The sequence below is a fragment of the Mesorhizobium sp. B2-4-6 genome, from assembly GCF_006442775.1.
Classification (GTDB): Bacteria; Pseudomonadota; Alphaproteobacteria; order Rhizobiales; family Rhizobiaceae; genus Mesorhizobium.
Map to the genome: position 1 here is coordinate 843,622 of NZ_VFVI01000001.1, position 57,671 is coordinate 901,292.

The following is a 57,671-nucleotide window of genomic DNA, read 5'->3' on the forward strand; positions in this document are numbered from 1 at the left end:
CGCGCCGGTGGCCGGCGCGAGCGTGGCTCCCTCGCGCAAGTCGACGGCCTGCGCCGCGGCCATCAGCTCGAAGGCAATCAGCCGCCGCCACAGCACGGTCATCTCGGCGCATTTGGCGACGGCGAGCGGCGTCTGCGTCGCGTGATCCTCGACGCCCTCGGACACCGGCAGGAAATCGAGCATCACCGGATTGGCCTTGTGGCGGATCGCGGCCAGGATAGCCGTCACCGTTTTCTGCAGCGGGACGAAGCCCGCCGAGGCGCCGCCGATCGGCGAAAGATATTTCGGCAGGCCGTGGCGGGTTGAGCCGGTGAGCTGGATGAAGCGCGCGGCGGACGCTGCTGCGCATTGCGCGATCGCCAGGCCAAGCGTCTCGAAGGCGAGCGCCAGCGACGCGGTGTGGAAGTTGCCGGTCGACATGACCAGCTCATCCTCGGCAAGCACCAGCGGATTGTCGGCGGCGGCGTTGAGCTCGATCTCGACCGCCAGCCGCGCATGGTCGATCGCCTGGATCAGCGCGCCATGGATCGAGGGCATGCAGCGGATCGACAGCGGGTCTTGGATCGTGGTCGGCGCCGGCGCTTCATCGCGCGCCAGCAGGTCGCGCAGCGCCTTCGCCGCAAGCTGCTGGCAGGCGCCAGGGCGTGCCTGGTGCTGGCGCGGATCGAGGATGGTGCGGTTGGCGCCAATACCTTCCATCGTCAGCGCGCCGGCCTGCTGTTGCTGTTCGAGCGCCGACAGCGCATCGGTCAGCGCCAGCGCCCCGGTGCCGGCCGAAACCGCCGAGGCGTTGATCAGGGAGAGGCCGTCCTTCGGCGAGAGCGTGACGGGCGCAAGCCGCGCCATCATCAGCGCCTTGGCGGCAGGCATGCGGCGGCTCTGATATTCCGCTTCGCCTTCGCCGATCAGCACCCTGGCGATCGCCGTCATCAGCAGGAGGTCGCCGGCGCCGATCGAGCCAAGCGACGGCATCACCGGATGCACGCCGGCATTGAGCGCCTCGACCAGCGCCGTGAATACACGCGGCGACAGGCCAGAGCCGCCGGACGCCAGCATTGCAATGCGGGCAAACATCGCCGCACGTGCCACCGGCACGGGCAGGGCCTCGCCGACGGCGGCGCTGCGGCCTTCGATCAACTGGCGCTGGAAGGCGCTCGCGTCGCCTTCGACCGCGGCGACGAGATTGGCGCCGAGGCCTCTGTTCAACCCGTAGATCTGCTGGCCGCCGGCCGCGGCGGCATCGAGGACCTGGCGTGCCTTGGCGAGCCTTTCGAGGACGGCAGGCGTGACCTCGACCTTGCAGGCATTGCGCGCGGCTGCAACCACATCCTCGATGCTGACGCCTGCGCCGGTGAGAACGAGCGGGCTCATGCGAAGCGCAGCCGCTGGCCGATGCCGTTTTCGCCGGCCTTGGCGAGCATGGCCTTGCCGAGCGCAATATCGGAGAGCGAGAGGCCGCGATGCCAGAACAGGATCGTCTCGCCATCGCTTTGCCGGCCCGGCTTCAGGCCGGCCGCGATCTGGCCCAGTTCGGCGTGCAGCGTCGCCTCGCTCAGCCGTCCTGTCTCGACATGGGCGCGCAGCGAGCCGAACTTGCCGCCCTTGCACTGCCCCCAGTCGTCGACGACGATCTTTTGCATGATGTCGGTGAGCGACAGTTCGACGGCGCTCATCGTGCCGTAGGGCACGACCAGCGCGCCCCGCTTGATCCATTCGGTCTTGAGCAGCGGCTGCGGCTCCGGCAGCCGCGAGGCCTCGACCACGATATCCGCGCCTTCGACGCAGCTTTTCCAGTCAGCCACGGCCAGGACCGGCTTGCCGAGGTCGGCTGCCAGCTTCGCGGCGAAGGCGTCGCGGCTTTCCGGCCGGCGCGAATGGATGCGGATCTCGTCGAAATCGAAGAGATGATCGAGCAGGCGCACATTCCAATAGGCGGTGCCGCGCGCGCCGATATGGCCGAGCACCTTGGACGACGTCTTCGCCAGATGCCTGGCGCCGATGGCGGTGACGGCGCCGGTGCGCATGTCGGTGATGACGGTGGCGTCGAGGATGGCGCGCGGCGTGCCGGTGCGCGGATCGAAAAGGTTGAGGATGCCGAATTCCGACGGCAGGCCGTGCTTGTAGTTGTCGACATAGTCGCCGACGATCTTCACGCCGGCGGCGTCGAGCGGCGCCACATAGCCGCGCAGCACGTTGAAGTGGCCGTGAAAGGACGGGTCGGGCTCGAGATGGACGCGCGGCTCGATCACAGTCCGGCCGTTGCCCTGCGCGACGAGCCCCGCTTCCACGGCGCCGATGATCTCGGCGTCGGTCATGGCAAGCGCTTCGATGTCGAGAGCATTGAGGTAGTCGATATAGATCGGCTTCATGCGTTTTCCTCGGCCACCCCCAGGCTCATCCATAACAGGCGAAACGGCGACACGGAAGTTTGTTGGATAAGCTCTGGACTGCGCCATGCTTATGCTGTTCAACCAGCGCGTCATGACCAGCATTCCCGACAACGGAGACGTGTCCCGGCCGATAGTTTTCGCGCGGCAGTCCCGGCGCGTCGCGCTGATCGTGGCGGTCGCCTTCTTCATGCAACTGCTGGATTCGACGATCATCTCGACCTCGCTGCCGCAGATGGGACAGTCCTTCGGCGTGCCGGCGGTGGCGATGAGCATCGGCATCACCGCCTACATGCTGACCATGGCGGTGTTCGTGCCGCTGTCAGCCTGGCTTGCCGACCGCTTCGGCGCGCGCAACATCTTCCTCGCGGCGATCGCGCTGTTCACGCTGGCCTCGATCGCCTGCGGTTTTTCGCAGAGCCTGAGTGAGTTCGTCGCCGCCCGCATCGTGCAAGGCCTTGGCAGCGCGCTGATGACGCCGGTGGGCCGTATCCTGGTGCTGCGCAACGCCGAAAAGTCGGAGTTGCTCAACGCCACGGCGCTGATCACCTGGCCGGCCCTGTTCGCGCCGGTGGTCGGTCCGGTGCTCGGCGGCTTCATCACCACCTATCTCTCCTGGCATTGGAACTTCTTCATCAACGCGCCGCTGGGGCTGGCCGGACTTGTGCTGGTCGCCCGGTTCGTGCCGGGCGATCGTGTATCCGAGGCGAAGCCGTTCGATTGGCCGGGCTTTTTCCTCACCTCGCTCGGCCTTGCAGTGATGCTTTACGGGCTTGAGCGCCTGGCGCATCCCGAGGACGGCTTGCTGCCGACGGCAGGCTGCATCGCCATTGGCATCGTGGTCGGCTGGTTCGCCGTTCGCCACCTCTTGCAGGCCCGGCATCCGCTGCTCGACCTTTCGGCCTTCAAGATACTGACCTTCGCGATCTCGACGTTTGCCGCGGGCACCGTCTTCCGTGTCGCGATCAATGCCACGCCCTTCCTGCTGCCGCTGCTGTTCCAGGTCGGCTTCGGGCTGCGTCCAGTCGATGCCGGCCTGTTGGTGCTGGCCTATTTCCTCGGCAATCTCGGCATGAAGACCGTGACCACACCGACGCTGAGGCGCTTCGGCTTCCGCACCGTGATGGTGGTGAACGGGATGATCGCATCGCTGGCGATCATGGCCTGCGGGGCGATCTCGCCGCAGACGCCGCTGGCGCTGACCGTCGCGCTGATGCTGGTTGCCGGTCTCACGCGCTCGATGCAATTCACCGCCCTGAACACGCTTGCCTTCGCCGATATCGGCGCGCCGCAGCGAAGCTCGGCCGCGACGCTGTCCAGCATGCTGCAGCAGATAGCGATGCTGTTCGGCGTGGCGATCGCGGCGGCGATCCTCAATTTGTCGCAGATCGTCAGCGGCGAAGCCGTGCCCGACCTTGCCGACTTCAGAATCACCTTTGTCGCGATCGGCCTGCTCGGTCTCGCCGCGGCGATGCGCTTCCTGGTCCTGCCGGCCAATGCCGGGGCTGAGGTTTCTGGCCATTCGACGAACAATTGAGGTCGCGCCGGTCGCATTTTTCGGACTTAAATGGCGTCGTCTCCGCCGTCGTCGAACGGGCTCTTCCGCCTGCCGGGCGATCGGCGCAACGGATAGCCAAAAGCGCAGGAGTTTCCGGCTATTGCGCCAGTTTCGGCAATCGATGCGTCCATTTGGAAAATAGTTGGAGAGGCGCGGTTCTTGAACGCGGATTCATTTGACGAGCCACTGTTGAGCCGATTAGCTTTCGGGCGGGATGGGAGCCGACACGGCCTTGCCATCGGGGCGAAAGATATAAGCGATGAATGCGATCGGCTGGCCGGACTGGAGGCGCCTTAATCAGGAAGGCATCGTCTTTGCCATCGCCATCCTGCTGTTCGCCGCCGCTGCGCTGGGCCTGCCCGGATTCCTGACAGCCGACAATCTGGTGGCCATCGTCCGCTCGGTCTCGGTGCTTGGCATTCTGGCGCTCGGCATGGCGGTCGTCATCATCGGCCGCGGCATCGACCTGTCGGCGGTGGCGATCATGGCGATGTCGGTCGCCTGGTACCTGCAATTGCTCAACACCGGCACCTCGGATGGGCTCGCCTTCGTCTATGTGCTGGCGGGCGTGCTCGCCATCGGCCTGCTCAACGGCTTTCTCGTCGCCTATGCCGACGTGCCGGCGATCTTCGTCACTTTGGCCACCGGCTCCTTCGTGTTCGGCTATGTGCGCTCGCAACTGATCACCCAGGATGCCGTGCCGGTGCCCGGGGGGCACTGGGTCGAGCTGCTCGGCGGCGTCCGCTTCCTCGATATTCCGGTCGAGGTGTTCGTCTTCGCCGGGCTGGCCTTCCTGGTCTTCCTGTTCCTGCGCTACACCAAATGGGGCCGCTTCATCTATTTCGCCGGCGACAATCCGGTCGCCGCCCGCAACATCGGCGTCCCGGTGCGGCCCATGCTGGTGCTGCGCTATGTGCTGTCGGCTTTCGTGGCCCTGATCGCCGGGCTGCTGACGGCGGCCAGCCTGCATTCGATCAACACTCGCATCGTCAACTCGACGCTGCTCTACGACATCGTGCTGGTGGCGGTAATCGGCGGCATCGGCCTTTCGGGCGGCAGGGGCGGGGTGCGCAACGTGCTGGTTGGAGCGGCACTGATCGGCATCCTGCTCAACGCCATGACCATCATCGACATTCCACTGCTCTACCAGAACCTGATTAAGGCGGCGATCTTGTTAGGGGCCATCATCGTCGACGGCATCATCAATCCGCGCGACGAACAGACGGCGCAACAAGGCGACATTTAGACCAGACGCGGTCGGTTTGGGGCCGGCCGCCAACAACGACCAACCAGAGGTGTGACATGAAACTGATCAGAACTCTCATGGCCGCGGCGACGGCGCTTGCCATTACCGCCTTCGTGGCGCCGAGCTTCGCCGCCGACGATCCGGGTCCGGCCGCCTATGCCAAGTCGCTTAACGGCAAGCGTGTCATGCTGGTGCCGCTGGCGATGGGCTTCGACCTGGCGCAGGGCTGGGCGCATTATCTGAAGAAGGAAGTCGAGGCCTGGGGCGGCACGTTCGAGACCCGCGATCCGAATTGGGTCGTCGATGCCGGCGCGCAGGCGATCACCGACGCCATCGCTTCGGACACGCGGCCTGACGTGCTCATCATCCACGCGCCCGACCTCAACTCCTATTCGAAGCTTATGAAGAAGGCGCAGGCCGCCGGCACCTATGTGCTGCTGGTCGACAATCCGGCCAACTTCCCGGCCGACGCCTTCGTCGGCAGCGACTGGGACAAGCTCGGCCAGCTCGAAGCCGAAGCGGCGATCAAGGGCTGCGGCGACAATTCCTCCAAGAAGATCGGGCTGGTGCAGGGCGACCAGGCGAACTCCTCCAGCCTCTACCAGTATGCCGGCATCATGAAGGTGCTGGAGAAGCATCCCGACTTCCAGGTGGTGGCAAAGCCCGACTCGAACTGGGACGCGACCACCTCGCGCAACGTGACAACGACGATGCTGCAGCAGCACCCGGACATCTGCTCGATCATCGACTTCTGGGATGGCGACGCCACCGGCGCCTCGGCCGCGATCCGCGACGCCAAGCTCGACGGCAAGGTGTTCCTGGTCACCACCGGCGGCGGCGAGAAGGCAGCCGATTGCGACAAGCTCGTGGACGGCACCTACGGCGCCGTGGTGATGACCGATCTTGCCCGCCAGTCGGGCGACATGAACGCCATCATCAAGTTCCTGCTGCAGAGCGGCCAGCCGGCCGGCACCTCGCACACCTACATCTACACGCTGGAGAAGGCGACGACCAAGGCCGACCTCAAGCCCGACAGCTGCTGGGACCTGAAGGCGCTGCAGGCCGAAGTGGCGGCGAAATAAGCCGCGCCGCCAGAACGCATCCCCGGGGTGGCCGGATTGTTCCGGCCACCTCTTTCCCATTGATGACAGCAGCAGCCGATGACTCTTCGTGAACGCCTCCAGGCCTGGCGCTACAATCTCGTGCCCGACCATCTGGTCGGCGAGATACTGACCAAACGCTGGACCGACAACGCCATACCCTTCCTGGCGCTGGTGGCGACGCTCGGCGTGTTCGGCTCGATCATTCCGGGCTTCTTCAAGCTCACCTCGCTGCAGGAATCGACCCGCCAGCTGGGCGAGTTCTCGCTTGTGGTCATCGGCATGACCGTGGTGATGCTGGGCGGCGGGATCGATCTTGCGGTCGGCTCGATCTTCGCGCTGTCCTGTTTCTCCGCCGTCTACGTCTTCTTCATCCTCGAACAGTCGATCTGGCTGGCCTTGGCCGCGGCACTCTGCACGGGGCTCGTCTTCGGCGCCATCAATGGCTACCTGGTCGGCTATCTCAGGCTGCGCGCCTTCCTCACCACGCTGGTCACCTTCATTTTCGGGCGGGCGCTGTTCGACATCCTCGTCACCACCTATGCCGCCGACGTGCAGCTCTCCCAGGCGAGCTCCGGTGTGCTCGACTTCATCGGGGACGGCACGTTCTGGGGTCTGTCGGTCTCGGTCTGGCTGGCAATCGTCCTCGCCATCGTCACGCATATCGCGCTGACGCGATCGCGCCCCGGCTGGCATGTGCTGGCGGTGGGCGGCTCCCGGCGCTCGGCGCATAATGCCGGCATCCGCGTGCGCCGCACCGTGTTCATGACCTATGTTTTCTCCGGCTTCTGCGCCTCGATCGGCGGCTTCCTCATCGCCTGCCGGTTGAGTGGGGCGGGGCCGGGCACCGGCCTCAATCTCGAGATCATGGCGCTGACGGCAGCAGTGGTCGGCGGCGTCAGCCTGGGCGGCGGACGCGGCTCGGTGGTCAAGGGCCTGATGGGCGCCATCATCGTGCTTACCATGACCAACGGCCTGATCCGGCTGGGCTACGGCACCGGCACCAACCAGATGGTGCTCGGCATCCTTCTGGCCGTCGCCGTCACCATCGACATCCGCTGGCTCAAGAACCGCCACAAGGTGCTGAACGAGGTCTATGTCGCGCCGGTCTACCTCAGGATGGGTGAGACGCAATCGGCTGCGCCAGGTTCCGGCACATCCTACGAGCTCGACAATCGGCTTTCGGCGGCGGATCATATCGGGCTCGGCGAGCTGGAAGGGCCCGAGGACGTGATCCTTGACCGCGACGACCATCTCTATTGCGGCACGCGCCATGGCGAGATCGTCCGCTTCTTCGCGCCTGAGTATGTGAAGTCGGAAGTGTTTGCCCATATCGGCGGCTTCCCGCTGGGCCTGGCCTTCGACAAGGAAGGCAATCTGATCAGCTGTGTCGGCGCCATGGGGCTCTATTCGGTCTCGCCGAAGCGGGACGTCAAGCGCCTGTCGGCCGAGACGGCACGCTCCTGGACCTCGATCGTCGACGACGCAAGGCTGCGCGACCCGAACGATTGCGATATCGCGCCGGATGGCCGCATCTATTTCACCGATTCCACCAAGCGCTATGACGCCCACGATTGGGCCTTGGACTCGATCGAGAACCGCGCCACGGGCCGCCTTCTGGTCTACGACCCGAAGGACGGTTCGACCAAGACGCTGCTCGACGGCTATCGCTACACCAACGGCGTTTGCATGGCGCATGACGGCAAGTCGCTATTCTTCGCCGAAAGCTGGGCCTGCCGCGTGCATCGCTACTGGCTGGAAGGACCGAAGGCCGGTACCGCCGAATGCGTCATCCGCGACATGCCGGGCTACCCCGATAACATCAACCGGGCCTCCGACGGCAATTACTGGATGGCCTGGCTCGGCATGCGCACGCCGAGCTTCGACCTGTCGCTGCGCCACCCTGATATGCGCAAGCGCATGACGCGGCGCCTGCCGCAGGACGAGTGGCTGTTCCCCAACATCAACACCGGCGGGGTGGTGAAGTTCAACGAGAAGGGCGGCATCGTCGAGACGCTCGGCGATCTTTCCGGCAACGCGCATCCGATGGTGACCTCGATGCGCGAGCACAAGGGTTATCTGTTCGTCGGCGGCATCCTCAACAACCGCATCGGGCGCTACAAGATCGCCGGCGCGGATGCGAACTGGACGAGCCCCGCTTCCTATTGGGGAGGCCAGCCATGATCCTCGATCCGATCCTGGATGTTTTCCGCGGCAAGGCGGTCACCATACCGCCGCTCGACGGCGCCTTCCGCCCGAACACGCGGCTGGACGACGCGCCGGCCTTCGCCGGGCTGATCGAACCGGACAATCTGGTGATTGCCGACGAGCGGCTACTCGCATCCAGCGGCAACGCTGTCCATTCGCTTGTCGGCGGAGCCGAGGCCGAGATTGTCGAGACCTTTCCGTCCCCCGTCACCGCACTGGCGCAGTCGCCGTCAGGCGACCTGACGGTGGCGCTCGAAAGTGGCAAACTGCTGATTGGCGGCAAGGATGTTTCACTGCCGGCTGGCGTGCGCTGCATCACCGCGCTTGCCTATGCCAAGGATGGCACGCTCTGGCTGGCCAACGGCTCGGCCGAGCACGCGCCGTCGCAATGGGCCGCCGATTTGATGAAGAAGGGCGTGTCCGGCTCGCTCTGGAAGCGAGATCCGGCCGGCGGTGACTTCCGCAAAATGGCTGGTGATCTCGCTTTTCCCTATGGGCTCCATCCCGTCGGCGGGGATGTGCTGGTGAGCGAGAGCTGGCGTCATCAGCTCATCCGCTTCGATGGCGCGACCGGAAACCGTTCGACCGTATTGACGCATCTGCCCGGCTATCCCGCTCGCCTGTCGCCATCTGGCGACGGCGGGGCGTGGCTGACGCTGTTTGCGCCGCGCAACCGGTTGATCGAATTCGTGCTGCAGGAAACGCATTATCGCCAGGACATGATCGACCAGGTGCCGCCGGCCTACTGGATCGCGCCGGCGCTGGCCTCCAACCGCAGTTTTCTCGAGCCGCTGCAATGCGGCAGCATCCGCACCATGGGCATCCACAAGCCGTGGTCGCCCAGCCGCTCCTACGGGCTCGTCGTGAAGCTCGACCGGACCATGCAGCCGCAATTCAGCCTGCACAGCCGCGCCAATGGCACGCGCCACGGCATATGCAGCGTTGCGGAACAGGACGGCCGCCTGTTCATCGCCTCGAAAGGCGGCGATTGCGTGCTTGCCGTCGACCTCGCCTCGGGAGGTTTCTGATGGAACCGATCGTCCGTCTCGAAAACGTCACCAAGACTTATCGCGGCGTGCCGGCAGTGAAGAATGTCAGCTTCGATCTGAGGAAAGGCGAGATCCACGCGCTGCTCGGCGAGAACGGCGCCGGCAAGTCGACGCTGACCAAGATCATCGCCGGCGTCGTCGATGCGACGTCAGGCAAGATGTTCCATAAGGGCGTCGAGACGGCTTACGCCTCGCCGCATGCCGCGCTGGAAGCCGGCATTGCCATGGTGTTCCAGGAGACCAGCCTGGTGCCGTCGATGACGGTGGCGCAGAACCTTTATCTCGGCACCGAGAAATTCCTCAACCGGCTGCGCGGCACCTACATCTCGGCGCAGCAATTCCTGCAGTCGCTGAATTTTCCCGTGGACCCGAACGCGATGGTGGCGACGCTTGGAGCAGCCAAGCGGCAGATGGTCGAGATCGCGCGCGCCGTCCACCACAATGCCGAGATCATCATCTTCGACGAGCCGACGGCGACGCTGACGCCTGAGGAGAAGCGCCATTTCTTCGCGCTGATCCGTCGGCTGAAGGCGCGCGGCGTGTCGATCGTCTTCATCAGCCATGCGCTGGAAGAGGCGCTCATGATCGCCGACCGCATCACCATCCTGCGGGACGGCGAACTGGTGATCACCGACGAGACATCGGCCTTCGACCGCGACAGGATCGTCGCCGCCATGGTCGGGCGCTCGCTGTCGGGGCAAATCTACCGCCAGCGCGACGACACGAAATTGCGCAAGGCGGGCAAGAAAGTGCTCTCGGTGCAGGACATCTCGATGAGCAACATCGTGCGCAACAATTCCTTCTCGATCTTCGAGGGCCAGATCACCGGCGTGTTCGGGCTGATCGGCTCCGGCCGCACCGAGACCTTCAAGATCGTGTCGGGCATTTACAAGCGCGATTTTCGGCGCGGTGGCGCGATCGAGCTCGACGACAAGCCGGTGCGCTACCTCGTACCGAGCGAGGCGGTGGCCGACGGCATCGTCTACGTCACCGAGGACCGCAAGAGCGAAGGCATCTTCGAGACGATGGGCATCGCCGAGAACCTGTTCGGCGGGCTGCTCGCAGCGGGCCGCGAAAAGGCCTGGGTGATCAACCAGCAGGAGATGCGGCAGCTTTCCGCCGAATGGACCAAGACGCTGAATATCAAGGCGATCAACGACAATGCCCGCGTCGTCGAGCTCTCCGGCGGCAACCAGCAGAAGGTGGTGATCGGCAAGGGACTGGTGCAGCAGCCGCGCATCGTCATCTTCGACGAGCCGACGCGGGGCGTCGATGTCGGCGCCATCGCCGAGATCCACCAGATCATCAACCGGCTGGCCGACGAAGGGCTCGCCGTCGTCGTCATCTCGTCCTACCTGCCGGAGATCATGAACCTTTCCGACCGCATCCTTGTCTGCCGGCAGGGCCGTATCGTCGAGGAGTTCTCGCCGGCGGAGGCGACGGAGGAGAAGATTATGTATGCGGCGGTTCATTAATTGTCAGGGCAAGGAATAATCGCATCGTTAGATCGAGCCACCCACGGAGATTAGCCGAGGCGTCCGTCCTTTCGTCATCCACGGGCGGAGCAAGGAGCGAAGCGACGCGCGCAGACCCGAGGATCCATGCCGCGATTCTCGAGTGCTGCGACGGTCCAGAATTCTGCTCCGCTGCACCCCTCGCGCGAGATCACGGAATGGATTCCAGGGTCTGCGCGCGTCGCTACGCTCCTTGCTCCGCCCTAGAATGACGACACTCAGATGCTTCCGCCAACCGCTGCGGCAACATGTCGTTTCGAGCTAAAAGCTGAATCGGACAAACTGCTTAGCCGTCTATGCGCAACCCTTGATTTAACGACCCCGACGGCGATTCAAAGGAAAGGACCACACCATGGCCACTACAAAGCTGCTCAGCGATGCCGAGGTCGACAAAATCCCGGCGGTGAAGGCCGTGTTCGACGATATCCGCGCGACGCGGAAATCCGACTTCGTCAACAATTTCTGGCGTGGGCTGGCCAACGATCCGGCGGCGCTGAAGCGGGTGTGGGAACAGCTCAAGGCGGTGATGGTCGCCGATAGCGCCATCGATCCGCTGACCAAGGAAATGATCTATATCGCGGTCTCAGTCGCCAATGGCTGTTCCTACTGCATCCACTCGCACACGGCCGCGGCCCGCGCCAAGGGTATGACCGACGCGCAGCACGGCGAGCTTGTGTCGATCATCGGCCTGGCCGCCCAGACGAACCATCTGGTGACATCCCTGCAGATTCCAGTCGACCCGCAGTTCGAGGTGAAGTGAGTCGGGGGAGCGACACGGCGTTTCCGTGCCGCTGCCAGCAAAAAAATATCGCCCGGCGGCGGCCGTTCGCGCATTTCACAGGCTTGTGTGCTTGAATCAAAACTTTGCCCCGGCGCTGTTAAGGAAGTGACATGTAACGGCACTAAGGAAGCCGCACGCGCAGCCGTTCGCCCTTGGTTTCCGGTACGGCTTTCGCGGCGGAGCCGTCATGAAAATCGTTCAGATCACCGACACCCATTTCAGCCCGACCAAGCCGCATTTCAACGGCAATTGGGAGCCGCTGGCCGACTGGATCGAGCAAAGCGGCGCCGATCTCGTCATCCACACCGGCGATCTGACCGTCGACGGAGCCGACAAGGATGACGACATCAGCTTCTGCATGGGGCTGATGCGGGAGGTATCGAGACCCATGCTGCTGGTGCCCGGCAACCACGACGTCGGCCATCTGCCGGGTTCGCTGCAGCCGGTCGATGCGGCACGGCTGGAGCGCTGGCGCCGCTTGGCCGGTCCTGACTACTGGTCCGAAGATGCGGGAAACTGGCGGCTCATTGGGCTAAACAGCCAGGCGATGGGCTTCAACGATGCCGCGGAAGAAGCCCAGTTCGAATGGCTTCGGGAAACGCTGGAGAGTCGCGGCGGCCGCCACGTCGCGATGTTTACCCACAAGCCGCTCTTTGTCGACGGTCCGGACGAAGGCGACACCGGCTATTGGAGCATCCGACCGGCGCAACGCCGGCGCCTCTACGATCTGATCGCCGCCCACGACGTGGCCCTGCATGCGAGCGGCCACCTGCACTGGGCGTGGAAGGGCAAATACGCCGGCACCTCCCTGGTATGGGGGCCGTCCGCCGCCTTCATCGTCGACACGATGGAACGCAAGATGCCGGGCGAGCAGCTGATCGGCGCCGTCATGCATCATTTTGATGACGCGGTCGCGAGCGAGATCGTCGCCGTGCCCGGCATGACCGCCTATGTCCTCGACGACGTGGTCGAGGAGGTCTATCCGCACGAGGCGCATAAGGTCCGCAGGAAAGCTGGGTGATGGGCGCGCTATCGCTTCGCGGCCTGAGCAAGGCCTTCGGCGGCAACGCGGTCCTCAAGGACATCAGCCTCGATGCCGAGCCCGGCGAATTCATCGCTCTGGTTGGCCCGTCGGGCTGCGGCAAGAGCACGTTGCTGCGCATCCTCGCCGGGCTCGACCATGCCGACACCGGCGAGATCCTGGTGGGCGGCAAGGAGATGTCGAACGTTGCCGCGGCCGACCGCAACATAGCCATGGTGTTCCAGTCCTACGCCCTCTATCCGCATCTGACGGCCAGCCAGAATATCGCCGTGCCGCTGGCCATGAAGCGGCTGAGCCGCGCACAGCGCCTGCCGCTGATCGGCTCCCTGCTGCCGGGCCAGAGAGAGCTGCGCGCCGGCATCGCGCGCGATGTGCGCGAGATGGCCACCTTGCTGAAGATCGACCATCTGCTCGACCGCAAGCCTGGACAGATGTCTGGTGGGCAGAGGCAGCGCGTGGCGCTGGCGCGCGCGATGGTGCGCCATCCCAGCATCTTCCTCATGGACGAACCGCTTTCCAACCTGGATGCCAATCTGCGCGTCCATGCGCGCGGCGAGATCGTGGAATTGCACCGGCGCGCCGGTGTGCCAACGCTCTATGTGACGCATGACCAGGCCGAGGCGCTGTCGATGGCCGATCGCGTCGCCGTCATGATCGGCGGCCATCTGCTTCAGCTCGCCACGCCCGAGACGATCTACAACGACCCCACCCATATCGAAGTCGCGCGGTTCGTCGGCCAGCCGAGGATCAATATCCTGCAGGCGGTCGCCGAAAACGGTCGCGTCGACTTCGAAGGCATGCGGCTGGCTTTGCTGGAGAAGGTGGCGAACGGCCCGATCAGCCTCGGCATTCGCCCGGAATTCGTCAAACTGTCCCCCAGCGGGCGGAGCGGCGTTGCCGGGCGGATTGAACGGCTGGAATTTCTCGGCTCGGAAGTCATTGCCCATTGCCGGCTCGACGTCTCCGGCGACAGCGTCATCGCCAAGCTGGCGCCGCAAGAGGCGAAGGACCTGATTGGCGGAATGCCGGTGGGCATTCTTCTGGCTCCTGAGCAGGCGATGGTCTTCGGGCCCGAGGGACGCCGGCTTCGCATGGCGGAAGTGGCGGGCGCACGGCAGGAGCCGGCCTATGTCTAGCGTTGCGCTGGCGGGCAATGTCCTGAGCGCCGCGACAATGCGTGCGCGCAGCGAGGACCGGACCGCCTGGCTGCTGGCGCTGCCGGCGATCGTGCTGCTCTTCCTGTTCGTGCTGTTGCCGGTGGTTGCCGTCGTCTTTTTGGGCTTCACCGATTTCGAGCTCGGCTACGGCAAATTCCGTATCGTCGGCTTCGAGAACTACGCGCATCTGTTCAGCGACCGCACCTTTCGAAAATCGCTGTGGAACACCACTCTCTACACGGGGATGGTCGCCCCGGTCTCGATCGCGCTCGGCTTGGGTGTCGCGCTTCTGATCGAAGGCGAATTGCGCGCGCGGGCTTTCTTCCGCACCGTCTACTTCCTGCCCGTGGCCTCGCTGATCGTCGCGATGGCAACCGTCTGGCAGTATATCTTCCATCCGACCATCGGGCCGCTCAACGCGCTGCTTTCGCTTGTCGGCATTCCCGGCCCGAACTGGCTCGGCGCCTCGAACACCGTCCTCTACAGCCTGTCGATCATCGGCGTCTGGCAGTCGGTCGGCTTCAACATGGTGCTGTTCCTGGCCGGCCTGACGGCGATCCCGCGCGAGCTCTACGCAGCGGCTGAAGTCGACGGCGCGAAATCGGCGCTCGACCGGTTCTTCCTGGTCACCTGGCCGATGCTCGGGCCGACGACGCTGTTCGTCGTCACGATCAGCATCACCAATGCGGTGAAGGTTTTCGAGACCGTGAAGATGCTGACTGACGGAGGCCCGAACAAGGCGTCCGAAGTGCTCCTCTTCACCATCTACCAGGAGGGCTTCGTCTATATGCGCGTCGGCTATGCGTCGGCGATGACGGTGGTTTTCCTGGCGATCCTCGTCGTTTTGATGTTCCTGCAGTATCGCGTCCTCGACCGGCGGGTACACTACACATGACCAGCATCTCGGTCGGCCGCATCGTCCGCTTCACGCTGCTTTCGCTCGGTGCGCTGATGATTCTGGCGCCCTACATCTTCATGATCTCGACCGCCGGCAAGACGCAGAGCGACATCTTCACAGCGGCGCTTTCGCTGATTCCGCAGCATCCCTTCTTCGCTGAGAATTTCGCCAAGGCGCTGGAGAGGGTGCCAATGGCAACGCTGCTGTGGAACGGCATCGTCGTGTGCGGACTGATCTTCTTCTTCCAGGTCGCGGTCGCGATCCCTTGCGCCTACGCGATGGCCAAGCTGAAATTTCGCGCGGCGCGCATGATGATGGTGCTGGTCATGCTCGGCCTTCTGGTTCCCATCCATGCGACCGCTCTGCCGCTCTATGTCGCGTTCGACCGCATGTCGCTGCTCAACAGCTACACCGCGCTGGTCGCTCCGTTCACGATCTCGGTGTTCGCGATCTTCATGTTCCTGCAGTTCTTCCGCGCCATGCCCGACGACCTCATCCACGCGGCGCGGCTCGACGGCATGTCGGAGCTCGGCATCATCGCGCGCGTCATCGTGCCCAACGCCTGGCCGGCCGTCACCGCCTTCGCGATCTTTTCCGTCGTCGCGCACTGGAACGATCTCTACTGGCCGCTGATCGTCATCAGCAAGCAGGCCTACGCCACGCCGCCGCTCGGCCTGATGTATTTCCGCGCCGCGGAAGCGGGCGACGACTACGGCGCGCTGATGGCCGCGACGCTGATCATCACCCTTCCTCTCGTCGTCGCCTTCCTGCTCGCGCAGAAGCGCTTCGTCGAAGGCATCACCATGACCGGTCTCAAAGGCTGACCGTCCAACAAGGAGCACGAGCAATGAAGCATTTCTCCAGGATTATTGCCATGGCGGCGGTGTCGCTGGCATCGGCCCTTCCGGCCTATGCCGACACGACACTGACGGTCCACTATCCGATGCCCGGTTTCTTCAAGAACGTGATGGACACGATCTCGAAGAAGTTCATGGAAGAGAATCCCGACATCAAGATCCAGTTCGCCAGCCCGTCCGCGACCTATGAGGAAGGCATCCAGACCATTCTTCGTCAGGCCGGCACCGACGAGATGCCCGACATCACCTTCATCGGCCTCAATCGCCTGCGCATGCTCAACGAGCGCGACGTCGCCGTCGACCTCGGGCCGCTGGTGAAGAAGGACGGCAACATGGCCGAGCAAGGCTTCTCCGACACCATACTGAAGCTCGCGCAGGTGAACGGCAAGCAGATCGGGCTGGCCTTCGCCACCTCCAATCCGATCATGTATTACAACGCCGACCTGGTGAAGGCGGCCGGTGGCGATCCGGACAATCCGCCCAAGACCTGGGACGAGGTGATCGCGCTTGGCGGCAAGATCAAGGCGCTCGGCAACGGTGTCGACGGCATCGACTTCCGCTGGCAGGGCGATGATTGGATGTTCTCGGCGCTGCTGTTTGGCGCCGGGGGCAAGATGCTGAACGGCGACGAGAGCAAGGTCGCTTTCAACAGTCCAGAAGGCGAGAAGGCTGTCGAGCTTATCGAGCGGATGGTGAAGGAAGGCGGCATGCCGGTCTTCACCAAGCCGGCGGGCGAGCAGGCTTTCGCGGCCGGCAAGGTCGGCTTCGAATTCCAGACCACAGGCGCGCTGGTCAACACGATCAAGAATGTCGGCGACAAGTTCACGCTGCGCACGGCCAAGATTCCGCTGATCGATCCGGTCAACGGCCATTTGCCGACCGGCGGCAATGCGGTGGTCATCCTGACCAAGGACACCGCGAAGCAGGAAGCCGCCTGGAAGTTCGCCAAGTTCGCCGCCGGCCCGTACGGCGCGTCGGTGGTGGTGCCCGGCACCGGCTATGTCCCCAACAACGAACTCGCCGCGAAATCACCTGATTATCTCGGCGATTTCTACAAGAAGAACCCGCTGTTCCAGGCCGGCCTCAGCCAGATGCCGCTGATGGTTCCGTGGTACGCCTTCCCCGGCACCAACGGAGTCAAGGTGACGCAGACCATCGTCGACAATCTGTCGCGCATCGTCGACCAGTCGGCGACGCCGAAGGAAGCGCTTGCCGACGCTGCGAGCGACGTCGAAGGCATGTTGCCGACGCAATAACTGCTTGCTCCGCAAGCCGTCGCGCCTACCCGGCGCGGCGGCTTTCCGAAGCGCTATACCGGCCGGTAAACCTTCTCCGCCGTGTTCCAGAAGATGTCCGCCTCGGCCTTGGCGCCGTGTCCGGCAACCGCAGCGCGGTGCGCCTTGATCAGCTCGGCATGGTTGGTCCACAGCTTTTCGATCGGGAAGTTCGAGCCGAACATCAGCCGGTCGCTGCCGAGGATATCGATGGCGTTGTCGACAATGTAGGCAATGAGGTCCGGGTCGTTGCGGTGAACGAAAGTGCCGAGCCCCGACAGCTTGGCGTAGAAATTGGGCGCGGCCGATAGCGTGCGGAGACCCGCCTTCCATGCTTCGGTGGTTTCCGGCTCCATGCCGGTCAGCATGCCGGCATGGGTGAGGATGAAATTCGTCTGCGGGTTTTCGCCAACCAGCCTCAGTCCATCTTTCATCTGCGCCGGGAAAAGCTGCAGGTCGAAGGAGAGGCCGTAGTCCTTCAGCCGCGCCACGTTGGCGCGCACCTTGGGATCGATCACCTGGTCGGCGGAGGCGGCGAAGCGGAAGGCTGGTGTTTCGTGCCAGTGGAGCTGCATGCGCACGCCGCGCAGCAGCTTGTATTTCATCAGCCGGTCGATCTGCGGGCGGACGTCGTCGACCGTCATGTCGGCATAGCCGACGATGGCGTGCGGCCAGCCGGTTTCGTCGGCGGTCTTCTGCAGGAAGGCGACCTCTTTTTCGAAATTCTCCTTGGCCCAGTTGGTCTGGACATAGACGGCTTTCTCGACGCCCGAGCCTTTCTGGTCTTCGAGGAACTCCGTGATCGGATAGTCGCGGCGGATCGGCTCGTAGGGGCCGAAGATGCGCGGCACCATCGGCCCGACCAGCCAGGGCTGGTCCTTTTGGCGCCAGATGTGGAAATGCGCGTCGATGGCTTTCTGCATCACGATACCCTTTTCCAGATGGCTGAAGCCGCAGGCGCAGGACGGGCGAGCGACAGGATGAAATCGGTCAGGCTTCCCACCGACGAGCCGTCGACCAGATCGTCGAGCGCCGGCAGGATGGCGCGGAGTGCCGCCGTCGCCGGGCGAAAGCGCGGATCGCCGGCGAGCGGCGTCGCCAGCGACAGCCGGAAGGCGCGGGCGCTCAAGCGGCGCATGGCGGTTTCGAGGTCCGCGTGGTCGCCGCGCTCCAGCGCATCCGAGAGAATGACGACCGCGGCACCGCGCGCGAAGGCCGAAAAACGCGGCACCGAGAGGAAGGCCAGCAATGTCGGTCCCATGCGCGTTCCGCCGTCCCAGTCATCGACCTGGGCGGCCGCGCGCGCCAGCGCCTGGCCACGGTCGCGGATGCGCAGCGCGGACGTGATGCGGGTGAGCCGCGTGCCGAAGGTGAAGACCTCGGCACGGCCGGCGCCTTGCACCGCTGCGTGCGCCAGCTTCAGGTAATCGGCCGTGTGCAGCTTCATCGAGCCGGAGACGTCGATGAGCAGGAGCAGCTTGCGCGGCACGGTTTGGCGGCGCCGCAGGAGCGGCGAGGGAATGTCGCCATCGGCGCTGACGATTTCGCTCAGCGAGCGTCGAAGGTCGAGCGTGCCGTGCGAGCGGGTGCGCGCGGTGCGAAAGGAACGGCGCGCGGGCAGGGCGCATGCGAGCTTGCGGCGGAACGGGCCAAGGTCATCGGCGTCGCGCCGGAAATCGCGGCTGCTCAGTTGTTCAAGCGCCGAGGACAGCTCGCCACCTTTCTCATGGCGGATGGTTTGCTTCTCTTCCTCGTGGGTGCCGCGATCGTCCTTGATGCGGGTTTCGTCGTCTTCTTCGCCTTCGATTGACGGCCTGGTATCGCCGTAGAAATAGCCGCGGAAATGCGCCTCGAATTCGCCGCGGCGATCGGGCGAGGGAGCTAACGTGGCGAGTGCGGCCTCGCGGACGTCGTTCATCGAGCGCGGGCCGAGCAGGGTGACCGCTTGCATGAAGCTGGTCACCTGTTCCGGCGCAATGGCGAAGGCGTGACGGCGGAGCAGGCGGGCGAAGCCTAGGAAAGGCGCGGCGGCACGAGGCAAGCTTTCCGGCATCATTCCTTCGCGCCCCCCTCTGTCCTGCCGGACATCTCCCCCACGAGGGGGGAGATTAGCAGCGTTGGCGCGCCGCTCAATTCTGCCAGGCTGAAGATTGGCGAAAGCCGGCGCGACATCTGATCTCCCCCCTTGTGGGGGAGATGTCCGGCAGGACAGAGGGGGGCGCTGTCCCGCCAGCGCTGAGAGATAGGCGCGCGATGCCGATTGCTCATCACCCTAGCGCCTCTTCGACGATGCGGCCAAGTTCCGGCGCGATCGAAGAAAGATCCTCCTCGTCCTTGATCAGCACGCCGATGGCGCGGCGGAAGGCTTCCGGCCATGGGCTGCCGCCTTTTTCGAGGATGGTCGCGGCATTCGCCCATTCGACCGCCTCGGCGATGCCGGGCGGCTTGGCCAACGGCCGCGCGCGGATTTCCTGCACGGCATTCGCCACCGCGCGTGCGGTCGCCTCGGCGACATGGCCCGAGCGCAGCATTATGATCTCGGCCTCGCGCGCGGCATCGGGATAGCCGATCCAGTGATAGACGCAGCGCCGGCGCAGCGCCTCGGCAAGCTCGCGGGTGCGGTTCGAGGTCAGGATGACGATTGGCTGCTTTGCCGCGCGGATCGTGCCGCGCTCCGGAATGCTGATCTGGAAGTCGGAAAGGAATTCCAAGAGCAGCGCTTCGAATTCATGGTCGGACCGGTCGATCTCGTCGACCAGCAGCACGCGCTGTTCCGGCGACCGCAGCACCTGCAGCAGCGGCCGGGCGATCAGGAATCGGTCGTCATAGATGTCGACCTCATGCTCGCCGGCATGGCGGATGGCAAGCAGCTGGCGCTGGTAGTTCCATTCGTACAATGCATGCCCGGCGTCGATGCCTTCATAGCATTGCAGGCGCACCAGCTCGCGGCCGAGGAGTTCGGCGACCGCCTTCGCGGCTTCGGTCTTGCCGACGCCCGGCGCGCCCTCGAGCAGCAGCGGCTTGCCCAGGCGGATCGCCAGGAAGATCGCGGTGGCAAGGCTGTCGTCGGCCAGATAGCGCGAGGCGGCAAGGCGCGCTGCTATCGCCTCCGGCGAAGCCGCGACCTCAACGGCGTCGGCGCTGGTCATCTTCCCCTCAGCCCGCCGCCCGCGCCTTCAGCGCGCGCAGGATGCGCTCCGGCGTGATCGGCAGCGTGTCGATGCGCACGCCGACGGCATCGAAGACGGCATTGGCGACCGCCGGGATCTGCGGGTTGGCGCACATCTCGCCCGGACCCTTGGCGCCGAACGGCCCGTCGGCGGACGGACGCTCCAGCACGATGATCTCGGTCTCGGCCAGGTCGCCAGGGCCCGGCATCAGATATTGGTTGAAGTCGGTGCCGCCATGGTCGCGGTTCGGATAATAGGGTTCGGTCGCCTCGTAGAGCGCGTGGCTGATTCCCATCCAGGAGCCGCCGACCAACTGCTGCTCGACCATCTTCGGATTGAGCGCGCGGCCGATCTCGAAGACGTTCTTGACCCTCAGCACCGTCACTTCGCCGGTCTCGTCGTCGACCTCGACCTCGGCCACCGTGCAGGCATGGGCGTAGCAGGTGGAGGGCTTCATCGCGCCGGTCTCCTTCTCCGGGTAGGAGCGCGGGATCAGGAACATGCCGCGGCCCGAGATCGAGCGGCCGCGCTTGAAATGCGCCGACAGGGCGACATCGAAGATCGAGATCGATTTCTGCGGCGCGCCTTTGACCAGAATGTTGCCTTCGCCGTCGGTCTCGAGGTCGGAAGCGTTCACCTCCAGCTCTTCGGCGGCCACTTCCAGCATCACCTGGCGGGCTTCCTTGGCCGCCTGGATGACGGCATTGCCGGCGCGGTGCGTGCCGCGCGAGGCGAAAGTGCCCATGCAATGCGGGCCGGTGTCGGTGTCGGCGGTGTCGATGATGACGCGGTCGGTCGGCACGCCGATGGTCTCGGCGCAGATCTGGGCCATGATCTGCTTCATGCCCTGGCCGAGATCGACACTGGACAGCGTCACCATGAAATTGCCGGTCGGCGTCGAATGGACCAGCGCCTGGGTCGGGTCGCCGCCGAGGTTCATGCCGGTCGGATAGTTGATCGCGGCGACGCCGCGTCCACGCCGGATCGCCATCTCAGGCTTCCTTCCTGTAGGAGGACATCGCCATGTATTTTTCCGCCACCGGCCAGTTGGCGGCGCGCGAGGCTTCCTGCATGCATTCGATCAGCGCGGCACCCTCGGTCGGCTGGCGATGCGCCTTCATGTCGCCGTCGCGATAGGCGTTGATGAAGCGGAATTCGAGCGGGTCCATGCCGATCAGCCGCGCCAGCTTGTCCATCTGCACCTCCAGCGCGAAGTCGCCGATGGTGACGCCGAAGCCGCGCATGGCGGAGGAGGGGGTGCGATTGGTGTAGACGCAGTAGGTGTCGATCCAGACATTCGGGATCGTGTAGGGGCCGGGATAGTGCGCGGCGCCCTTCTGCGCGCCGTAGGGCGAGTGGCGCGAATAGGCGCCGGCATCGGTGTAGCCGGTCACCTTGCGCGCAACGATGCGGCCGTCCTTCATCAAGCCGTCCTTGATGACGACCTTCTCAGCCGCGCGCGGCGAGGAGATCTGCATCTCCTCCTCACGGCTGTAGATGAAACAGACTGGGCGTCCGGTTAGCTTGGCGGCCAGGATGGCGATCGGCTCGACGATGACGTCGACCTTGCCGCCGAAGCCGCCGCCGACGGTGCCGCCGACGAAGTGGAGCTTGCTGCCCGGCATCTGCAGGATGATCGAAGTGTTGTCGAGGGTGAAGAACATGGCCTGCGTGTTGGTGTAGCAGGTGAAGCGGTCGTTGCCTTCTGGCGTCACCACGCAGCCCGTCGTCTCGGTCGGCGCGTGCTCGATCGGCGAGGACTGGTAGGACTGTTCGAGGATGTGATCGGCCTGGGCAAAGCCAGCCTCGACATCGCCGAAGCGCACCTTGCGGCATTCGCCGCTATCGTAGAGGTAATAGTTCTGGCCGTGATACTCGTTGACCAATGGTGCGCCGGGCTTCAGCGCTTCCTCCATGTCGAAGACGGCCGGCAGCACTTCGTAATCCACCTTGACCTTGGCGGCGGCTTCCTGCGCGGCGCGCTCGGTCTCGGCCAGCACGGCCACCACCGCCTCGCCCTTCCAGCGCACCTTGCCGTCGGCCAGCACCGTCTCGTCCTCCGGGCCGATCTGGATGAGGATCAGAATGGTGTAGACATTGTGCGGCACGTCCTTGGCGGTCAGCACCTTGACCACGCCCGGATGCTTTTCCGCTTGCGACGTGTCGATCGAGCGGATGCGGGCATGGTGGTGCGGGCTGCGCACCATCTTCAGATGCAGCATGCCCGGGAAGTTCCGGTCGGCGAAATAGGCGGTCTTGCCGGTGACGTGTCCAGGGGAGTCGAGCCGCGGGCGGCCCTGGCCGATCTCATGCAGGCCGTCCTTGCGGACATCGGCGAAATAGTCCTTGCGCAGTTCCATGGCTCGTTCCCTCAGGCGGCGTTCTGCGAATTGGCGCGCGCGGCGGTCAGCACCGCCTGGATGATCGGCTCATAGCCGGTGCAGCGGCAGATGTTGCCGGACAGCGCCTCGACCACATCCTCGCGGCTCGGGTTCGGCGTGCGATCGAGCAGCACTTTTGCGGCCATGATCATGCCCGGCGTGCAGAAGCCGCATTGCGTGGCGAAGGCGTCGAGGAAGGCGCGCTGCAACGGATGTAGGACGCCGGCTTCGGCGAGGCCGGCCGTCGTGGTGACGGCCGCGCCGTTGCAGGTCTCAGCCAATGTCAGGCAGGAGAGCCGCAATTCACCGTCAATGATGACCGAGCAGGCGCCGCAGGTGCCCTGATGGCAGCCGCCCTTCGGCGAGGTGTCGCCGATCTTGTCGCGCAACGCATGGAGCAGCGTCGCGCCGCTGTCGACGAATTCGGCTTTTTCGGAGCCGTTGAGCGTGAATTGGACAGGTACTTTTGCCATTTTTCCTCCCTGCGCGCCTGCCCGGATCGACCGGACAGACGCGCGTCCCCCACGGATATTAGTCAAGCAGCAGCCGGCCGAGATGGACCGGCAGAACCTCGGCGCGATACCAGGCGCTGGCGATCGGATCGGTGATCGGCGCGATGCCTTCGCTCACGGCCACCAGCGCCGGCGCGATCTCCTGCGGCGTGAGCTTGCAGCCGAGCAGCGCCTTTTCGGTCGCTAAAGCGCGGATCGGCCGATCGGCCATGCAGCCCAGCGCGATGCGCGCCGAGGTCACCGTGCCGTCCGGTGCGCGTTCCAGAAGCGCGGCGATGCTCAGCACCGAGACCCCCTTCGGCTTGACGCGCGACACTTTCAGGAAGCGGAAGCTTTCGGTTTTGGGCGATGCAATATTCACCGCCGTCACTATGGAGCGGCTGGTGTTGCGATCGGCCAGGAAAGTCTCGATCGGCGTTTCGCCATCTTCGGTGACGACGGTCGCGTCCAGCGCCAGCAGCGCGACGGCGAAATCGCCATAAGGGGCGGGGACGAACAGATTGCCGCCGACGGTTGCCATGTTGCGGATCGCAGGCCCGCCTACAGCGCGCGCGGCAGGCGCGAGCACGGCAAGTTCGGGGTGGCGGGCGATCGCGGCCATGGTGACCGAAGCGCCGAGCCGGACCTTGGCGCCGACAACCGCGATTTGCGATAGGCCCGGATCGGTGACACGCACCAGGCTGGAGACGGAAACGTCGCCTTCGTTGGCCGCGCGGACGACAAGCGTGCCGCCGCCAATATAGCGTGAGCCCGCTGTCTGCAGCGCGGCGTTGGCGTCTTTCACGCTCGAAAAAGTCTGCAGCGCAAGCGACATGGCAGGCCCCCGTCAGCTCTGGCCAGCGAAATGGCTTTTCAAGGCGTTGAAGCCGCCCTGGAAGACGTTGGCGCCCATGCCCTCGGCCAGCTTGTCGGCTTCCTCCGGTGCTGCGTCGAAGCTCGCCGTCCATTCGGCATAGGTGCGGTTACCGTCGGTGATGCGCCGCAACTGCAGCGTCGCCTTGTGATTGGTGAGCGGCTGCGGCGTTTCCAGGATCGAGTAGCTGACCAGGAAATTGTCGTCGGAGAAGTCGAGCAGCTTCTCGCGCAGCCGAGCGCCGCTGACCAGTTGGAAGTTGCGCACGCAGCCGATCGCGGTAGCGTCCTTGCCGTCCTCGATATGGCTTTCCACCATGCGCGGATGCCAGTTCGGCAGGCCATTGAAGTCGCGGATGTGCGCCCAGACCTGCTCGACCGGCGCGTCGATGACGCTGGAAATGGTGACTTTCGCCATAGACTGGCTCCCTTGCAAAGATCGGGAGCAGGCTAGGGCGGCCGACTGGCTGGCGCTTATCAATGCGTCTTGAGTGCGTATCAACCAGTCGGAAAATGCGGCGACGGATCAGCCTGCAGAGCACTCAGGACATGGCTCTCGCGGCTTCGCGGTAGAGCGTCGGCGGCACGCCGACATGGTCGCGGAAGAAGCGCGAGAAATTGCCCTGGGTGGTGAAGCCGAGATTGCAGGCGACCGAGATCAACGGCTCCTGCGACCACTGCAGCTGGCGCACGGCTTCCTCCATGCGCAGCGTGTTCCAATAGACGTTCGGCGTCAGATTGGTCTGTTCCTTGAAGAGCGCGAAGAAATGCGGCCGGGACAGGCCGACCGAGCGGGCGACGTCGTCGAAGGAGATGCGCTCGCAGACATTGGCCTTCATCAGCTGGATCGCCTTGCGGACGCGGAAGTCGAGCATCGTGTTGATGCGCGCGCGGGCTATCTGTGGCGCAGATGTCTCGGCCGCATCGAGCACGCTGTCGATGAAACGCTCGATCTCGTAATTGGCGATGTCGTCGATGCTCTCATTGTCGGTCAGGTGATCGAGCAGGTTCGCCGCCGCCTGATGCAGCCAGGGCTCCAGTGTGATCGCGGCTTGCGTGAACAGCGGCGCGGACGATGGGAGGTCGCGGCGCTGGCGCGCCCAATCCGGGTCGATGTAGAAGGCGAGGAACAGTCCAGGCTTGCCGTCGCGGGAAAGGGCGTGGCTGTGCGGCTGGAACGAGTTGATGCCGGCCGCGGTGCCCGGTCCAAGCCGCACCGTCTCGCGGCCGATGGTCATTTCGCCTGCCGTGCCTTCCAGCCAGATGATGAGATGTGCCTCGCCATGCGCATGGGTGACGAAGTCGTTGGCGACATTCAGCGCGGAAACATGTCCGAACCGGCCCCAATAGAGCCTGATCGCGTCCGTCATGGGTATCGTTCCTCCCGCAGGCGACTGGCCTCCCTTCGCCTGCGGGGGAATAGTGCGGCCGGGGTGCGGCCGCGTCAAGGCAGGCAGGCGCGGCGAAACTTGCGTCCAAAGCGCCTGGATGGATTTTCAGACTGAGCGATAGGGGGAGCTAGTCACTGCGGCGGAAGTTGCGGACGCGGTCGAACAGCACCGCCAGGATGATCGCGCCGCCGATGAAAGTGCCCTGCCAGAAGGCGTTGATGCCGAGCAGGCCAAGGCTGTTGCGGATCACCTCGATGAGGGCGGCGCCGACGATGGCGCCGAGCGCGGTGCCGACGCCACCGGCGAGATTGGCGCCGCCGATGACGGTGGCGGCGATCACCTGCAGCTCCATGCCGTTGCCGAGATTGGTGGTGACGGCGCCCAGCCATCCGGTCTGGATGATGCCGGCAATCCCCGCCGACAGCGCCGAGATCATATAGACGACGACCTTGATCTGCTTGACGGGAACGCCGGTCAGCGTCGCCGCATGCTCATTGCCGCCGATGGCGAAGATGTGCCGGCCGAACTTGGTCAAGCGCAGGATGAAGCCGGTGATCAGCGCCAGAATGATCATGTAGAGCACCGGATTGGCGATGCCGAACAACCAGGCGCCGCCGCCCAGCGCCAGAAGCTTCTGATGATCCGGTCCGAACTGGAAGACCACCGTGTTGTTGGACGCGACCATGGCAAGGCTGCGCGCCACCGACAGCATGCCGAGCGTGACCACGAAAGGCGGAAAGCCGAGATAGGCGATGAGCACGCCGTTGAAGGCGCCGATCACAAGCGCGGTGGCGATCGAGGCCAGGATGCCCACTTCGATCGAATAGCCGGCATGCATGGTGACGGCGAGCACCATCGAACACAGGCAAAGCACCGAGCCGACCGACAGATCAATGCCGCCGGTGATGATGACGAAGGTCATGCCGAGCGCCACGATGGCGATGAAGGTGACATTGCGCGTGATGTTGAAGAGGTTCTTCGACGTGGCGAAGGAATCGGTGGCGACGGACAGGAACAGGCAGGCGAGGATGACCGCGATCACCACCCAGAAGGTCTGGTTGGAGAAGAGCCGCGACAGGAAGGTGTGCTGCTTCTGCGCGATCGTCTGGTCAAGGGTGACTGCCATTATCGACCTTTCCTGAGAGGCGGGGGCGCGAGGCTCCGCGCAATCACGCAACCTGTTCGATGGCGCCGGTGATCAGCCCGGTGACTTCCTCGGGCGAGCTCGATGCGATCTTCTTGTCGGCCACCTTGCGGCCGCGCCGCATGACGATGACGCGGTCGGCGACGTCGAACACGTCGGGCATGCGGTGGCTGATCAGCACCACGGCGATGCCCTGGTCGCGCAGGTGGCGGATGAGGTTGAGCACCTCGGCGACCTGCCTGACCGAAATCGCCGCCGTCGGCTCATCCATCAGCACGATCTTGGCCTGCGACAGCATGGTGCGGGCAATGGCCACCGCCTGGCGCTGGCCGCCCGACATCTGCTTGACGAGGTCGCGCGGCCGCGTTTCGGATTTCAGCTCGGCGAAAAGCTGGCCGGCGCGCTTGTACATGGCGCCATAGTCGAGGATGCGGAGCGGACCGAAGCCACGGCGCAACTCGCGGCCGAGATAGACATTGGCCGCGGCCGTCAGATTGTTGCAGAGCGCGAGGTCCTGGTGGACGATCTCGATGCCATGCTGGCGGGCGTCCGCGGGCTTGTGCAGGACAAGCTCCTTGCCGTCCAGCCGCATGATGCCGTGGCTCGGGTGGAAATTGCCGGCGATCATCTTCACCAGCGTCGACTTGCCGGCGCCGTTGTCGCCCATCAGGCCGACGACCTCGCCGGCCTCCAGCGAAAAAGATACATCGTTGACCGCCTGGATGGCGCCGAAATGCTTCGAGATGTTGGCGAGTTCGAGAACCGACACCAGCCTTATGCCTCCCCATCTGGGCGCAGCTGTCGCCGACCTTTGCCGGCGCCGCTTGCGTCCTGCGCCGTCCATCTCCTCCCGAACGGCGCGTCCACGCATTTAGGCAAAAGCGGACAAGGGCGTCAATCAATTGTCTGACGATTAATTTCGAGACTCGACGAAAAATCGGTTTTGTAGGACAAATAGGAATTGACGCTGGCGAAAAGCCGATATTAGCTAAGTCTCGGAGGAAGATCTTGCTCCTTGTCCGCCTATCCGGCGGAGGGCGGGCAAATGGTTTGAAGGTCAAGGATCCGGCTGCGCCAGTATTCGGGCGAACGGATCGGCAAATGCTTATCAGCCCGGCGCAGGACGCGAACATCATGAGATGCTCGTCGTCATGGTTCTTATGCATCCGGGCTGATCAGTGTGGCGGGCACGCGGTGTCCGTCTGTTTCAAGGGAGGACTGATATGAGGAAAACACTTTTGCTTGCCGCCGTCGCCGCCATGGCGTTGGGCGCCGGGCCGGCTTTGGCCAAGAAACAGCTCGTCATCGTCGTGAAAGGTCTCGACAATCCGTTCTTCGAAGCCATCCATCAGGGCTGCGAGAAGTGGAACAAGGAAAACGCCAGCTCGGAATATGAATGCTTCTACACCGGCCCGGCATCGACCTCGGACGAAGCCGGCGAGGCGCAGATCGTGCAGGACATGCTGAGCAAACCCGACACGGCGGCTATGGCGATCTCGCCGTCGAACGCGCCGCTGATCGCGCAGACGATCAAGAGCGCCAATCCGTCGATCCCGATCATGACGGTCGACGCCGACCTTGCCAAGGAAGACGCCGCCCTTCGCAAGACCTATCTCGGCACCGACAACTACTTGATGGGCAAGAAGATCGGCGAGTACATCAAGAAGGCCAAGCCGAATGGCGGCACGATCTGCACCATCGAGGGCAATCCGGCGGCCGACAACATCCTGCGCCGCGCGCAAGGTATGCGCGATGCGCTGTCGGGCAAGGAAGGCCTCGCAGCACTTGCCGGCGAAGGCGGCTGGACCGAAGTCGCCGGCTGCCCGGTGTTCACCAATGACGACGGCGCCAAGGGCGTGCAGGCGATGACCGACATCCTCGCCGCCAACCCGAAGCTCGACGCCTTCGGCATCATGGGCGGCTGGCCGCTGTTCGGCGCACCGCAGCCCTATCGCGACCTGTTCAAGCCGATGGCCGACAAGATCGCCAAGAACGAGTTCGTCATCGGCGCCGCCGACACGATCGGCGACGAGGTGGCAATCGCCAAGGAAGGCCTGGTGACCGCGCTGGTCGGCCAGCGGCCGTTCGAAATGGGCTACAAGGCGCCGTCGGTGATGCTCGACCTCGTCGGCAACAAGAAGGTCGACGATCCGGTCTTCACCGGCCTCGACGAATGCACCAAGGAAACAGCCGACACCTGTATCCAGAGGTAGGCGCTGGTCGCATCCAGAACCAATGTAAAAGGGGCGCCGCGAGGCGCCCCTGACTTTTTCAAAGTTGCATTCTTGATGAAGAGCGCTTTCGTCTCAGATCTTCTGCTTCGCGCCGTCCTTCGAAGGCATCAGGTCGACGCCGTTGAGCTTGCCGATATGGGTGGCGAGCATCGGCACATACTGTTCCGTGGGACCGGTGGCGAAGGCGGTCGCAAAGGAATTCTTGGTTGCGTTGCCGAGTGGGTTGGCAATGCCGGCCGCGCCCGCCATCGATTCCAGATAGGTCAGGTCCTTGAAGGCGTTGGCAATGCTGAACTTGTGCGCGTCGCGGTCGCCCTCCAGCGTCCAGCGCATGAAGGTCTGGTAGAAGCCGCAATCCATGCGGCCGTTGCGGATGACGCTGTCGAAGCGCGGCGGCGAGATGCCGACCTTTTCGGCCAGCGCCAGCGCTTCCGAATAGATCGCGGCGTAGCCCAGCGAGATGAAGTTGTTGAGCAGCTTCATGCGGTGGCCGTCGCCGGTGTCGCCGATATGGACGATGCGGCCGGCCCAGGTCTCGATCACCGGCTTCAGCCTGGCGAACACCGTGTCCGGCGCGCCGACCATGGCGTCGAGCGTGCCTTCCCAGGCCTCCTTCGGCGTGCGGCTGAGCGGCGCATCGACATAGTCGACGCCGAGCGCCTTGAGCTCGGCGGCCAGGGCCACGGTCGAGACCGGATCGGAGGTCGAGCAATCGACGACGACCGAGCCTTGCTTCAGGCCCTCCTTCAGCCCACCGGGGCCGCGGATGATCGCCTCCACCTCGCGCGAGCCGGTGACGCAGATGAAGACGACGTCGGAGGCAGCGGCCACCTCCTTGGATGTGGCCACTTCCTTGGCGCCGCGTCCCAAAAGGTCTTCCGCGGGCTTGCGGTTCTTGCGGCCGAGGAAGGTCAGCGGATAGCCCTTGTCGACGATGTTCTTGGCGATGCCGTGCCCCATCAGGCCTAGGCCGATGAAACCGATTTTCTCGCGGGCAGCGGTGGTGCTCATGTCGTCTCTTCCCTGTCTTTCGTGGTGATGGGCCCGCGCGGCGGGCGATTGTCGAGAACGTTTCCTCGGATCGCGGGTGGCGGGTGATTGCGGAATGCCATATTGTCTGACAATACACATAATTCCCAAGCCTTGTGGAGAGCAAAATGACGAAGCGGATCATGTTCACCGGCGGCAGCGGCAAGGCTGGCCGGCATGTCGTTCAGTATCTGGTCGAACATGGCTGCCAGGTGCTCAACATCGACACCAGGCCGCTCGACAATCCGAAAGTGCGCACGCTGATCACCGACATCACCGACAGCGGGCAGGTCTTCAACGCGCTGTCGAGCTATATGGGCCTGCACGAGTTCGATCCGTCGCTGAGAGCACAGCCGGTCGACGCCGTGGTGCATTTCGCCGCAATCCCGCGCATCATGATCACGCCGGACAACGAGGTGTTCCGCATCAACGCGATGGGCACCTACAATGTCATCGAAGCGGCGGTGAAGCTCGGCATCCGCAAGATCATCATCGCTTCCTCGGAGACGACCTACGGCCTGGTTTTCGCCAATGAGCCGCGCAATCCGACGCATTTCCCGCTCGACGAGGATTATGACGTCGACCCGATGGACTCTTACGCGCTGTCGAAGATCGTCAACGAGAAGACGGCGCGGGCCTTCGCGCTGCGCAGCGGCGCTGACATCTATGCGCTGCGCATCGGCAACGTCATCGAGCCGCATGAATATTCGCTGTTTCCGAAATGGTTCGCCGATCCCGGTTTCCGCAAGCGCATCGCCTGGAGCTACATCGACGCGCGCGATCTTGGCCAGATCACCTTGCGCGCCATCGAGAAGGACGGCCTGGCCTACCAGGTGTTCAACGCGGCCAACGACGACACCTCGTCGGACCTGCCGACGGCGGAGCTCTTGAAACGCTTTTATCCGAGCGTGCCGGTCAAGGCTGAGCTTGGCGAGTATGAGACGCTGCTTTCGAACCGCAAGGCGCGCGACGTGCTCGGCTTCCGGCCCGAGCACAGCTGGCGCAAATACGTCAAACCGGCATGAGACGGCGCCAAATGCCAGTTGATCTGTGCACATCCTCGCGCGTTGGGGCAAAGCGGGCCTGCCGTGCTTGACAGCTTCTGAAAACGGGATTTTCTGGACCATATGCGGGACGCAAAGCCGAACAACGAAAAAAAACTGACGAAAACGGCAGCTCCGGAGCGTCCAGCCGGCGTTCGACGGGCCAACGCGCCACGCATTCCGGGCGCCAGCGTACACACCTCCTTGGCCAGCGAGATCGGGCTAAGGATCGTGCGCGGCGATTATCCACCGGGCACTATCCTGCCCAACGAAGCGAAATGGTCGGAGACCTTCGACGTCAGCCGCTCGGCGGTGCGCGAGGCGATCAAAATGCTGATGGCGAAGAGCCTGCTGGCCTCGCGGCCGAAGATCGGCAGTTGGGTCGAACCGAAGGAACGCTGGAACCTCCTCGACCGGGACGTGCTGTCCTGGTACGCCACGTCGCCGGACCGCGAGGTTTTCCTCAAGACCGTGCAGGAATTCCGCCATATCATCGAGCCGGAAGCCACCGCCTTCGCGGCGCTGCGGCGCAGCGACGAACAGATGGCCGAAATCAGCCAGGCCTGCCAGGAGATGGGCGAGGCGACCAACCTGCAAGAGCGGACGCGGGCCGACACGCGCTTCCATCTCGCCATCCTCAGGGCCTCGGGCAACGACCTGCTGGTGCCGCTGGGGGTGCTGATCGAATCCGCCTTCGACCACCTCTTCGCCTACACGACGCGCGAACTGGACGATTTGCACCATGCCCAAAAGCTGCACGAGGCGATCGAGAGGAATATTCGCCTGCGAAGACCGGATGCGGCGCGCAACGCGGTCCGTAAGCTGCTGGCCAATACCGACGAAGTGATCCAGTCGCGCTAAGGTCCATCGATATTCAGCTGAAGCCGGCTTGCGAATGGCGGCTTCTTGCGCTTGCGGTCCCGTTGCAGCACCTAGTCCTGCTTCTCGCGGCCGAAGGCGACGCGCAACTCGTCCTTCGCTTTTTCCAGCACCTTCCTGCGCTCGTCAGGCAAGTTCTTGCCGGCGCGGTTGATGTAGAAATTCAACATCGACATGGCGGATTGGAACGGCTCCGCCTTGCGGCGGTCGCTGTGCTCGGCCGAACGTTTCAGCGACGCGGCGATCTTCTTGGCGTCGTCGGATTCAAAGACGTGATCCTCGAGATCCATCGCATCGCTGTGCTCGGTCACGTCAGCCGACCATTTCTTCCTGGCGGTCATGGTGAACTCCTTTCTTCAGGCAAAACTCCATCGGGTGAGGCGGGTTCCGCTTCTGGAGCCACGGAATTATGCCTCGTGGCGCTGCTCGGCCCGGGAAATGCGCCGATAGTGCGCTCAAACACGCGATCTCGAAGAAATCGCGGACAGGAGACGCCGTGACGACAGTTCCAGGAAACGCGGCAAACAGCGCCGGCATCGACAGCTTCTATGCATGGACGCGGCTTGGCATTTCCCTGCTGCTGGCGACGATCGGCGGCGTCGGCACCTGGGCGGTGGTCGTGGTGCTGCCAGCGGTGCAGGCCGAATTCGGCGTCGACCGCGCCGCCGCCTCGATGCCCTATACCGCGACCATGGTGGGCTTCGCCGCCGGCAACGCGCTGATCGGACGCGCCATCGACCGCTTTGGGTATTGGATACCGGCGCTCGCCGCTTCGCTCGCGCTTGGCGTGGGGTTTCTGCTGGCGTCGCTTGCGAATTCGATCCTTGGCGTCACGCTTGCGCAAGGCCTGCTGATCGGAGTGGGGTGCTCGGCGATCTTCGGGCCGCTGATCGCCGACGTCTCGCACTGGTTCAGCCGCCGCCGCGGCGTTGCGGTGACGGTGGCGGCGTCAGGCAACTACATTGCCGGGGCGATCTGGCCGACGGTCATGCCTTATATGATGCAAGGCCATGGCTGGCGCTTCACCTATGCGACGATAGGAGTCATCTGCCTCGTCACCATGGTGCCGCTGGTCCTGCTGCTGCGACGGCGCGCGCCGCATGAGGGGATTTCCGGCGCGCCGCGCGGCCGGCCGGTGCAGCCGATCTCGCTGTCGCCCTCGCAGTTGCAGGTCCTGCTGGTGATTGCCGGCTTCGGCTGCTGCATGGCGATGTCGATGCCGCAGGTGCATATCGTCGCCTATTGCATGGACCTCGGCTACGGCGTCGCGCATGGCGCCGAGATGCTGTCGATCATGCTGGCGGCCGGCGTCATCAGCCGGATCGGCTCGGGCTTCCTCGCCGACCGCATCGGGGCGGTGAAGACGCTGCTGATCGGCTCGGCGCTGCAGTGTCTGTCGCTGCTCTTCTACATCCCGTTTGACGGACTCGCCTCGCTCTATGTCGTCTCACTGGTCTTCGGCCTGTCGCAAGGCGGCATCGTGCCCTGCTATGCCATCATCGTGCGCGACTATATGCCGGCAAAGGAAGCCGGCCAGCGCGTCGGCATCGTCCTGATGGCGACGATCTTCGGCATGGCGGTGGGCGGCTGGATGTCGGGCTGGATCTACGACCTCACCGGTTCCTACGCCGCCGCCTTCCTGAACGGAATTGGCTGGAACCTCGTCAATCTCGGGGCCATCGCGCTGCTGATGTGGAAAGCCAACCGAAGCGCCGAGGCGATTGCCTGACGCGCCTCGGTTAACCGGGCGCCGAAGCCGGGTTGCTTGACAACGGTTAACGCATGCGCGACCTCAATCGGCAGAGCTGACCTGGTGGCGTGATGACACGGACGATCGTGATGTTGCGGCCGCGCGTCGAAGACGGGGGGGCAGGGCCTTGACCAAGCCGCGTTCCCGCCGTGGCGGCGGCCGTCCGACCATTGCCGATGTGGCGCGCAAGGCGGGTGTCGGCGCGATCACGGTGTCGCGGGCGTTGCGTGAGCCCGGGCGGGTATCGGAAGACCTTCGACGGCAGATACAGGCCGCTGTCGACGAGCTCGGCTACGTGCCTGACCCGAATGCCCGCGCGCTTGCCTCGGCGCGCGCCGAGGTGTTTGGCGTGCTGGTGCCTTCGCTGACCAACAACGTCTTCGCCGAAGTGGTGCGCGGCATCTATGACAGCCTTTCCGACAGCCCGTTCCGCATCCAGATCGGCAACACCCATTATTCGGGCCTCGAGGAAGAGCGGCTGTTGCAGGTTTTCGGATCGCAACGCCCGGCGGCGCTGATCGTGGCCGGTATCGACCAGACACCCAGCGCGCGACGACTGCTGGAGAATGCCGGCTGCCCGGTGGTGCAGGTGATGGAGACCGGGCCGGACCCGGTCGACATGATGGTCGGCTTTTCCCATTTCGACGGGGGCAGGACTGCCGCCGAACACCTCCTGCAAGCCGGATACCGTAAGATCGGCTTCATCGGCGCGCGAATGGACCCGCGTTCGCAGCGACGCCTTGCCGGCTATCGCGCCGCCATGGAGGCTGCCGGCCTTTTCGATCCGCGGCTGATCACCACGACGCCGGTGCCGTCAAGCGTGACGCTGGGCCGCGAGTTGTTCCGCGACGCGCTGGCCAAGATACCGACGCTGGACGGCGTGTTCTGCAACAATGACGATATCGCGCTTGGCGTTCTGTTCGAATGCCATCGCGCATCGATCGACGTGCCGAAGCAGATCGGCATTGTCGGCTTCAACGATCTCGACATGATGCAGGTGTCGTTTCCTTCGATCACCAGCGTGCGCACGCACCGCTATGAAATCGGCACCCGCGCCGTCGCCATGGCGCTTGCGGCGATCGCCGGCAACCGGCCTGAACAGCGGATCGTCGACCTTGGCTTCGACCTTATGCGGCGCGAGAGCACCGCGCGTTAGGCCGTGATAGCGTTTCGTCGAATCGCCGTCACGCTCTAACTCTTTGTTGGAGCATGATCTTGTCCGAAAACCGGTTCCCACTTTTCGGGATCATGCTCTAGGGCGGCGGCGGAAACGCCGAGCCAAAGCTACGCACTGTTCCTGGAGGCACTCTGACGAACACGGAAAAATGACGAAAGCGGCGCTTTACAGGCTTTCATGGTAGCGCTACCATTTGTCTGTAAAATCAACATACGGCAAGGTTCAGGATTGTTTATTATACATAAGCAACAGCTCAAGCTTGTTTATTATGTATAATATGATAGTTTTCTGAACGTCCCGGAGGGCGAGGGAAGGGGAGAAGGCGGGGCGATCCACATCGCCCGGCGAGCGTTTCGGTTTGGCAGGAGGGGTGCCCGCCGAGCATGTCAGGACTTCATAGTTCAGCAGATCTGCAATTGGGAGGAATACCGATGATCAAGTCACTCGTTGGCGGCGTCGTTGCCGCCACTGCATTCGTCATGCTCAGCTCGGCAGCGATCGCCGCCGGACCGGAAGTCGTCTCCGGCCCCGCAGCGCAGCCGGACTGCTTCTCGCCATGGTCGGCGGACACCAAATTCTTCAAATTCCCCAAAAAGGAAGGCCCGTTCCGCATCGCCTTCTCCAACGGCTATATCGCCAACACCTGGCGCATCCAGATGGTCCAGACGGCAAAGGCCTATGCGGCGCAGCCGGACGTGAAGGCCAAGATCAAGGAATTCAAGGTCGTCTCGACCGGTGAGGATGTGCCGGCGCAGATCTCGGCGATCAACAACTTCATCGATTCCGGCTATGACGCGATCGTCACCGACGCGCAGAACCCGACCGCCTTCGGCCCGGTCATCAAGCGCGCCAAGGAAGCCGGTATCGTGCTGGTTGCCTTCGACAACATTCTCGACACCAAGGACGCCATCAACGTCAATGTCGACCAGAAGGGCCTCGGCGAGTTGTGGGCCAAGTGGCTGGTCGACAAGGTGCCGAACGGCGGTAAGATCCTCGAAGTGCGCGGCGTTGCCGGCACTTCCGTCGATACCGACCGCCACAACGGCATCCATGAAGTGCTGGACGCTTCCGGCAAGAAGTGGGATGTCACCGAGGTCGCCGGCAAGTGGGATGACGGCGTGGCGCAGAAGGTCACCGCCGATGCCATCGCCACCAACGGTCCGTTCGACGGCATCACCGGCCAAGGCGGCGACACCGGCATCGTGCAGGCGATGATGGACGCCAAGCATCCCTTCGTGCCGTTCGGCGGCGAGACCGAGAACGGCTTCCGCAAATTCTGCGCGCAACATTCGGCCGACGGGCTGAAGTGCACGTCGGCGGGCTCCGGCCCGGCCCAGGTCGCCGTGGCCATCAAAACCGCGATCGCGGCGCTGGAAGGCGAGGTGGTGCCGCAGGAAGTAAAGCTGCCGCTGGCGATCGCGTCGGATCCAGACATGAAGGACGGCACCGATTACTTCCCGAAGGAATCCGACAATTTCTTCGTCGGCAACTCCTTCCCGACCTGCGGCATCAATTTCAGCGCGCAGGAAATCATGGGCCAGACCAAGGCGGACCAGTAAGCTTCCAAATCGATGACTTGGCGCCGCGGGTCAGCCGCGGCGCCGCCTCATGCAGATACAATTGGAGGCTCAATGGACGGTGCGGTTCCGCTCTTCCGCATGGAAGGCATATCCAAGCGCTATGGCGGCGTGAGGGCCTTGGAAAAGGCCGATCTTGAAGTTACCGCCGGCAGCATCCACGCCATTCTCGGCGAGAACGGCGCAGGCAAGTCGACCCTGATCAAGATCATGGCGGGCGTCGTGGCGCCCGACGAGGGCCGCATGACGCTGGATGGACGCGAAGTGAGCTTCGCCTCACCGGCCGCAGCAAATCAGGCCGGCATCGTCTGCATCTTCCAGGAACTGTCGCTCATTCCCGAGTTGAGCGTCGCCGACAACATCGTCATTTCCGATCCGCCGAAGCGCTTCGGCATGATCGACCGCAAGGCGCAGCGGCGCATCGCGGAAGAAGCGCTGGCACGCGCCGGCGCTGCCGATATCCATCCTCGGGCCCTGGTCAAGGACCTGCCGCTGTCGCGCCGGCAGATGGTGGAGATCGCCAAGGCGCTGGCTCGCAAGCCGCGCATCCTGATCCTCGACGAAGCGACCTCGGCGCTAACGGCGGCGGATGTCGCCAAGGTCTTCGAGGTGTTGAAGCGGCTGCGCTCGGAAGGACTGGCGCTGCTTTACATCTCGCATCGCATGAACGAGATCGCGGAACTCGCCGACCATTGCACGGTGTTTCGCAACGGCCGCAACGTCGCCAGCTACCCCGCGGGCTCGAAGAGCGACAATGAGGTGGTCGAGCTGATGATCGGCCGGGAATACAGCCATATCTTCCCGCCGAAACCCGTTGCCGCTGCGGCCGCCACGCCGGTGCTCGAAGCGCGCAATCTGTCCTGGGCCGACCGGCTGGACAATATCTCGCTGAGCGTCAGGGCCGGCGAAGTCGTGGGCCTGGGCGGTCTCGACGGGCAGGGCCAGCGCGAACTGCTGCTTGCGTTTTTCGGCGTGCTGCGCGGCCTGCGCGGCGAGGTGCTGATCGACGGCAAGCCGGCTTCCATCTCGAGCCCGCGCGCCGCCAGCGACGATCGCGTCGGCATGGCGCTGATCCCCGAGGACCGCAAGACCGAGGGGCTGATGCTGCCGATGACGGTGCGCGAAAACCTCTCCTTCGCGGCGCTCGACCGGCTGGCCAAGGGCGGCATCATCGATCGCGCCGCCGAGCAGCGCCTGATCGACGACATGGTCGGGCTGCTGGCCATCAAGACGGCGGGGCTCGATATTCCCGTCGGCGCGCTCTCCGGCGGCAACCAGCAGAAGGTGGTCATCGCCAAATGGCTGATGCGGCAACCGCGCATCATCCTGCTCAACGATCCGACGCGCGGCATCGATGTCGGCACCAAGCAGGAGATCTACCAATTGATGCGCAAGCTAGCGGATGCCGGCGCCGCCATCCTGTTCTATTCGACCGACTATGACGAACTGATCGGCTGCTGCGACCGCGTGCTCGTGCTCTATGACGGCAGCGTCAAGCGCGAGCTCGTCGGCACCGAGATCACCGAGCACGCCCTGATCGCCAGCGCGCTCAACATCCATGGCGAAGGCGCCGATATGCAGCAGGGAGCGGGCGCGTGAAGGATTGGCGCTACTTGATGGCCGAGCAGCGCGGGACGCTGCTGGCGCTCGGCATCTTCATCGTCATGTTCATCATCTACACCACGAACCACCCGGCAGGGTTCACCGCCAATGTCGTGCAGACGGCGGCCAACAAGGGCGTTCTTCTGGCCTTCGTCGCCATGGCGCAGACGCTGGTGGTGATCACCGCCGGCATCGACTTGTCGGTGGGCATGATCCTGCTTCTCACCAATTGTCTCGCCTCATGGCTGGTGACCGGCACGCCGCTCGAGACCACGCTCGGCGTGATCGCGGTCCTTGCCGCGGGCCTGGTCTGCGGGGCGATCAACGGCGCCATCGTCATCTATGGGCGCCTGCAGCCGATCGTCGCCACCATAGCCACCGGCGCCGTCTTTTATGGCATCGGGCTTCTGCTGCGGCCGTTTCCGGGTGGATCGGTCAATGAGGATCTGGCCGACGCGCTGACGGGAAAGCTCTTCGACGTGATCCCGACCTCGCTGGTCGCGCTGCTGGTCGTCGTGCTGGTCGTCTGGGTGCCGTTCAGCCGCTCGGAATTCGGCCGCGCGGCCTACGCCGCGGGCTCGTCGGAAACGGCGGCTTACATGTCGGGCGTGCCGATCCGGCGCGGCAAGTTCCTCGCTTATGCGCTGGCCGGCCTGCTGGCCTCGGTCGGCGGGCTGTTCCTAACCTTCTTCACCTATACGGGCGAGGCGGCCTATGCGAGCGGCAATGCCTACACGCTGTTCTCGATCGCGGCGGTCGTGCTCGGCGGCGTTTCGCTGTTCGGCGGCAGGGGCAGCGCGATCGGCGCGATTTTCGGCGCACTTGCCTTCCGCACCATCGGCGACCTGTTGTTCGTCTTCGATTTCGATCCGCTCTGGCAGCCGCTGTTCCAGGGCGTTATCCTGTTGATCGCGGTCAGCCTCGGCGCCTTCGCGCTGTTTCGGGTGCGCAACCGGCTGGAGTGGTTCCTGTGAGCGAAACGACACTCGGTGGCCTTGCCGGCCGCATGCCCAAATTCATCCGGCGCGCCGACCCGGCGGTGCTGACGGCCTTTGCCTGCATCGTGATCCTGCTTCTGCTGGGCAGTCTCTATTCGCGCAGCTTCCTTTCGCCGGAATATCTGCTGCAGCAATTGAAGGTCGCATCCTTCCTCGGAGTCATAGCAACCGGCATGATGCTGGTCATCCTGCTCGGCCAGATCGACCTCTCCGTTCCATGGGCCGTGGCAGCCGGCGCCATGATGGCCTGCGCGGCCGCGGCCTACGGGTCGGCCGGCGTCGCTCTCGCCATCCCCTTCGGCGTCCTGTGCGGCGTGGCGATCGGCATCGTCAACGGCATCGGTGTCGCCTATCTGCGCATCCCCTCGATGATCATTACCTTGGCTACCAACGCGGTCGCGCAGGGGCTGATGGTGGTCTACACGGGCGGCTTCTCGCCACAGGATTCGGCGACGGCGGCGATGCGCTATCTGGCGACCGGTTTCACCATTCCGGGGGTTCCCAACGCCGTCATCATCTGGGCGCTGATCGGCGCCGCGATGGTCTTCGTGCTCACCCGCACCAGCTTCGGCCGCGCCGTCTACGGCATCGGCAACCGCGAGCGCGCCGCCTACCTTTCCGGCATCGACACGCGCCGCATCGTGATGATCGCCTTCGCCGTCTCGGGCGGGCTGTCCGCCTTTGGCGGCGTGCTTCTGGCGGGCTATGCGTCGAAGGCGGCCCAATCCATGGGCGATGCCTATCTCCTGCCGTCGATCGCCGCCGTCGTGCTGGGCGGGACATCGATCCTCGGCGGGCGCGGCTCCTATCTGGGCACGGTGGCCGGCGTGATCCTGATCACGCTCCTGCAATCCATCCTCTCGGTCATGCAAATGCCTGAAGCGGGACGGCAGATCATCTATGGTATCGTCATCGTCGCCATGCTTCTGCTCTACGGGCGTGCGCCGGCAAGCCGCTGACCGTGGACGAGGCGAGCGCAAGACCGCAGATACCGGAGCTTGGCATGAACGACCTTCTGGCGGCGCCGGCCATCGTCGTGATGGGTGTCGCCGGCTGCGGCAAGACGGCCGTCGGCGAGGCGCTCGCCAAGGCTCTCGGCGCCGACTTCATCGAAGGAGACAGGCTGCATCCGCCGGAGAACGTGGCGCGCATGGCGCGCGGCGAGCCGCTGACGGACGCGCTGCGCGAGGGCTGGCTCGACGCCATAGGCGAGCACATCGCGGCGTCCGTCGCCGGCGGACGGACAGCCGTGGCGGCCTGCTCGGCGCTAAAGCGCGGCTACCGCGACCGGCTGAGCCGCTTCTGTCCCGACGCAATCTTCCTCTACCTGAAGATCGACCGCGAAACCGCCTGGCGCCGGGTCGCCAATCGCAAGGGCCATTTCATGCCCGCAAGCCTGGTCGACAGCCAGTTCGCCACGCTGGAAGAACCTGCCGCGGACGAACGGGCCGTGACGGTCGACGGAACGCGAAGTGTTGCCGGGATCCTGAAAGGGATCGTGGGTTAATCTAGAACGGTTCTGGCGCTTCAGGCGCCGTCATTGCCGATCGCGGCTTCCGTTGGCCGCTCGGTCAGCCGCACGGCGCTCGACCAGGCCATCATCTGCTCCGGACAGAGTTCGAGCGTTTCCAGCATATGGTCGCGCTTCGACAGGATGTATCCCGCCTGGACGACGAGGTTCTTCGTCGCGGTGTCCCTTGCCGGCGACGCCGGCGCCCGTGCACCCGCGCTCAGTTCGCTGACGATCGCGCGATATTGGCGAAAGGGGACCGTTTCGATCGTCGCCATATGAAACAGCGCCGCGCCCGCGCGCGCGGCGAAGTTTGCCGGCGCCGAGGCGAGATGGGTCCAGCCGCGCTCGCCCATGGCGGCCTCGGTGAAGGTGGAGCCGGCATAGACGGTGTTGGTCATCAGCACCACGCCGTTTGCCTTCAGGGTCTTCTGGATGCGCGTGGTGACCTGGTAGGCGTCGGTGCGCTCAAAGACGATCCGGCTTTTCAGGAACCGGTTCTCGACCTTGACCAATGGCGGGTTGATCACATGGAAGCCGAATTTGCTCGGCGAGAAGCCATGGTACTGCGCGCTTACCTGATGAGCATCGACGCCGGCCTCATGCAAGGCGCGCTTGCCCATGATCGTCTGCGCCGTGAACTGGTCGCACCATATGATGGCGCCGCGCCCGTTGCGCAGGGCTTGTTGGAGGGCTTCGAGGCCTTCCAGCCGGATCGCCGGGGACCAGCGCCAGCCGGCGACGAGATGCGCCGCAAGCGTCAAGCGCCGGCGGTGGATGGCGGCGAGTTGCGCCTCGAACATCTCCCGCGTGTCGACGGCATTGCCGAGCACGGCCTTCACCGCGACGTCGTAGCGGACAAAATCCTTGCGAAAATGACGCCTGCGCCTGAACCTGGACCCCCAGCTGCAGATAGGCCCCCACCAGGAGACCGGCAACATCGCCGCGACGCCGAGATAGAAACAGGACAGCAGACTCTCGCGCAGGTCCCGATTGGAGAAACGGCGCAGTTTTCCGGGGCGGACAACCTTGCGGCTGAAGAAGCGAACGGACTCGTTGCGCTCCGGCACCGGCACGTCGGCAATGATCTCGGTGTGATAGATGTCGTTCGACGATGGTTGCCGGCTGGCCTTGCGGGAATTGCCAAGCCAAGGCAGCCTCATGCGTCAGAGCCCTGTTTCATCCTCCCAGCCGCTTTACTGCCTCCGCGGTAGACTGGCAACCGAGGGCGACAAGTCAGGCCGGCGACTTGTCGTTGGGCGCAATTGCGGACGGAAGGCTGCGGCGAAGGGCGGAACCTGGCCGCTACCGCTTCCTCGAATTGCTTCAAATCTGGGAGGTGAGCTCCGCCGGGAAATCGTCGTTGTCGGCGTCGCGCATGGCGGCGAGGCTGCGGTTGTCGAGCACCTCGGCGATCGCCTGGCGCACTTCCAGCATCATGTGGCGGACCTGGCAGGTGGCCTCGTCGCAATCCTCGCAGCGCTGGTATTGCGTGCGGCTGGCGCAAGGGATCGGCGCCAGCGGGCCGTCGAGCACGCGCACGACATGGCCGATCTTGATCTCGGAAGCGGGCCGCGCGAGGCGGTAGCCGCCTTCCTTGCCCTTGCGGCTCTGGACGAAACCGGCATTGCGTAATTCGCCCAGGATCGCATCCAGGAATTTCTTCGGGATGTTGTTGGCGACAGCGATGTCGTTGACGAATGCAAGCTGGCCAGCCGGCAGGCCGGAAAGATGCACGAGGGCCTTGAGGCCGTATTTGCCTTTTTTGGTCAGCATGCCCGATTCAGTTCATCAAACCCCAATGCGCCTGCATCTGGCGGTTGTTTGTGTGCAAATCATGACAGTTTGACCGCCTAACGTCGCCCTGGCCCAATAGTTTGCCCCGCAGCTTAGGCACAAACGCGTTGATTCTTCGTAACGTTTTTCACGTTGGGGACTGGGCTTTCCCCTGCGAACTCATGCAACCCCGCTTGCATGAAGAAAGCCGGCAAAGCCGGCTTTCTTGCTCTCTTTGATTGTGGAGCTTTTTCAGCGGCTGCCATAGGCCTGATCGAGCAGTCCGCCGGCTGCGAAATGCTCCTTCTGCACCTTTTCCCAGCCGCCGAACACCTCCTCCACGGTCAGCAGCCGTACATCCGGGAAGTCGGCCTTGTGCTTGGCGGCCACCGAGGCGTCGCGAACCCGCAGGCCGTTCCCGGCGGCGATGTCCTGGCCTTCCGGCGTGTAGAGAAAGTCGAGATAGGACTTGGCGAGATCGCGGCTGCCATGCTCGTCGGCGACCTTGTCGACGATGGCTACCGGGAACTCGGCCAGCAGGCTGACCGAAGGCGTGACCTGCTCGAACTTGTCGTCCCCATACTCCTTGCGGATGCCGCGCGTCTCCGATTCGAAGGTGATCAGTACGTCGCCGATCTCACGCTGCACGAAAGTGGTGGTGGCGGCGCGGCCGCCGGTGTCGAAGATCGGCACGTTGTTGAAGAGCTTGGTGATGAACTCCTTCACCTTGGCGTCGTCGCCCTTGAAGGCTTCCTTGGCGTAGGCGGTGGCGGCGAGATAGGTGTAGCGCGCATTGCCGGACGTCTTCGGGTTCGGGAAGATGACCTGGACGTCATCGCGCACCAGATCATTCCAGTCCTTGATGTGCTTGGGGTTGCCGGCGCGCACCAGGAAGGACGGCAGCGAATAGAAGGGCGAGGCGTTGTCGGGGAAATCTTTCTGCCAATCAGCTGAGACCAGCCCTTTCTTGACCAGGAAATCGACGTCGGTGACCTGGTTGAAGGTGACGACATCGGCACCAAGACCTTCGGCGATCGCGCGCGCCTGCGCCGAGGTGCCGGCATGCGACTGATCGACGGTGACGCCGGGGTGCTTGGCGATGAAGGCCTTGTTGACGTCGACGAACAGCTCGCGGCCGACGTCATAGGATGCATTCAAAAGCTTGTCGGCCGACCAGGCTTGGGAGGACGCGAGGACGAGACCGGCAAAAGCTGCAATGCCGAGCAACAGACGCTTCATGAAAACAGGGCTCCTTGGAAATGGATCAAGCTATGGCGAGACCATAGTCGGGAAAGCCTGGTGCGACGAGGCACGCGCTCCGAGAGGTGGGCGAGGGCCTGGAAAATATCTCGCCAAAACAGCTCTTTGCTAGGATTTTCTTCCAAGTCGATTCAAAGACTGCGCCGGGCTGGTGCCGGAGGAGCTGTCAGGCTGAAAGACAGCTCAGGACGTGGGAAAAAGCTTCCAGCGTCGCGGCCTGAAAGCCACCCGGCTCTTCTGTGCCGCGGGATGGTCGACCGGCAGTTCGATCTCGACGCGCTGGCGCTCGCCGCCGATTTCGAGCTCGACGCGCCTGGTGCCGGCAACGCGGCGGCTGGCGGCAACCGTGCCGGCGATGCAACCGCTGCAGCCGTCGAGCAGTTCGACGTCATGCGGGCGGAAGTGGAGAACCGCCTCGCCGGAGGGTGCATGCGGCGCCTGCAGCCCGATCGGCCGGTCGGCGATCCAGATCTCGCCGTTCTCGACCTTGACCGGCAGCGAACTCGACTCGCCGATGAAGGAATAGACGAAGGGCGAGTTCGGCGTGTCATAGATATCGTCGGCGGTGCCGACCTGCTCGATGCGGCCCTGGCTCATGACCACGACGCGGTCGGCGAGCTCCAGCGCCTCTTCCTGGTCATGCGTGACGAAGACGGTCGTGTGGCCGGTGCGGTCGTGGATCGCGCGCAGCCAGCGGCGCAGCTCACGGCGAACCTGCGCGTCGAGCGCGCCGAACGGTTCGTCGAGCAAAAGCACCTTGGGCTCGATCGCCATGGCGCGGGCCAAAGCCACGCGCTGGCGCTGACCGCCGGAAAGCTGCGCCGGATAGCGCTTTTCCAAGCCCGACAGTTGGACGAGGTCGAGCAGTTCCAGCGCCCGGCGGCGGATTTCCTGCGCCGACGGCCTTGCGGCGCCGTGCCTGACCTTCAGGCCGAAGCCGATGTTGTCGGCAACCGTCATGTGGCGGAACAGCGCGTAGTGCTGGAAGACGAAGCCGACATTGCGCTCCTGGATCGATTTCTGCGAGGCGTCCTCGTCGCCGAAGAAGATCGCGCCCTTGGTCGGCCGCTCCAGGCCGGCGATCAGGCGAAGCAGCGTCGTCTTGCCGGAGCCCGACGGCCCGAGCAGCGCGATGAGCTCGCCGGACCTGATGTCGAGCGACACGTCGTGGAGCGCCGGGAACCGCTCGAACTCCTTGCGCACGTTGACGACGCGAACTTCCATGCAAATCCCTCAGTTCCTTGATGCTGTCGTTGCTCCCAAAAGCGCCGGGCACTCTTGGGCGACAGGCAGCGTTCAGTGGCCACGCGTCGCGGCTAGCTCGGCGCCGTAGCGCATCTCGAGAAGCGTTTTCAAGACCAGCGTCACCAGCGCCAGGCCGGCGAGCAGCGAAGCGACGGCAAAGGCGCCCACGGCGTTGTATTCGTTGTAGAGGATCTCGACATGCAGCGGCATGGTGTTGGTGAGGCCGCGTATGTGGCCCGACACCACCGAGACCGCGCCGAACTCCCCCATGGCGCGGGCGTTGCACAGAAGCACGCCGTAGAGCAGTCCCCATTTGACGTTGGGCAGCGTCACATACCAGAAGGCCTGCCAGCCGCTGGCGCCCAGCGAAAGCGCTGCCTCTTCGTCGCCATTGCCCTGTTCCTGCATCAGCGGGATGAGCTCGCGCGCGACGAAGGGGAAGGTGACGAAAATGGTAGCCAGCACGATGCCGGGCACGGCGAAGAGGATGACGATGCCATGCGCCTTCAACCAGGCGCCGAGCAGCCCTTGTGCGCCGAAGAGAAGCACATAGACCAGGCCGGAGATGACCGGCGAGACCGAGAAGGGCAGGTCGATCAGCGTGGTCAGGAACGCCTTGCCCTTGAATTCGAACTTGGCGATCGCCCAGGCTGCCGAGATGCCGAAGACGACGTTGAGCGGCACGGAGATCGCCGCCACAAGCAATGTCAGGCGGATGGCGGAGCGCGTGTCGGGGCCGGAAAGGGCGTCCGTGTAGGCGCCGATGCCTTTGGCAAGCGCCTCGTGGAAGACGATGATCAGCGGCAAGAGCAGGAAGACGGCGAGGAAGGCGAGGGCGATTGCCATCAGCACGGCCTTGACTGGCCGGCTTTCGGTTATCGCTGCCGACTGGCTCTCGTGATGCGGCGCGTAGGATTTGATCTCGGGATCAGCCATAGCGCTTGCGGCTCCATGTCTGGACGAGATTGACGACCAGAAGCATCAGGAAGGACAGCGCCAGCATGATCGCGGCGATCGCGGTCGCCGCCTCGTAATTGTATTCCTCGAGCCTGATCACGATCAGAAGCGGCGCGATCTCCGACTTGAAGGGCAGGTTGCCGGCGATGAAGATGACCGAGCCGTATTCGCCGACGCCGCGCGCGAAGGCGAGCGAGAAGCCGGTGACGATCGCCGGGGCAAGGCCTGGGAAAAGCACGCGGGTGATGATTTGGAAACGGCTGGCGCCGAGCGTGGCGGCGGCTTCCTCGACCTCCTTGTCGATCTCTTCCATGATCGGCTGGACGGTGCGCACGACGAAGGGCAAGCCGATGAACACCAGCGCGATGACGATGCCGAGCGGCGTGTAGGCGACCTTGATGCCGAGCGGCGCCAGGAGATGGCCGATCCAGCCATTCGGCGCATAGAGCGTGGTCAGCGCGATGCCGGCGACGGCCGTGGGCAGCGCGAAGGGCAGGTCGACCATCGCGTCCGCGATGCGGCGGCCGGGAAAGCGGTAGCGGACCAGCACCCAGGCGACGACGGTGCCGAACACGACGTTGACGGCAGCCGCCAGGAAGGCGGTGCCGAAGCTTATCTTCAGCGCGTTGAGGGTGCGTCGGTCGACGGCGATCGCCCAGAAATCGGCCCAGCCGAGCGCTGCCGAACGCCAGACCAGCCCCGAAAGCGGGATGAGGATGATGAGCGTGAGGTAGGCAAGCGAGAAGCCGAGCGTCAATCCGAAGCCCGGAATGACACTCGGCTGTCGGAATCGCCACCCCGCCTTGGCGGGTGCTGTGGTCATGCTGTTCTGGATCGTCCCTTCTATTCAAACCAGAATGGCTTTGCGCGGTCGCATTCGTCCGGCATGCCCGTGAGGCTCACCGGCCATCCGGCTCACTGCGCCGGCTTGTAGATCTGGTCGAATATACCACCGTCGCCGAAATGGTAAGGCTGCGCTTTCTTCCAGCCGCCGAACTGCGGGTCGTCGATGGTGACCAGCTTGATTGCCGGCAGCTTGGCAAGGTCCTCCGCCGTCACCAGGTCGGGCTTGGCCGGGCGATAGTGGTTCTTGGCGATGATGGTCTGGGCTTCCTTGGAATAGAGCCAGCTCAGATAAGCTTCCGCGACCTTGCGCGTGCCCTTGGCATCGACATTGGCGTCGACGACGGCGACCGGCGGCTCCGCCAGGATCGAGGTCGGCGGATAGACGATATCGAAATTGTCGGCGCCGAATTCCTCGAGCGCGAGATAGGCTTCATTCTCCCACGCGATCAGCACGTCGCCCAGGCCCTTCTGCGCGAAGGTCACCGTCGAGCCGCGCGCGCCGGTATCGAGGACCGGGACGTTCGCATAAAGCTTGCCGACAAACTCCTTGGTCTTGGCTTCGTCGCTGCCGTCATTGGCGTTTGCATAGGCCCAGGCGGCAAGATAGTTCCAGCGCGCGCCTCCGGAAGTCTTCGGGTTCGGCGTGATCACCTGGACACCGTCCTTCACCAGATCGCCCCAGTCGTGGATGCCCTTGGGATTGCCCTTGCGCACCAGGAAGATGATGGTGGAGGTGTAGGGTGCCGAGTTGTTCTCGAACTTCGTGCGCCAGTCCGGGTTGATCTTCTTCGTCTTCGAGACGATGGCGTTGATGTCGCCTTCGAGCGCCAGCGTCACGACGTCGGCGTCGAGACCGTCGATCACCGCCCGCGCCTGGGCGCCCGATCCGCCATGCGACTGCTGGATGGTGACGGTTTCGCCGGTCTCCGCCTTCCAGTGCGCGGCAAACGCCTCGTCATAGGCTTTGTAGAGCTCACGTGTCGGGTCGTAGGACACATTCAGAATGGTCGTGTCGGCGAACGCGAAACCGAGCGTGCCGAACTGGACAGATGTGGCGACCAGCGCGCCGAGCAGTTTCCTGAAATGAGGTTTGGTCATTCCCGCCTCCGTTGAACTGCTACGAACTCTACTGAGTTTATAGAATTTGGATGCATTGAATGTTGCCTTTTTCGCCTCCTCGAAGCAATTTCTCGCCGAGCTTGGGCCAGTTGAGGAAATAACTTCCTCAACGCTGACCGCATGGGTTCCCATCAGCCGAGCCAATTAGAAACGCTCGGGGGCAGGTCAAGCCTGGGCACGCCTTAAGGTGCGGTGACCGGAAAATCGAAGCGCTGTTTTGGAAAAGGTTCTTTGGCCAGGGTGAAGTGCCACCATTCGCGCGCATAGTTGCGGAAACCGGCGGCACGCATGGCGGCAAACAGCATCTTGCGGTTCGCTGCCGCTTCGCCGGGAAGAGGGTGGTGCGCCGTCTCGCTCATCGGATCGAAGCAGTCGAAACCGGTGCCGAAGTCGAGCGTGCCGCCGCCCGGCGCGCCGCAGGCCGGATGAACCGGGCTCGCCGCTTCCAGCGTCGCGATGGCAAGGTCGACGGTAGAGCCGCGCGAATGGCTGGACAATTCGCCGATATAGCCCTCGGCGACGAGGTCGCCGCGCTGAACGGCCGGATACCATTGCGGATCCGGCGGGCCGCCTTCTTTTGTCCATTTGCCCATGTCGGCGACGGCGCGCGCCGGACGATAGCAGTCGAAGACGACCAGCGTCAGGCCCTTTTCGGCCATGGCTTTCTGGACGCTGGACAGCGCCTTCGCCGCCTGCGCGGTCAGGATGCAGACCGGCGCGTCATAGCCGTCGGCCTTGCGGTGCAGGAAGTTTTCAAGGCCGGCGTAGCGGATATCCTGGCGGATGGTCGGGTCGACATCGGCGAGCCTGACGAAGCCGGCGGGCAGGGGATCGGCGTGAACTGGGAGCGAGACAGCCGTTAGGACAGCCAGCGCTGCGAGAAATGCTCCGAACATCAGGCTGAGAAACGCAATCTTCTGAATCGCTTGCCGCATCCTATTCGACGAAAACCTTCACGCTCGCCGCGCGGCCAGCCGCGTCGATCACAGTCAGCGTCGAATAGCCGGTGCCGTCCGGTTGCCAGGTCGCGGTGCGGCGGCGGTCGATGCCGGCGAGCGGCTTGCCGTTGGCAAGCCAGCGGAATGGTGCGCGGCCGCCCTGCAGCTTCAGCACCAGCGGCGTGGCATCGGCCGAATTGGTGCCGAGGTCCACGCGGGCGCCATTGGGTGGGAAGACGATCGTCGGCGCGGGCTCGGTGGCGGTGGCCTGCACGAGACCGTCGGCGCCCGCGCCGAAACGGGCGAGCGTCACCGGCAATTCCTCGCGCTTGGGGTTGAAGACGCCCGGCGGCCGGCTGGGCAGCGGCACGCCGGCAAGGCCGGAACGGACGAAGCCCTCGAACAGGATCGGAGCTGCCGAGACATAGCCCGACAGGCCGGGGATCGGGCTGGCATCGGCGCGGCCGACCCACACACCCAGCACGTAGCGGCCGTCGAAGCCGACGGACCAGGCATCGCGATAGCCGTAGGAGGTGCCGGTCTTGTAGGCGATGCCGCGCTGCATTGCGCCTTCCGGCGGCTTCACGCCTGACAGGATGTCGTTGATCTGCCAGGCGGCTTGGTCGTCGAGGATCGTTGCGGTGGTGCGCTCGGCAGTGGCCGGCTCGGTGCCGTCATGCAGCGTATGCATCTTGCCGCCATTGGCGAGCCCCGTATAGAGCTGCACCAGGTCGCGCAAGGTCACGCCGACGCCGCCAAGCCCGATCGCCAGGCCCGGCGCTTCGTTGACCGGCAGGATCGGGTTGACGCCGGCCTGGCGGAACCGTGCCGTCAGGCGCGCCGGACCGACGGCGTCGAGCACCCGGATCGCCGGCACGTTGAGCGAAAGCTGCAAGGCCTGGCGGATCGAGACGTCGCCCTGGTAGCCCATGTCGAAATTCTTCGGACGGTAGCCGCCGAAATCGGCCGGGCTGTCTCCTATGATGGTTTCCTGCGCCACCAGCCCCTGCTCGAAGGCAAGCCCGTAGATGAAGGGTTTCAGCGTCGAGCCGGGCGAGCGCACCACCTTGGTCATGTCGATCCATCCGGAGCGGCTGGCGTCGAAGAAATTGGCGGAGCCGACTTCGCCGAGGATGTCGCCGGTGCGCGCATCGGCCATGACCATGGCGACCGAAAGTTTCGGGCCGAGCTTCCTGGCGGCATCCCTTGCCACCTGTTCCAGCCCCTGCTGCACGCTTTTGCGGATGGTGAGCTGCAGCGGCTTGCCGGGCACGGCCTTGGGCAGCATGGCATAGGAGGCATGCGCGGCCAGCGCCGGCAGTTTTCTGCGCAGGCCGGAGACGTCGTCGAGGGTGGCTCGCTGCGCTTCGCGCTCGCCGAGCAGGCCGGCCGAGACCATGCGGGTGAGCACGCGGTCGCGCGCGGCGTGGGCAATGTCGAGGTTGCGGTCGGGCCGGCGCCTTTCCGGCAATTGCGGCAGCGCCACGAGAAGGGCGGCTTCCGACACGGTGAGCCGCTTCGGCTCCTTGCCGAAATAGGCGAGCGAAGCGGCGCGCACGCCCTCGAGATTGCCGCCATAGGGCGCCAGCGTCAGGTAGCGTTCGAGGATTTCCTGCTTGGAAAGCCGCCGCTCGATCTGGATGGCGCGCAGCATCTGCTTGAGCTTGGAACCGAGGCTGCGGCTGTCGCGGGGCTCGATCAGCCGAGCGAGCTGCATCGACAAGGTCGAGCCGCCGGAGACGATGTGGCCGCTGGTGACGAGCTGGCCGGCGGCGCGGCAGAGCGCCAGCAGATCGACGCCGCGATGATCCCAGAAGCGCTTGTCTTCGTAGGTGACCAGCATGTCGACGAATTGCCTGTCGACCTGGTCGAGGCGGGTTTCGAGCCGCCAGTAGCCGTCCGGCGTCGCGAAGGCGCGCAGCAGCTGACCGTCGCGGTCCTGGACTTCGGTGGAAACCGTCAGTCTGACCGGCAGCGGCGGCGCGAAGGCACGGTCGAGTTCCCAGAGCGCGGCGATCGAAAGCGCGGCGAATCCGGCGAGGCAAAGGCCTGCGATCGCGGTTCGTTTGAGGATTTTTCTGGAGAGCACGGTGCTGCCCCTCATCCGCCTGCCGGCACCTTCTCCCCGCATTGGGACGGGGAGAAGGTGACTGCGACCTTGCTATTCCGACTTGACTTCCATCACGCCGGTGGCGGTGCGGGCCGAGTATTGCGGCCGGTACATATCCTCCACCGTCGCCGCCGGATGGGCGTAGGTGCCCGGCGTCACGGCGCGCACGACATAGGCCAGCGTGATGTTGCGGTCGCCGTCGCCTTCGTTGGGGTTGAAGGCGGCGACGAAGCGGTCGTCGCGGAACTCCAGATGCGCGGCGTCGGTCTGCGCCAGCCAGGAGAAGTTCGACAATTGCGCGCTGGAAACCAGGCTCGGATTGTCGATCTCGAAGCCGGCCGGCAACAGGTCGGTGATCAAGAGCCGCGACGGCCACTTGTTCTGCTCGTAGACCTTGAGCACGACCACGTAGCGCTCGTTCTGCCTGGCCTCGGTGACATTGGCCTCGGTGCCGTCGAGCTTGTAGTAGGTGCGATCGATGGTGAAGCCGTCGCCGCCGGCCGGCAGCGGTTCGACCGGCGCGGCGACCGCGGTGACCACCGTCTGCAGCGGCGTCGCGCCGGTGTTGGCGATGGTGAGCGGGCTGTCGACAAGGTCGCTGCCAGCAACCTGGTCTGAATAACCGCCCGAATGCGGCGCGCCGTTGACGGAAAGCGCGATGGAATCGTTGCCTTCCTTCAGCGCCCGCGCGGCGAGCAGCATCCACGATTCGTCCTGCGTGCTCGTCCAGCGGGCATCGGCGCGCGCCACGCCCACCAGCTTGATCAGCTGCGGCATGATGCTCGGCACCGGCTTCGATTCCGCCGCCAGCGCCAGCATCGCCGCGCCGTCGCGCAGCCGCGAGCCGTAGTCCGAGCGATAGTAGTCGTAGTCGGCTTCCGATTGCGCCAGCCGCAGCGCCGTCTGGAAGGTGGCTTCCGAACGCTGCGTGTCGCCGTAGAGCGCGAGGCTCGCCGCCAACTGAGCGACCGCCATCGGGCTGGAGAAGGCTTCGAGCTGCGTGTCGGCGTAGTAGCGCAGATCGCCGATCGAGGCCTTCTTGTTGCGGGCGAGCACGTAGAGTGCATAGGCGATCTCGCTGCCCTTGTCCTGGACGTCCTGGTCGTAGCCCAGCGAGTTCTGCAGGTTGTTCAGCGCCTGGTTCATCGCCAGCGCGGGCACATCGTATTTCTCCTCGCGCGCCCGGGTCAGGAACTCGGTGACATAGGCGTCGAGCCACAGGTCGCCGGAGCCCGGCCCCCAGAGGCCGAAGCTGCCGCTTGCCGCCTGATAGGACAGGACCTTGTAGATCGCGTCCTGGATGCGCTGATGCAGGTCCGGATCGCTCTCCATGCCGATGCTCTTGGCCATGTCGTTGACATAGAGCAGCGGCATGGCGCGGCTGGTGGTCTGCTCGGCGCAGCCATAGGGATAGCGGTCGAGCGACATAAGAAGCGACGGCACGTCGAGCGCCGAGGACTGCGAAACGCCGACGCTGACCGAGGCGCCGTCGAGCACGCTTGCGGCAAGCAATTCCTTGTCGACGCGCAGCGAGCCGCCATTGGGCTTCAGGTCGACGACCATGCGGTTGGTGACCGGAAGCTGCGCCGGCCGCACCGGCAGATAGAGCGTTTGCTCGACCTCGGTGCCGTCGGCATGCGCGAGCTTGACGGTGAGGGAGGCGTCGCCCGCGGTCTTGGCGACGAGCGGGAAGGTGAGCGATTGCCGCTTGCCCTGGGCGAGCGTCAGCTTCTCGGGCAGCGGCTTGTCGCCGGTCGAAAGGTCGCCGGTCGTGGTGACTGACAGCGCATAGTCGCCGGCCGGGCCATCGGTGTCGGCAATATCGAGGCGCATGGTCGCCGCATCGCCCGGCGCCAGGAAGCGCGGCAGACCGGCGGTGATCACCACCGGATCGCGCACGATGACGTCGGTCTGGGCATGGCCGACCGCATCCTTGGTCCAGGCGACGGCCATGACGCGCACGGTGCCGTTGAACTGCGGGATGTCGAAGTCGATGCGCGCCTTGCCGTTGGCATCGAGTTCGACGGGGCCGGAGAAGAAGGCGACCAACTTTTCGGTCGGCGGGCTGCCTTGCGCCTGCATGTTGGCTCCGTCGCCGCCGGTGCGTATCTTGCCCATGGTGCCGAGCGAGCCATCGATCAGGCGTCCGTAGAGGTCGCGGATCTCCAGCCCCAGCATGCGCTGGCCGAAGAACCAGTCCTCCGGGTCGGGCGCCTTGTAATTGGTGAGGTTGAGGATGCCGACATCGACGGCAGCCACCATCACATAGGCATTGCTGCCGGCCTGGGCGCCGCTGACGGCGACCGGGATCGACAGCTGCTGGCGCGGCAAGGTCTTTTCCGGCGGCGTCAAGCTGACCGCCAGCTTCTTCGAGCCCGGATCGACCGACAGCCATTGGATGCCGATGGCGCGGGCCGGCATGCGCGATTCCTGCGCGTCGCCGGGCCGGAACAAGGTCGCGGTGACATAGGCGCCAGCGCCCCAGTCGTCGCCGACGGGGATGTCGACGGTGCTGCCGCCGGCCGGCACCGCAGCGGTGACCGTCTTCAAAAGCTTCTCGGCGCCGATGGTGACCAGAAGTTCGCCGGCAAAATGCGGCGAGACCTTCAACTTGGCCACTTCGCCGGCGGCGTAAGTATCCTTGTCGAGGGCGATCTCCAGGCCGTCTGGCGTCTCGGTGGTGGTCGAGGCGACGTACCAGCCGGCGTCGAACTCATAGCTGGTCGCCGGACCGTCGGGATCGGCGGTCTCGACCTCGAGCCGGTAACGGCCCCAGTCGACGGGCAGCGATACCGTCGCCTCGCCATCGGCCTTCAGGTCGACCGCGCCGTTGGCTACGGCCTTGGTGAGGTTCACCGCCTCGTAGTTCCAGGAATTGTTGGAGCGGTACCATTGATAGTTCCGCTCGACCTTGACCAGCGACCACTGCGCGCCCTTCAGGTCCTCGCGCTTGCCGTTCGGGTCGACGGCGATGATGCTGAACTTCGCCGTGCCGCCTTGCGGCACCTCATCATCCGCGAAATCGGGGCGAACGCCGATGACGTCGCGCTGTGGGCGAACGCCGATGTCGAGCGAGCGCTCGACGGCGCGGCCGCCGGCCTCGCGCATCCGCACGGTGACCTTGGCGTTGACCAGCTTGGTGGTCGACGGCAACTGGTCGATCGTGACCGGGAAGGTCGCCTTGCCGTCGTCGCCGACGACGGGAAGATTGGCGAGAGGCGTCACGGTCGGCTCGCTCGACTGCTCGTCGGCCAGGCCGAAGGTGAAGTCCTTGAAGCTGTCCCAACTGCTCGTGGTCGACAAAGTCATCTCGCCTTCGAGCGCCAGGCCCGCGGCCGGCGCGCCGTAAAGGAAGCGGCCGTCGACGGTGGCGTTGGCGGTCTCGCCCTGGGCGATCTCCTTCTTGTCGGCGGTCAGGTCGAATTCGATGCGATCCGGCACGAAATCCTCGACCAGGAACATCTGGCTGGCGACCGGCGCCTGCTTGGGATCGGTGTAGATCGACACCGTCCAGGTGCCGCGCATGGCGTTGGCCTCGAGCGGCAGGTCGACGGCGTGGCCGCCGGCGGACTCGCCATTGCTGATGACGCGGCGGCTCTCGACGCCGTCGGGACGCGTGAAGATGAAGGTCAGCGGCAGGTTCTCGACCGCTTTTGCCGCGCCGTCGCGGGCCAGCGCCGCGACATGCACATCCTCGCCGGCGCGGTAGATGCCGCGCTCCGTCCAGGCATAGACGTCGAGCGCGCCTGGCGAGGCGCGCCCCTCGACGCCGCGATCTGACAGGTCGAAGCCGGCCTTGCCCATGTCGAGGAAGACGAAGTCGTTGTCGCCCTGCTTGGCCATCAGCACGGCCGGCACCATGCCGTTTTCGCCGCGGGTGAGGCCAGGATTGAAGACGGCGTGGCCCTGGGCGTCGGTGGTCGCCGTGCCGAGTATCTCGTTGTTCTTGGCAAGCAACGTCAGTTCTGCGCCGGAAATCGGCTTGGCCGAGCCCAGCGAACGGGCAAAGACGTTGAGGCCGTCCTGGCCGGTATAGGTGGAAAGGCCGATGTCGGAGACCACGAACCACTGCGTGGCGCGTGAACCGTAGTCGTCGCTCTTGTCGTCGACCGGCTGCGCGGTCAGCACATAGACGCCGGGCTTGCGCTGCGGGATCGCCTCGTCCACCGGAAACGAAGTGGTAACCTCCTTGTTGAGATCATTGGCGATATCGAGCGTGCCCGACCAGACCGGCGCGCCCATCTGGTCGGAAATGGTGGAGATGTCATAGCCGTCGAGCTGATGCAGGAACTGATAGCCGGACAGAAGCTGCGCCAGCGAACGATCGCCGATGCGGTAGAGCGTCATCTTGGCGGCGTTCATGTTGACGGTGACGACCGGAATGCCGCGGCGCGCGCCGGCCGGCAGCACGAAGCTGTCGCCGGTGAAGCGGGCGGAGGGAGCGCGGTCCTGGACGTAGATCGACAGCACGACGGGCGCGGCGATCGTTTCGCCGATCGCGGCGGGCAGGCCGGCGCGGAATGTCACGTCATAATGCTGGCCGTGCTCCAGGCCTTCGACGCAGATCTGCTTGTCCTTGGCCTCGACGGCCTTGGGCGCGGCGTTGTCGACGGTCACGAACTGCGAGTAGTCGACGCCGGTCTTGACCAGTTCCTCGGAAAACTGGGCGCAGATGCGCGGCGACGAGGAATCGGCATCGACGGTGTGCTCGATGACGCGGAAACCCTTGCGCGCCTTGAGGTCGGCATAGTCGGCCTGGACGGCGGGCGAACTCACCAGCGCAAGGCTCGCCTCATAGGCCTGCAGCGAGGGCCGGTACAGACCGCGCTTGTCGAGGCCGGCGCCAAGCAGGGCCAGCGCCTCGGCGCGGGTCTTTGCGGTGCGCACCAGCTTGTAGGCGTTGAAGGCCGCCGAGGTGGCGTTCATCGGGAACGTCGAGGGTTCGGTGGTGTTCGAGGCCGGCTCCACGGCGAGTATCTCGCGCGCCAGCGCCAGCCACAGCGCGCCGTCATCGGGCAGGACCGAGACCGCCGCCTGGTATTTCTGCATGGCAAGGCGATGGTCGCCGGTAAGTGCTGCCTGCTCGGCGGCCGCCTGCAGGGCAGCAAGCCCCTCGGTCGGCTTGTCATAGGCGGGATCGGTCAGCTTGTTGCGGAACTGCTGAGCCTGGTCGGCCATCCAGTTGGGGAAGAAGGCCAAGGCCGGCGGGGCGCCGATATCCGGATCGCCATCGACATTCGCGACCTTGCCGGCGACGGCGCCGGCGAAGGATTTCAACTGGTTATAGTCGGATTTGAGAAAACACCATTTGGCCTTGGTGTTGTAGGTGAAGGCACGGCAGGCGGGGTCGCCGAGGCACGTGGTCTTGCACTGGTCGAGGCTGACATTCTGCTCCGACCTCAGGTCGAAACCGAAATAGTCGGAATTGTCGGTCGTCACAATTCGCCGGGCTTCGGCCGCTAGTGCCGTGCCGCTGAAGGCAAAAAAGATAACGAGAAGGAACGAGAGACCACGAGCCGCGCGCATTGCCACATCACCCTCCAGACATTGCCAGCGTCCAGGCATGATCAAGCTTCTGCAGGCTTGTCAACGCCGGAGCGCCGCAGGTTTATCACCCGCGAACGGTTTCCATTCCGGCCAAAGGCCGGTATTTCGACAGAACCTCTATGAGACGGATCACACTTTTTTGCGAAAACGCAAAAGGTGTGACTTCCAAGCCCGGTCTATTTCAGACAATTGGATTGTGGCCCCTTTACGAACGTTGCGGAACTTCATTCCAATTTTAGTTTTGTCGACTAGGTTGTCTTAATGCCGGCGCATGAAACGCAGATGTCAGGAGGGTTCGCGCCAGGGCGCGGGCTTCCGCGCGCCCTGCTTTTCGCGCTCATCTGCTCGACCGTGCTGGCCGCGGAGGTACGGCAGGCGGCGGCTTTCGAGATTTTCGGCATCAAGCTTTGGGGTTCGTCCAAGGACGAGGATGCCGACATCGTCGATCCGCTGCGCTATTCGGTGACGATCAACGCGCCTGACGCCGACAAGGATCTGGTCAAGAAGCTCGAAAATGCCTCGGCGCTGAAAAACGACGAGGACCATCCGGTGTCCGGATCGCTCGGCCTGATGGCCAAGGCACGTGGCGATCGCGAACAGCTGGTCGCCGCCCTCTACGCCGATGCCCGCTACGAGGGCGTGGTCACCATCGCGATCGACGGCAAGTCGATCGACGAGTTGCCGCCGGATGCCGAGTTCAAGGGGCCGCAGCCCATTCCGGTGGTCGTCACGGTTTCCCCCGGAGCGAAATTCACGTTGGGCAACATCCGGCTGAAGGGTGATGCGGCGGGATTGGCGGCAGCCGACTTCGGCCTGATTGCCGGCGGCGATGCCGGCTCCGGCGCGGTGCTCAAGGCCGAAGCGCTGATCGTGCGGGCGCTGAAGGAAGAGGGCAGGCCGCTTGCCAAGGTGACGGACCGCGAGATCGTCGCCGAGCACGCCACCTCGACGCTGGACGTGACGCTGACGGTGGCGGCCGGTCCGGTCGCCGGCTATGGCGATACGACCGTCGAGGGCACGGAAAAGGTCGATCGCGACTTCACCGAATACATGACCGGGTTGAAGCGAGGCCAGCAATATTCGCCGCAGGAGATCGACGATGCCCGCGACCGGCTGCTCGGACTTGAAGTCTTCAACAGCGTGACCTTCAAGGAAGGCGACAGCCTCGACGCCAACGGCAACATCCCGATCGATGTCCAGGTGAGCGAGCGCAAGCCACGCTATTTCGGCATCGGCGGCACGTTCTCGAATACGGAAGGCCTCGGGCTCGAAGGCTATTGGGGACACCGCAACCTGTTCGGCCAGGCCGAGAAGCTGCGTATCGACGGCTCGATCAGCGGCATTGGCAGCAACAGCATCTCCGCGCTCAACTACAATGCCGGCGTCATGTTCGAGAAACCGGGCGTGCTCGGGCCGACATCGAAATTCTTCACCGGCATCAAGACGGTGTTCGAACACCCCGATGCCTATGATCATTTCTCGGTCAAGGGCGACGTCGGCGTTTCCTACGACCTCGACAAGAAGCAGCGGGTCTCGGCCGAATTCGACCTCGA

48 protein-coding genes (2 of these 48 only partly in view) are annotated in these 57,671 nt (G+C 64.5%); 23 read left to right on the forward strand and 25 right to left on the reverse strand.

Annotated features, from left to right (window positions below):
• On the reverse strand, positions 1-1,371 hold the 5' portion of the coding sequence (gene hutH / locus FJ957_RS04055; RefSeq protein ID WP_140828785.1) for a histidine ammonia-lyase. Its footprint begins 126 nt before the window's first position; the window shows 1,371 of its 1,497 coding nt (coding positions 1-1,371); the start codon lies at positions 1,369-1,371; its stop codon lies beyond the left edge, outside the window.
• Complete coding sequence (locus tag FJ957_RS04060; protein WP_140828787.1) at positions 1,368-2,369, reverse strand: ornithine cyclodeaminase family protein; 1,002 nt, start codon at positions 2,367-2,369, stop codon at positions 1,368-1,370. The genes hutH and FJ957_RS04060 overlap by 4 nt, the downstream gene beginning before the upstream one ends.
• A 112-nt stretch (positions 2,370-2,481) precedes the next feature.
• Between FJ957_RS04060 and FJ957_RS04065 the strand changes: the two genes are divergently transcribed.
• The 12 genes from FJ957_RS04065 to FJ957_RS04120 all read left to right on the forward strand — a co-directional run bounded on the left by FJ957_RS04065 (position 2,482) and on the right by FJ957_RS04120 (position 17,053).
• On the forward strand, positions 2,482-3,924 hold the full coding sequence (locus FJ957_RS04065) for a DHA2 family efflux MFS transporter permease subunit (RefSeq protein ID WP_140829548.1): 1,443 nt from the start codon (positions 2,482-2,484) through the stop codon (positions 3,922-3,924).
• A 280-nt stretch (positions 3,925-4,204) separates the two neighbouring features.
• Positions 4,205-5,191: an ABC transporter permease gene (locus FJ957_RS04070; protein WP_140706539.1), complete on the forward strand. Its 987-nt coding sequence runs from the start codon at positions 4,205-4,207 to the stop codon at positions 5,189-5,191.
• Positions 5,192-5,247: 56 nt separating this feature from the next.
• Entirely contained in the window at positions 5,248-6,273 is a 1,026-nt protein-coding gene (locus FJ957_RS04075) for a sugar ABC transporter substrate-binding protein (protein ID WP_140828789.1), read from the forward strand.
• Between the two features lie 78 nt (positions 6,274-6,351).
• Positions 6,352-8,475: an SMP-30/gluconolactonase/LRE family protein gene (locus FJ957_RS04080; protein ID WP_140828791.1), complete on the forward strand. Its 2,124-nt coding sequence runs from the start codon at positions 6,352-6,354 to the stop codon at positions 8,473-8,475.
• Positions 8,472-9,527 carry a hypothetical protein gene (locus FJ957_RS04085; RefSeq protein WP_140828792.1) on the forward strand — a complete coding sequence of 352 codons (1,056 nt, stop codon included), beginning with the start codon at positions 8,472-8,474 and terminating at the stop codon, positions 9,525-9,527. Before FJ957_RS04080 ends, FJ957_RS04085 begins: the two co-directional genes overlap by 4 nt.
• Complete coding sequence (locus FJ957_RS04090; protein ID WP_140828794.1) at positions 9,527-11,023, forward strand: sugar ABC transporter ATP-binding protein; 1,497 nt, start codon at positions 9,527-9,529, stop codon at positions 11,021-11,023. The genes FJ957_RS04085 and FJ957_RS04090 overlap by 1 nt, the downstream gene beginning before the upstream one ends.
• A 391-nt stretch (positions 11,024-11,414) precedes the next feature.
• Positions 11,415-11,822: a carboxymuconolactone decarboxylase family protein gene (locus FJ957_RS04095; protein ID WP_140828796.1), complete on the forward strand. Its 408-nt coding sequence runs from the start codon at positions 11,415-11,417 to the stop codon at positions 11,820-11,822.
• Between the two features lie 208 nt (positions 11,823-12,030).
• Positions 12,031-12,864 (forward strand): metallophosphoesterase, encoded by an 834-nt coding sequence (locus tag FJ957_RS04100; protein WP_140828798.1) that lies wholly within the window; start codon positions 12,031-12,033, stop codon positions 12,862-12,864.
• Entirely contained in the window at positions 12,864-14,021 is a 1,158-nt protein-coding gene (locus FJ957_RS04105) for an ABC transporter ATP-binding protein (RefSeq protein ID WP_140828800.1), read from the forward strand. The genes FJ957_RS04100 and FJ957_RS04105 overlap by 1 nt, the downstream gene beginning before the upstream one ends.
• Complete coding sequence (locus FJ957_RS04110; RefSeq protein WP_140828802.1) at positions 14,014-14,937, forward strand: sugar ABC transporter permease; 924 nt, start codon at positions 14,014-14,016, stop codon at positions 14,935-14,937. The genes FJ957_RS04105 and FJ957_RS04110 overlap by 8 nt, the downstream gene beginning before the upstream one ends.
• Positions 14,934-15,764 (forward strand): carbohydrate ABC transporter permease, encoded by an 831-nt coding sequence (locus FJ957_RS04115; RefSeq protein ID WP_140828803.1) that lies wholly within the window; start codon positions 14,934-14,936, stop codon positions 15,762-15,764. The genes FJ957_RS04110 and FJ957_RS04115 overlap by 4 nt, the downstream gene beginning before the upstream one ends.
• 23 nt (positions 15,765-15,787) lie before the next feature.
• Positions 15,788-17,053 carry an ABC transporter substrate-binding protein gene (locus tag FJ957_RS04120; RefSeq protein ID WP_140828805.1) on the forward strand — a complete coding sequence of 422 codons (1,266 nt, stop codon included), beginning with the start codon at positions 15,788-15,790 and terminating at the stop codon, positions 17,051-17,053.
• Between the two features lie 53 nt (positions 17,054-17,106).
• Here the strand turns inward: FJ957_RS04120 and FJ957_RS04125 are convergent, their stop codons facing one another.
• The 11 genes from FJ957_RS04125 to FJ957_RS04180 form a co-directional block, all read right to left on the reverse strand.
• A complete protein-coding gene (locus tag FJ957_RS04125; RefSeq protein WP_181180507.1) occupies positions 17,107-17,994 on the reverse strand; it encodes an amidohydrolase in 888 nt (295 codons plus the stop codon).
• Positions 17,994-19,127 carry a VWA domain-containing protein gene (locus FJ957_RS04130; protein WP_140828809.1) on the reverse strand — a complete coding sequence of 378 codons (1,134 nt, stop codon included), beginning with the start codon at positions 19,125-19,127 and terminating at the stop codon, positions 17,994-17,996. Before FJ957_RS04130 ends, FJ957_RS04125 begins: the two co-directional genes overlap by 1 nt.
• A 211-nt stretch (positions 19,128-19,338) precedes the next feature.
• Complete coding sequence (locus FJ957_RS04140) at positions 19,339-20,220, reverse strand: MoxR family ATPase (protein WP_140828811.1); 882 nt, start codon at positions 20,218-20,220, stop codon at positions 19,339-19,341.
• Positions 20,221-20,227: 7 nt separating this feature from the next.
• Positions 20,228-21,232: a molybdopterin cofactor-binding domain-containing protein gene (locus FJ957_RS32410; protein ID WP_140828812.1), complete on the reverse strand. Its 1,005-nt coding sequence runs from the start codon at positions 21,230-21,232 to the stop codon at positions 20,228-20,230.
• A gap of 1 nt (position 21,233) precedes the next feature.
• Positions 21,234-22,601: a xanthine dehydrogenase family protein molybdopterin-binding subunit gene (locus FJ957_RS32415; RefSeq protein WP_140828814.1), complete on the reverse strand. Its 1,368-nt coding sequence runs from the start codon at positions 22,599-22,601 to the stop codon at positions 21,234-21,236.
• Between the two features lie 11 nt (positions 22,602-22,612).
• A complete protein-coding gene (locus FJ957_RS04155; RefSeq protein WP_140828816.1) occupies positions 22,613-23,095 on the reverse strand; it encodes a (2Fe-2S)-binding protein in 483 nt (160 codons plus the stop codon).
• Positions 23,096-23,153: 58 nt separating this feature from the next.
• Positions 23,154-23,948: an FAD binding domain-containing protein gene (locus FJ957_RS04160; RefSeq protein ID WP_140828818.1), complete on the reverse strand. Its 795-nt coding sequence runs from the start codon at positions 23,946-23,948 to the stop codon at positions 23,154-23,156.
• A gap of 12 nt (positions 23,949-23,960) precedes the next feature.
• Entirely contained in the window at positions 23,961-24,404 is a 444-nt protein-coding gene (locus FJ957_RS04165; RefSeq protein ID WP_140828820.1) for an SRPBCC family protein, read from the reverse strand.
• Positions 24,405-24,528: 124 nt separating this feature from the next.
• Positions 24,529-25,356, reverse strand: coding sequence for an AraC family transcriptional regulator (locus FJ957_RS04170; protein WP_140828822.1), 828 nt, complete (start codon positions 25,354-25,356; stop codon positions 24,529-24,531).
• Positions 25,357-25,504: 148 nt separating this feature from the next.
• Positions 25,505-26,503, reverse strand: coding sequence for an ABC transporter permease (locus tag FJ957_RS04175; protein ID WP_140659882.1), 999 nt, complete (start codon positions 26,501-26,503; stop codon positions 25,505-25,507).
• Positions 26,504-26,546: 43 nt separating this feature from the next.
• The gene (locus FJ957_RS04180) at positions 26,547-27,290 is read right to left on the reverse strand and encodes an ATP-binding cassette domain-containing protein (RefSeq protein ID WP_140828824.1); all 744 of its coding nucleotides are present in this window, start codon (positions 27,288-27,290) and stop codon (positions 26,547-26,549) included.
• 454 nt (positions 27,291-27,744) lie between these two features.
• Here FJ957_RS04180 and FJ957_RS04185 point away from each other — a divergent pair, with 454 nt between their 5' ends.
• On the forward strand, positions 27,745-28,734 hold the full coding sequence (locus tag FJ957_RS04185; protein WP_140647991.1) for a sugar-binding protein: 990 nt from the start codon (positions 27,745-27,747) through the stop codon (positions 28,732-28,734).
• Between the two features lie 93 nt (positions 28,735-28,827).
• Here FJ957_RS04185 and FJ957_RS04190 read toward each other — a convergent pair whose 3' ends face one another.
• Complete coding sequence (locus tag FJ957_RS04190) at positions 28,828-29,886, reverse strand: NAD(P)-dependent oxidoreductase (protein ID WP_281407669.1); 1,059 nt, start codon at positions 29,884-29,886, stop codon at positions 28,828-28,830.
• 26 nt (positions 29,887-29,912) lie between these two features.
• On the opposite strand from FJ957_RS04190, the gene FJ957_RS04195 reads away from it, so the two are divergent.
• Positions 29,913-30,809 carry an NAD(P)-dependent oxidoreductase gene (locus FJ957_RS04195; RefSeq protein ID WP_140828829.1) on the forward strand — a complete coding sequence of 299 codons (897 nt, stop codon included), beginning with the start codon at positions 29,913-29,915 and terminating at the stop codon, positions 30,807-30,809.
• 102 nt (positions 30,810-30,911) lie between these two features.
• The gene (locus FJ957_RS04200) at positions 30,912-31,688 is read left to right on the forward strand and encodes a FadR/GntR family transcriptional regulator (protein WP_140828831.1); all 777 of its coding nucleotides are present in this window, start codon (positions 30,912-30,914) and stop codon (positions 31,686-31,688) included.
• 71 nt (positions 31,689-31,759) lie between these two features.
• On the opposite strand, the gene FJ957_RS04205 is transcribed toward FJ957_RS04200, so the two are convergent.
• Positions 31,760-32,047: a DUF3175 domain-containing protein gene (locus tag FJ957_RS04205; RefSeq protein WP_140828833.1), complete on the reverse strand. Its 288-nt coding sequence runs from the start codon at positions 32,045-32,047 to the stop codon at positions 31,760-31,762.
• Between the two features lie 155 nt (positions 32,048-32,202).
• Between FJ957_RS04205 and FJ957_RS04210 the strand changes: the two genes are divergently transcribed.
• From FJ957_RS04210 to FJ957_RS04240, 7 genes are all read left to right on the forward strand, one after another.
• Entirely contained in the window at positions 32,203-33,435 is a 1,233-nt protein-coding gene (locus tag FJ957_RS04210) for an MFS transporter (protein ID WP_246685765.1), read from the forward strand.
• Between the two features lie 148 nt (positions 33,436-33,583).
• Positions 33,584-34,612: a LacI family DNA-binding transcriptional regulator gene (locus tag FJ957_RS04215; RefSeq protein WP_140828838.1), complete on the forward strand. Its 1,029-nt coding sequence runs from the start codon at positions 33,584-33,586 to the stop codon at positions 34,610-34,612.
• A 452-nt stretch (positions 34,613-35,064) separates the two neighbouring features.
• Positions 35,065-36,192, forward strand: coding sequence for a sugar ABC transporter substrate-binding protein (locus FJ957_RS04220; RefSeq protein ID WP_140828841.1), 1,128 nt, complete (start codon positions 35,065-35,067; stop codon positions 36,190-36,192).
• Between the two features lie 72 nt (positions 36,193-36,264).
• Positions 36,265-37,809 (forward strand): sugar ABC transporter ATP-binding protein, encoded by a 1,545-nt coding sequence (locus FJ957_RS04225; protein WP_140828843.1) that lies wholly within the window; start codon positions 36,265-36,267, stop codon positions 37,807-37,809.
• Entirely contained in the window at positions 37,806-38,786 is a 981-nt protein-coding gene (locus FJ957_RS04230; RefSeq protein ID WP_140828845.1) for an ABC transporter permease, read from the forward strand. Before FJ957_RS04225 ends, FJ957_RS04230 begins: the two co-directional genes overlap by 4 nt.
• Entirely contained in the window at positions 38,783-39,769 is a 987-nt protein-coding gene (locus FJ957_RS04235; protein WP_140828847.1) for an ABC transporter permease, read from the forward strand. Before FJ957_RS04230 ends, FJ957_RS04235 begins: the two co-directional genes overlap by 4 nt.
• 44 nt (positions 39,770-39,813) lie before the next feature.
• The gene (locus tag FJ957_RS04240; RefSeq protein ID WP_246685766.1) at positions 39,814-40,317 is read left to right on the forward strand and encodes a gluconokinase; all 504 of its coding nucleotides are present in this window, start codon (positions 39,814-39,816) and stop codon (positions 40,315-40,317) included.
• Between the two features lie 20 nt (positions 40,318-40,337).
• Here FJ957_RS04240 and FJ957_RS04245 read toward each other — a convergent pair whose 3' ends face one another.
• From FJ957_RS04245 to FJ957_RS04290, 10 genes are all read right to left on the reverse strand, one after another.
• Entirely contained in the window at positions 40,338-41,483 is a 1,146-nt protein-coding gene (locus FJ957_RS04245; protein ID WP_140828849.1) for a hypothetical protein, read from the reverse strand.
• 163 nt (positions 41,484-41,646) lie between these two features.
• A complete protein-coding gene (locus FJ957_RS04250) occupies positions 41,647-42,096 on the reverse strand; it encodes an Rrf2 family transcriptional regulator (protein ID WP_040984137.1) in 450 nt (149 codons plus the stop codon).
• 252 nt (positions 42,097-42,348) lie between these two features.
• Positions 42,349-43,335, reverse strand: a complete 987-nt coding sequence (locus tag FJ957_RS04255) for a sulfate ABC transporter substrate-binding protein (RefSeq protein ID WP_140828851.1) — start codon at positions 43,333-43,335, stop codon at positions 42,349-42,351.
• A 204-nt stretch (positions 43,336-43,539) separates the two neighbouring features.
• Positions 43,540-44,580: a sulfate/molybdate ABC transporter ATP-binding protein gene (locus FJ957_RS04260; protein WP_140828853.1), complete on the reverse strand. Its 1,041-nt coding sequence runs from the start codon at positions 44,578-44,580 to the stop codon at positions 43,540-43,542.
• Between the two features lie 72 nt (positions 44,581-44,652).
• Entirely contained in the window at positions 44,653-45,537 is an 885-nt protein-coding gene (gene cysW / locus FJ957_RS04265) for a sulfate ABC transporter permease subunit CysW (protein ID WP_140828854.1), read from the reverse strand.
• Positions 45,530-46,381: a sulfate ABC transporter permease subunit CysT gene (gene cysT / locus FJ957_RS04270; protein ID WP_140647976.1), complete on the reverse strand. Its 852-nt coding sequence runs from the start codon at positions 46,379-46,381 to the stop codon at positions 45,530-45,532. The genes cysW and cysT overlap by 8 nt, the downstream gene beginning before the upstream one ends.
• 92 nt (positions 46,382-46,473) lie before the next feature.
• Positions 46,474-47,502, reverse strand: coding sequence for a sulfate ABC transporter substrate-binding protein (locus tag FJ957_RS04275; protein ID WP_140828856.1), 1,029 nt, complete (start codon positions 47,500-47,502; stop codon positions 46,474-46,476).
• 203 nt (positions 47,503-47,705) lie between these two features.
• Positions 47,706-48,458, reverse strand: coding sequence for a M15 family metallopeptidase (locus tag FJ957_RS04280; protein WP_140828858.1), 753 nt, complete (start codon positions 48,456-48,458; stop codon positions 47,706-47,708).
• Position 48,459: 1 nt separating this feature from the next.
• A complete protein-coding gene (gene pbpC / locus FJ957_RS04285) occupies positions 48,460-50,565 on the reverse strand; it encodes a penicillin-binding protein 1C (protein WP_140828860.1) in 2,106 nt (701 codons plus the stop codon).
• A gap of 57 nt (positions 50,566-50,622) precedes the next feature.
• On the reverse strand, positions 50,623-56,103 hold the full coding sequence (locus FJ957_RS04290; protein ID WP_140828862.1) for an alpha-2-macroglobulin family protein: 5,481 nt from the start codon (positions 56,101-56,103) through the stop codon (positions 50,623-50,625).
• A 276-nt stretch (positions 56,104-56,379) separates the two neighbouring features.
• Here FJ957_RS04290 and FJ957_RS04295 point away from each other — a divergent pair, with 276 nt between their 5' ends.
• Positions 56,380-57,671 carry the 5' portion of an autotransporter assembly complex family protein gene (locus FJ957_RS04295; protein WP_140828863.1) on the forward strand. It continues 637 nt past the right edge of the window, so 1,292 of the gene's 1,929 nt are visible here — the first part of the coding sequence; it begins with the start codon at positions 56,380-56,382; its stop codon lies off the right edge, out of view.

Excerpts from the sequence above, each read along its gene's own strand:
- FJ957_RS04060 (WP_140828787.1), bottom strand. The coding sequence starts at position 2,369 with ATGAAGCCGATCTATATCGACTACCTCAATGCTCTCGACATCGAAGCG.
- FJ957_RS04065 (WP_140829548.1), top strand. The coding sequence starts at position 2,482 with ATGACCAGCATTCCCGACAACGGAGACGTGTCCCGGCCGATAGTTTTC.
- FJ957_RS04070 (WP_140706539.1), top strand. The coding sequence starts at position 4,205 with ATGAATGCGATCGGCTGGCCGGACTGGAGGCGCCTTAATCAGGAAGGC.
- FJ957_RS04075 (WP_140828789.1), top strand. The coding sequence starts at position 5,248 with ATGAAACTGATCAGAACTCTCATGGCCGCGGCGACGGCGCTTGCCATT.
- FJ957_RS04080 (WP_140828791.1), top strand. The coding sequence starts at position 6,352 with ATGACTCTTCGTGAACGCCTCCAGGCCTGGCGCTACAATCTCGTGCCC.
- FJ957_RS04085 (WP_140828792.1), top strand. The coding sequence starts at position 8,472 with ATGATCCTCGATCCGATCCTGGATGTTTTCCGCGGCAAGGCGGTCACC.
- FJ957_RS04090 (WP_140828794.1), top strand. The coding sequence starts at position 9,527 with ATGGAACCGATCGTCCGTCTCGAAAACGTCACCAAGACTTATCGCGGC.
- FJ957_RS04095 (WP_140828796.1), top strand. The coding sequence starts at position 11,415 with ATGGCCACTACAAAGCTGCTCAGCGATGCCGAGGTCGACAAAATCCCG.
- FJ957_RS04100 (WP_140828798.1), top strand. The coding sequence starts at position 12,031 with ATGAAAATCGTTCAGATCACCGACACCCATTTCAGCCCGACCAAGCCG.
- FJ957_RS04105 (WP_140828800.1), top strand. The coding sequence starts at position 12,864 with ATGGGCGCGCTATCGCTTCGCGGCCTGAGCAAGGCCTTCGGCGGCAAC.
- FJ957_RS04110 (WP_140828802.1), top strand. The coding sequence starts at position 14,014 with ATGTCTAGCGTTGCGCTGGCGGGCAATGTCCTGAGCGCCGCGACAATG.
- FJ957_RS04115 (WP_140828803.1), top strand. The coding sequence starts at position 14,934 with ATGACCAGCATCTCGGTCGGCCGCATCGTCCGCTTCACGCTGCTTTCG.
- FJ957_RS04120 (WP_140828805.1), top strand. The coding sequence starts at position 15,788 with ATGAAGCATTTCTCCAGGATTATTGCCATGGCGGCGGTGTCGCTGGCA.
- FJ957_RS04125 (WP_181180507.1), bottom strand. The coding sequence starts at position 17,994 with ATGCAGAAAGCCATCGACGCGCATTTCCACATCTGGCGCCAAAAGGAC.
- FJ957_RS04130 (WP_140828809.1), bottom strand. The coding sequence starts at position 19,127 with ATGATGCCGGAAAGCTTGCCTCGTGCCGCCGCGCCTTTCCTAGGCTTC.
- FJ957_RS04140 (WP_140828811.1), bottom strand. The coding sequence starts at position 20,220 with ATGACCAGCGCCGACGCCGTTGAGGTCGCGGCTTCGCCGGAGGCGATA.
- FJ957_RS32410 (WP_140828812.1), bottom strand. The coding sequence starts at position 21,232 with ATGGCGATCCGGCGTGGACGCGGCGTCGCCGCGATCAACTATCCGACC.
- FJ957_RS32415 (WP_140828814.1), bottom strand. The coding sequence starts at position 22,601 with ATGGAACTGCGCAAGGACTATTTCGCCGATGTCCGCAAGGACGGCCTG.
- FJ957_RS04155 (WP_140828816.1), bottom strand. The coding sequence starts at position 23,095 with ATGGCAAAAGTACCTGTCCAATTCACGCTCAACGGCTCCGAAAAAGCC.
- FJ957_RS04160 (WP_140828818.1), bottom strand. The coding sequence starts at position 23,948 with ATGTCGCTTGCGCTGCAGACTTTTTCGAGCGTGAAAGACGCCAACGCC.
- FJ957_RS04165 (WP_140828820.1), bottom strand. The coding sequence starts at position 24,404 with ATGGCGAAAGTCACCATTTCCAGCGTCATCGACGCGCCGGTCGAGCAG.
- FJ957_RS04170 (WP_140828822.1), bottom strand. The coding sequence starts at position 25,356 with ATGACGGACGCGATCAGGCTCTATTGGGGCCGGTTCGGACATGTTTCC.
- FJ957_RS04175 (WP_140659882.1), bottom strand. The coding sequence starts at position 26,503 with ATGGCAGTCACCCTTGACCAGACGATCGCGCAGAAGCAGCACACCTTC.
- FJ957_RS04185 (WP_140647991.1), top strand. The coding sequence starts at position 27,745 with ATGAGGAAAACACTTTTGCTTGCCGCCGTCGCCGCCATGGCGTTGGGC.
- FJ957_RS04190 (WP_281407669.1), bottom strand. The coding sequence starts at position 29,886 with ATGTGTATTGTCAGACAATATGGCATTCCGCAATCACCCGCCACCCGC.
- FJ957_RS04195 (WP_140828829.1), top strand. The coding sequence starts at position 29,913 with ATGACGAAGCGGATCATGTTCACCGGCGGCAGCGGCAAGGCTGGCCGG.
- FJ957_RS04200 (WP_140828831.1), top strand. The coding sequence starts at position 30,912 with ATGCGGGACGCAAAGCCGAACAACGAAAAAAAACTGACGAAAACGGCA.
- FJ957_RS04205 (WP_140828833.1), bottom strand. The coding sequence starts at position 32,047 with ATGACCGCCAGGAAGAAATGGTCGGCTGACGTGACCGAGCACAGCGAT.
- FJ957_RS04220 (WP_140828841.1), top strand. The coding sequence starts at position 35,065 with ATGATCAAGTCACTCGTTGGCGGCGTCGTTGCCGCCACTGCATTCGTC.
- FJ957_RS04225 (WP_140828843.1), top strand. The coding sequence starts at position 36,265 with ATGGACGGTGCGGTTCCGCTCTTCCGCATGGAAGGCATATCCAAGCGC.
- FJ957_RS04240 (WP_246685766.1), top strand. The coding sequence starts at position 39,814 with ATGAACGACCTTCTGGCGGCGCCGGCCATCGTCGTGATGGGTGTCGCC.
- FJ957_RS04245 (WP_140828849.1), bottom strand. The coding sequence starts at position 41,483 with ATGAGGCTGCCTTGGCTTGGCAATTCCCGCAAGGCCAGCCGGCAACCA.
- FJ957_RS04250 (WP_040984137.1), bottom strand. The coding sequence starts at position 42,096 with ATGCTGACCAAAAAAGGCAAATACGGCCTCAAGGCCCTCGTGCATCTT.
- FJ957_RS04255 (WP_140828851.1), bottom strand. The coding sequence starts at position 43,335 with ATGAAGCGTCTGTTGCTCGGCATTGCAGCTTTTGCCGGTCTCGTCCTC.
- FJ957_RS04260 (WP_140828853.1), bottom strand. The coding sequence starts at position 44,580 with ATGGAAGTTCGCGTCGTCAACGTGCGCAAGGAGTTCGAGCGGTTCCCG.
- cysW (WP_140828854.1), bottom strand. The coding sequence starts at position 45,537 with ATGGCTGATCCCGAGATCAAATCCTACGCGCCGCATCACGAGAGCCAG.
- cysT (WP_140647976.1), bottom strand. The coding sequence starts at position 46,381 with ATGACCACAGCACCCGCCAAGGCGGGGTGGCGATTCCGACAGCCGAGT.
- FJ957_RS04275 (WP_140828856.1), bottom strand. The coding sequence starts at position 47,502 with ATGACCAAACCTCATTTCAGGAAACTGCTCGGCGCGCTGGTCGCCACA.
- FJ957_RS04280 (WP_140828858.1), bottom strand. The coding sequence starts at position 48,458 with ATGCGGCAAGCGATTCAGAAGATTGCGTTTCTCAGCCTGATGTTCGGA.
- pbpC (WP_140828860.1), bottom strand. The coding sequence starts at position 50,565 with ATGAGGGGCAGCACCGTGCTCTCCAGAAAAATCCTCAAACGAACCGCG.